The sequence below is a fragment of the Nitrospirillum amazonense genome (assembly GCF_029594735.1).
Taxonomy (GTDB): Bacteria; Pseudomonadota; Alphaproteobacteria; order Azospirillales; family Azospirillaceae; genus Nitrospirillum; species Nitrospirillum amazonense.
This window is the reverse complement of the sequence record NZ_JARPAF010000004.1, coordinates 1561671-1619341: the sequence shown is the minus strand read 5'-3', so window position 1 is coordinate 1619341 and position 57671 is coordinate 1561671. Positions and strand designations below refer to the sequence as shown.

Sequence of the window (57671 nt, the reverse complement as noted above, 5' to 3'; positions counted from 1 at the left end):
CGAAACCCACCATCGACGCCTGACGGCCGCCATTCAGCCCGGGGTTTCCATGACCGACCGCGTTTTCAACGTCCTGTTCCTCTGCACCCACAACAGCGCCCGCAGCATGATGGCGGAGAGCATCCTGAGCCGTATCGGCGGCGGCCGCTTCCGCGCGTTCAGCGCCGGCAGCCAGCCGTCGGGCCGCATCAACCCGGTGGTGAAGGCGCTGCTGGAGCGGCTGGGCTATGACGTCGCCGGCCTGCGCTCCAAGACTTGGGACGAATTCGCTGGCCCGGGCGCGCCGGAGATGGATTTCGTGTTCACCGTCTGCGACAACGCCGCCGGCGAGGTCTGCCCGGTGTGGCCCGGCCACCCGGTGAGCGCCCATTGGGGCTTCGCCGACCCGTCGTCGTTCGAGGGCTCCGACGCAGAGAAGGCGGCCTTCACCGCGGGCATCTACGGCCAGATCGAGCGGCGCCTGCAGGCCTTCACCAGCCTGCCCCTGGCCTCGCTGGACCGCATGGCCATCAAGCGCCACCTGGATGACTTGGCCACCCATCGGGAGTCGGCGGCATGAGCACGGTCACCCTCTATCACAACCCCGCCTGCGGCACGTCGCGCAACGTCCTGGCCATGATCCGCCACGCCGGTGCCGAGCCGGAGGTGATCGAGTACCTGAAGGACCCGCCCAGCCGGGAGGTGTTGGCCGACCTCATCCGGCGCGCGGGCCTGACGGTGCGCCAGGTGCTGCGCCGCAAGGGCACGCCCTATGCGGAGCTTGGCCTGGACGATCCCAAGTGGACCGACGCCGAGTTGCTGGATTTCATGATGGCCCACCCCATCCTGATCAACCGGCCCATCGTGGTCACGCCCCGGGGCGTGACGCTGTGCCGGCCATCCGACGTCGTCCTGGACCTGCTGCCCGACCTGCCAGACGCGGATTTCGACAAGGAAGAGGGGGCGCCCTTCCTGAAGGATGAGCCGATCCCGGCCACCGATCCAAGCCTGGTGGCCGCGCTCACGGCCGCCAGCCTGCCGGTGGCGGACCTGGCCGATGGCGAGGGGCGGTTCTTCGCCTACCGAACCCTTGGCGGCACACGGGCGGGCTATGGCGGCTACCTGCCGCTGGGCGCCGACATCCTGGTTCGCTCCGTGATGGTGCCGGAGGCGGTGCAAGGCAAAGGCATCGGCCGCAACCTGGTGGCCCTGCTGCTGCGCCGCGCCTGGGAGGAGGGCCACCAGCGGGCCTGGCTGTTGACCACCTCCGCCGGCGGTTTCTTCGAAAAGGCCGGCTTCAAGCCCGTGACCCGCGACCAGGCCCCCGCCGCCGTCCTGGCCACCCCCCAGGCCCAGGGCCTGTGCCTGTCCACCGCGACGCTGCTGTCGCGCACCATCACCGTCTGAGGACCGCCCTCATGTCCGGCGCCATGTCCCGCTTCGAACGCTACCTCAGCCTGTGGGTGGCGCTGTGCATCGTGGCCGGCATCGCCCTGGGCCATTTGCTGCCGGGCCTGTTCAGCACCGTGGCGGCGGCCGAAGTGGCCAAGGTCAACCTGCCGGTGGCGGCGCTGATCTGGCTGATGATCATCCCCATGTTGCTGAAGATCGACTTCGGCGCCCTGGCGCAGGTGAAGGAGCATTGGCGGGGCGTGGCCGTCACCCTGGCCATCAACTGGGCGGTCAAGCCGTTTTCCATGGCGCTGTTAGGCAGCCTGTTCATCGGCACCCTGTTCGCCGACCTGCTGCCGGCGGGCCAGGGCCCGTCCTACATCGCCGGCCTGATCCTGTTGGCGGCGGCGCCCTGCACCGCCATGGTGTTCGTCTGGTCCAACCTCTGCGAGGGCGAGCCGCATTTCACCCTCAGCCAGGTGGCGCTGAACGACCTGATCATGGTGTTCGCCTTCGCGCCCCTGGTGGGCCTGCTGCTGGGCGTGGCCTCCATCACCGTGCCCTGGGCCACCCTGGCGCTGTCCGTCGCGCTCTACATCGTCGTGCCGGTGGTGGTGGCGCAGGCTTGGCGCCGAGCCCTGCTGGCGGGTGGGGAGGCGCGGCTGAAGCGGGTCCTGTCCATGCTGCAGCCCCTGTCCCTGGTGGCGCTGCTGACCACCCTGGTGCTGCTGTTCGGCTTCCAGGGGCCGCAGATCCTGGCCCAGCCCCTGGTGATCGCCCTGCTGGCGGTGCCCATTCTGATCCAGGTCTATCTGAACGCCGGCTTGGCCTATCTGCTGAGCCGCCAGTTCGGCGTGGCCTGGTGCGTGGCGGCCCCGGCGGCCCTGATCGGCGCCAGCAACTTCTTCGAGCTGGCCGTGGCCGCCGCCATCAGCCTGTTCGGCCTGAACTCCGGCGCCGCCCTGGCCACGGTCGTGGGCGTGCTGGTGGAGGTGCCGGTCATGCTGTCGGTGGTGCACCTGGTGAAAGCCAGCCGGCCCTGGTACGAGCGCGGCGCCGTGTGATGGAGGCGCCGGCCGGAGACGGCCCCAAGCCGTCGGGCCGACTGTACGGCTGACCGGCAGTATCGCCGCACCCTCTAAACATCCAAGCGGTCGCTTGCCGTGGTGCGCATGCTGTCGTGGGGAGAAGCTATCGCAAGGCACGCACAGTCACCCGGCCCTTGCGGCGGGGATGGGGCGCTGCAAATAATGGATGCCTTGCGGTATGCGACATCGGCCCGGCCACGTCGCCATAAGAACGAATACGGGATGGAAGAAGAACCCACGGGAAAAACGGGGTTGGATGGCGAGGCGGTCCGGCAACTGCTGCAAGGCGCCGTGCTCAAAGGGTTCGACCCCCATGCGCTTTTACGGGACGCGGCGATCGATCCGGCGGTTTACGGGAACGCGCGCGCCGCGATCGATGGCCAAGCCCTGGTCCGACTGATCCGTCGGATTCAGTTCGCACTTGATGACGTCTATCTCGGCTTCTTCGCCCAAGGCTGTCGCCTCGCGCTTGAGGCCGAGCGTCTCCTGTCCTTCCTGCATTGCGCCACCCTGGGCGAGGCGCTGCGGGTCAGCATCCGCTTCACCGACGCGATGTCCGCCGATGTGGGGCCGGGCATCACCGAGGAGCACGGATCCGGCCTTCAGCACATCTGCAAGTACCAGACTATCCCGGGTGTAAACCGGGACATCCTGGTCTGGATCAGGTTCGTCTGGATCTACCAGTTCTTCAGTTGGCTGATCGGCCGTCCGCTGGTGCTTCGCGGTCTTTCCATCCGGGGGCCGCGCCCCATCCAGGAAAACGGCTTCGACCGGTTCGCGCTGTTCCGCTGTCCCGTGCAATTCGACGCGCCGGTGGATGCCTTGTCTTATGACTGGGACGATCTGGCGGTGCGCCTGGTGCACAGTTCCATCAAGGAATATGACGATTACTACGCGAGTGAGCCCGACTGGTTCGACATTCCCGACCGTGGCCCGACCTGGCGGGAGCGGACGCAGCAGGTGCTGATCGATTTCCAGCGCGCCGGCCTCTGGTCGGCGCCGGTCGAGGTCGTCGCCGCGCGCCTGCGGACTCGACCCAGGCGGCTTCGCCAGGATCTGTCGCTGGAAGGGGAATGCTTCCAGGACATGAGGACGCGCCTGCGCGGGGAACTGGCCGCCGCCTACCTGCTCGCGAGCGACCTGCCGATCACGGAGATCGGCCTTACCGTGGGGTTCAGCGAACCCGGCAGCTTTTCGCGCCATTTCTGCGCCTGGGCCGGAATGACGCCATCGGCCTATCGCACCGAATACATGGCCGACGCGGCAAAGGTCGGCGCCGCGACCGTCCTTCTCAAGGATCGGCGGATCGCATAGGGCGGGATGGGGCCGCGCGGCCCCCCCATGTCACTTCCGCCAAATCATGGCGTCAGCCGTGTCATTGCCTCTCGTCCGGCAAATGCGAAGATCCGCCTCGACCGGGGGCGTGAGATCCCCGGCGTCAATCGCATCAAAAGGGAGGGGGAGGACATGAGCAGCTTGAGGCTGATCCGTCGCGCGCGCGCGCTGGGGTTGGGGGCGACGGCGCTGGTCGGTGGATGCCTGGCCACTGGCCAGGTGTGGGCGCAGGCCCAGACCCAGGGCGCCACCCAAGGGGCCGCCGTTCAGCCGCAGAATGGCGCTTCCGCCGCCCCGGCCGACACCTCGCGCGACCTCGGCTTGGAGGAAATTCTCGTGACGGCCGAAAAGCGCGCCGAAGGGCTGCAGAACATCCCGATAGCGATCACCGCCGTCTCGGGCGAAACGCTGGAGAAGGCCGGCGTGAAGGAGGTGGGCGACCTTGTCCAACTCGCGCCCAGCCTCCAGTTCGGCACGCGCTCCACCAACGTGTTCATCGCCATGCGCGGCATCGGCCAGGCCGGGCAGGACATCGGCAGCCAGTCGGGCGTGACCGTGTCGCTCGACGGCGTTCCCTTGCTCAACCATTTCATGATGAACCCGTCCTTCCTCGATGTCGAACGGGTGGAGGTCCTCCGCGGGCCGCAAGGCACCATCCAGGGCCGCAATGCGACGGGTGGCGCCATCAATGTCAACAGCAAGGCCCCGACCGATCAGACCGATGCCGAACTGGCGCTTACCGGTGGCAACTACGCGCGTTTCGGGGCTAAGGGGTTCGTGAACGTGCCGCTGTCCGACAAGGTTCTGACCCGCGTCTCCTTTCAGCGGGACCGTGCGGACGGCTGGACGGACAACGCGTATCTCGGCCGACACAACGACAACGCCGACCTCACCGAGGTGCGCGGCCAGCTGTTGGTGAAGCCATCCGAAATCTTCAGCATCAGCGCGCTGGTCGATTACACGCGCGACCGCAGCGACCCATCATTCAATCTTCTGCTGGGCCGCGCCGATCCGGCCAGGCCCACGCCGGCCGAAGTGCCGGGTTATGCGTATCCCCGCAACAACATTGACGACCTGACCTTCTATTTCAACGAACCCAATCAACGGGACGTGGAGGACGTCAGGGCCACCCTGACCGCGCACCTGGACCTGGGGCCGGACACGTCGATTACCTCGACCACAGGCTTCATCAAGCACGATATCGACCTGACCAACCTTGATGTCGACCTGACGCCGGTGGCCAGCGCGCGGTTCGATCTCATCGGCCTGTACGCGAAGCAGGTGACGCAGGAACTTACCGCGACCACGGACGTGGGCAGCCGGGCGGATCTGGTCGCCGGCCTGTTCTACATGCACGGGGATTCGAGTGAGCCGCTGTACCTCAGCACCGCGGCGGTCAAGAATCTGCTTGTCTATCTTCCCGCCGAGACGCTGGACTCGTATGCGGCCTATGCGCAGTTCCGCTACAACCTGACCGACAATCTTCGTGCGACGGCCGGCGGGCGCTATACCCTCGACTCCAAGTCTTACGCGATGGATGCTACGTCGGGTAAGCTACACTATCTTCTGGCCGACAAGGATATCTGGAAGGCTTTCACGCCCCGCTTCGTGCTTGACTACGCACCCCAGGACAACACGTTGGTCTATGCCAGCGTGTCCCGTGGCTTCAAGTCGGGTGGCTTCAACACCCTGGGCGACATCACGCAGCCGGTTAATTTCTTCAATCCGGAATATGTCTGGAACTACGAAATCGGCACCAAGGCCAAGTTGTTCGACAACAAATTGCGCATGGGCCTTACCGCGTTCTATGCCGACTACACCAACCTGCAGCAGACCGTCTTCCGCACGAACGTGCAGACGGGGGTGCAGTTCCCGAAGGTCGAGAACTCGTCCGCCGCCACGATCAAGGGCGTCGAGTTCGAAGTCGAGGCCATTCTGGCCGAAGGGCTGAAGGTGGCCGGGGCGGCCACGCGCCTCGATACGGCATTTGGGAAGTTCTGCAACAACGACCCGCTGTATCCGGCCCTGCCGACCGCCGCCGCGTGCGTGGGGGTGACCAGCGATGGCCAGGCTTTGCCGCCCGGTGCCAAGAACTTGGAAGGCAATACGCTTACCCAGGCGCCGAAATGGCAGTTCAATGTGTCCGGCGAGTACGTCTTCCCGGTTTCCAGCGCGCTGGAGGTCACCGCGCGCGCCGATTACAAATGGCAAAGCAGGGTCTATTTCGACATCTACAACAACCCGCTCGTCTCCCAGGACGGGTACGGGCTGTTCAACGCGTCGATCGGCCTGGGCACCTTCGACAAGGCCTGGTCGCTGACCGGCTGGGTCCGCAACGCCTTCGACGTCCGTTATATCAGCCAGGCGAACACCAGCCCCGGTGCGACGGCGTACACCGCCGGGTCCATCGGCATGCCGCGCATGTACGGGGCGACGCTTTATCACCGGTTTTGAGCGAGCGGCGAGGCCTGGGTTACCGCGCGGTCCGGATGGGCTGACGACGCCCGGCATCCGGGTCTCGATCGCGGCCCCATACCGGGCCTGGCGCCGCGATCCGGAGCGGCGCTGGCCATCGATTCACGAGGAAAGTCCGACATGATAAATCGCGGGGCGGGCGACAGCGTCCCCCAGATAAGACTGTATCGGGAATGGCTGCATCGGGAACGCGGCCTGACATTTCCTGATTACGCGGCGATGTGGGAATGGTCGCGATCCGATCTCGCCGCGTTCTGGCTGAGCGTCTGGGATTATCACGCGCTGGAATCCCCGACGCCGCCGACCGCCATCGTGGACGGGGCGATGCCCGGCGCCCGCTGGTTCGCGGGCGCGCAGGTGAATTATGCGCGCCAGGTGTTTCGCCACGCCGACTTGGCCGATGCCGCCGGGCAGCCGGCGATCATCGCGGAAGGGGAAAGCGGACAGGCCATCGAATGGACCTGGGGCCAGTTGCGGCGGCGCACGGCGTCGCTGGCCCTGGCCTTGCGCCGCCGGGGCATAGGGCGCGGCGACGTGGTCGCGGCCTACCTGCCCAATATCCCTGAGGCGGTCGTTTCCATGCTCGCCTGTGCCAGCCTGGGCGCGGTGTGGACGATGTGCTCGCCCGATATGGGCACGCCGGCGGTGCTGGATCGGTTGCGGCAGGCGGCACCCAAGGCGCTCATCGCCGTCGACGGGGTCTTTTATGGCGGCCGGCGGATGGATCGCTCCGCCACCGTCGAGGCGATCCGGCGCGGGCTGCCCGCCGTCGCGGCCCTGTTCGCGATCCGGACGGGGTATGGCGCGGCGCGCATACAGGACTCGATCGACTTCGACGGTGCCCAGTGCGCGGATGACGCGGAAGTCGCGGCATTCGAGCCCGAATGGCTGCCTTTCGATCATCCGCTGTGGATCCTCTATTCCAGCGGAACCACAGGCCTGCCCAAGGCGATCGTGCACGGGCATGGCGGCATCGTCGTTTCGGCCTGCGTCGGCAACATGCATCTGGACCTGGGGCCCAGTTATTCGCTCAACACGGTCGGCGAAAGGTTCCACTGGTACAGCGCCACGGGCTGGGTGATGTGGAACATCCAGGTCGGTGGACTTCTCACCGGAACGACGATCTGTCTCTATGACGGTTCGCCGAAAGGTGCCGCGGGGCAATCGGAATGGCAGCCTTTATGGGCGTTCGCCGCGCGCCATCGCGTGACCTGGTTCGGTGCCGGGGCGGCGTTTTTCTCCAGTTGCCGCAAAGCGGGCCTGGCCTTGAACGGGATCGGTGACCTGAAGGCCATCCGCGCGTTGGGCAGCACCGGCTCCCCATTGACGGCCGATGTCCAGGACTGGGGCACGGCGCAGTTTGACGCCGTAGGCACCCCCGACATCTGGTGGTGCAACATCTCCGGCGGGACCGACATCGCCGCCGCGTTCCTGTCGGGGAACCGGGAATTGCCTCCGACGCCCGGCCGTCTTCAATGCCGCCACCTGGGCGCCTCGATCGAGGCCTGGGATGAGGATGGACATGCGCTGCGGGGCCGCGTCGGCGAACTTGTCTGTACGCGGCCCTTCCCCAGCATGCCGCTGTTCTTCTGGGGTGACCAGGACGGCAGCCGCTATCGCTCGACCTACTTCGACGCGTGGGACGGCATCTGGCGGCATGGCGATTGGCTGACGGTGGAGGCTGATGGAAGCTGCGTCATCGCCGGACGGAGCGACGCCACGATCAACCGGCACGGCTTGCGGATGGGCACCGCCGACATCTATGCCGCCGTGGAACGCCTGGGGTCCATTGCGGACAGCCTGGTGATCGACCTCGAGGATGGCGCCGGCGACAGCAAGCTGCTCATGTTTGTCGTCCCTGGTGATGGGCGCGCCTGGGGTCCGGAGCTGGAGGCGGCCGTGGTCGCGGCCATCCGGGACACGCTCTCACCCCGGTTCATCCCCGACGCGTTCATTCCGGCACCGGCGATTCCGCGTACCCTGTCCGGCAAGAAGCAGGAACTGCCGATCAAGCGCCTGTTCCAGGGTTGGCCCGTGGCAAAGGTCATTGATCCCAATCTGACCGAGAATCCCGGCGTCATTCCCTGGTACATCGCGAAGGCTGAGGCTTGGCGGGAACGATCGGGCGCTGCGGAAACGAAAGCCGGGGGGGATATTGGATGAACGCGCGGCAGGTGGATAAAGCGTTGCGTCAACCGTCTGCCGCGCAGCCCGTGGCTGACGGGCGGGCGCCGGCCCGGAAAGAAAAAATGATGGGTTCATCAGCGGTGAACAAAGGGTCCTCGCTCTTCAAGGTCGCGTTGACGGCCGGTGCCGGCGCCACCATCGAATGGTACGATTTCTTCGTCTACGGGACGGCGGCCGCCCTGGTCTTTCCGAAGATCTTCTTCGCGGCGGACTTGCCTCCGCTGGTGGCCCAGCTGGCGGCGTTCAGCACCTTTGCCGTGGGCTTCATCGCCCGGCCGTTCGGCGGCATCGTATTCGGCCATTTCGGGGACCTGTTCGGCCGCAAGAAGGCGCTGCTGGTCGCGCTGCTGACCATGGGCCTCGCCACCACCGCGATCGGATTCCTGCCGACCTATGCGGGTGTCGGCGCCCTCAGCCCGCTGCTGCTCCTGGCCTTGCGCTTCGTCCAGGGCATCGCCGTCGGCGGGCAATGGGGCGGTGCCGCGCTCATGGCGATAGAAAGCGCTCCCCCGGGCCGGGGCGGCTTTTACGGCAGCTTCGTCCAGATCGGCGTTCCGTTGGGCGTGGTCCTGTCCAACATCGTTTTCTTCTTCATGGTGGCGGCCTTTCCGCAAAACGCGTTCGAAACCTGGGCTTGGCGCGTGCCGTTCATCCTGAGCATCGCGCTGGTTTTCGTCGGCCTCTATATCCAGACGAGGCTGGAGGAGTCGGTGGCATTCGAACAGACCGCCCGAACGCAGGATTTGACCCAGAAGGAAAAGCGCAAGTCGCCGGTCCTTCAGGTTCTGGCGCGCCACCCCAAGAAGATCGTGCTGGCGGGTGGGGCCTTCATAGCCTCGAACACATGCTTCTACGCGGCGATCACCTATGCCGTTTCTTATGGTGACTCGGTCCTGCACCTGTCGCGAAGCGCGATGCTTGCGTCCGTGGTGGCGGCGAGCGTCGTCATGGTACCCGGCCTGCTGTTTTTCGGGGCGCTGTCGGACCGGTGGGGACGATCAACCCTTTTCATGGCCGGGGCGGCACTGACCGGGCTGTGGTCCTTCGCCTTCTTCCCGTTGCTGGAGACGCTGTCCTATCCGGCCGTCCTGGTGGCGCTCATCGTGGAACTGCTGTGCCTGAGCGTGATGTATGGCCCGCAGGCGGCGCTTTTTGCCGAATTGTTCCCCGTGGAGGTGCGCTATTCCGGCGCCTCGCTTGGTTACCAATTGGGCGCCGTCATCGGTGGCGGGTTCGCCCCGATCATCGCGACGGCCTTGTTCGCGAAGTACGCGTCGACCCTGCCGATCTCCATCTTCCTGTTCGGCGTGTGCTTCATATCGCTGACATGCACCTATTTCTTGACCCGGGACGCCAAGTCATCTTCCGCCAGGCGAGGTTCATGACCATGAAGGTTTCGACCCTTAACTTTTCAAGATTCTTCGCCCCGCTCGCCATGGCCATGGCGGCTGTCGCGCTCGCCACGCCGTCACCGGCGGCCGAGACGGCGCCAGCGGCCGATGCCGCCCGCTGCGAGGCGCTTACCCAATTGCGCCTCAAGGACACCACCATCGACAGCGCGGTGATGGTTGAAAAAGGTGCGGGGGCCACTCCGGGGCTCCGCGACGCGTCGCCCCTGCCGGCCTTCTGCCGTGTTGTCGCCCATGTGCGATCGGCCCCCGATTCCGATATCGGGGTCGAGGTCTGGCTGCCGGCCGGCACCTGGGCCGGCGTCTTTCACGGCAACGGCAACGGGGGGTTCGCCGGCGTGCTTCAGGGCGGGTACGGCAGCATGGTCGGCGGGTTGCGGCGCGGGTACGCCGTGGCGACGACCGATACGGGAACGGCACCCGCGACGCCGCTGGACGGCGATGCGCTTATCGGTCATCCCCGCAAGTGGAAGGACTGGGGCCGTCTGTCCACCCACGTCATGACGGTGACCGGCAAGGCCATCACCCAGGCCTATTACGGCCGGGGTGCCACGCGCTCCTACTACACCGGCTGTTCGACCGGGGGACAGCAGGGGCTGATCGAGGCGCTCTATTACCCGGCGGACTATGATGGCATCCTGGTCGGCGCGCCCGTCATCAATCGGACCTGGGGCCACGCCGCTGTCCTGTGGGACTTCATCGCCGCCAATCGCACACCCGGCAGCCGCCTGTCGGATGCCAAGCTTCGGGTGCTGAACGACGCCGCGGTCGCAAGCTGCAACCGTCGCGGCTACGGCCTGCAGGGGGATGCCTTCATCACCGATCCCCTCAGCTGCCGCTTCGATCCTGCGGAACTGGGCTGCCAGGGGGCGGAGACCGACCAATGCCTGACGCCGGCCGAGGTCGCGACCGCCCGCGCGTTCTATGATGGCCCTACCACCACCGACGGGCGCGCTGTCTTTTTCGGCTGGCCGCCGGGCAGCGAGGTTCAGGGCCGGTTCGGCTGGGCGTTCCTGCAGAGCGCCGCCAACGGCCAGCCGCAATTCGGCAGCCTGTTCAAATGGGTGTTCGGCGCCGACTGGGATTGGCGGGGCTTCGACCTTGATCGTGACATGCCCGCGGTCGACCGCGCCTTGGGCGGCGACGTCAACGATGCCACCCGGGGAAGCCTGCGTGCGTTCAAGGCGCGCGGCGGCAAGCTGATCATCTATCATGGCCTGGCTGACACGCTGGTGCCGCCGGGCCAGTCGGTCGCGTTCTATGACCGCCAGGTGCGGGAACTGGGGGGCATGGACCAGGCCCGGGATGTTGCCAGGCTCTTTTTGGCGCCTGGGCTGATGCACTGCGGTGGCGGCCCCGGCCCCGATGCGTTCAACTCGGCGCTTGGCGGCACGCCGCAACCTCCCATCGGCGGTCCGGGGGACGACCTCTTCGCCTCGTTGGTCGACTGGGCCAGCGGGGGACGCGCGCCCGACCGCGTGATCGCCACGAAGTTCGCGATGGGGGACCCGAAGACGATCCAGCTTCAACGGCCGCTGTGCGCCTATCCGCAAAAGGCGTCGTATGACGGACGCGGTTCGACCAGCGCCGCGGAAAGTTTCGTTTGCTCATCCACGCCCAACCGCTCGGAGGAGGGCGGGCAACATTGACGCGATGGGCATCTGGCTAACTGGGCCGCACGGCCTTCGACTGTCGGGGCGGTGCGCGTGAAGTCGTCGACCAGGGGTGGACATCGCCTGCCTTGAAAGCCCCTGAATGGAAGGTGGTGACCGTATCAGCCGGGGGGATCCACGGCCGATACGGCATTCAGGCGATGGCCGCCATCTTCACGACCCACGCCCCTGCAAAGAACCCTCCAATAATTCCGCCAATTCACTCCAGGGGCGCTGGGGTCCTCGTGCGTCCTCGAACCAGCGGGAAACGCGCAGTACCCCCAGGTCATCGAAGCGCCGCCCCACGATCTGCAGGCCGATGGGCAGGCCCGTCGCCGTGTAGCCGCAGTTGATCGAGCTGGCGGGTTGCTCGGTCATGTTGAAGGGCATGGTGAAGCCGATGTGGTCGAAGGGCCGCGCGGGGTCGTTGTTGGGGCTGGGCAGCTCGGCCGCGAAGGCCGGCATGGGCGCCACGGGCGAGAGGATGTAGTCATAGGCTTGGCTGGCCCGTACGCCCTGTTCGCGGATGGCCATCAGGCCGCTGAAGCCGCTGTAGACGGTCATCGCGTCATAGGCCGCGGCCGGTTCCACCCAGGCCCGGATATAAGGCAGGATCTTCCGGTAGCGGTCCTGGGGCAGATCCTTGGTTTCGGCCCAGAAGCGCATGCGGAAGAAATGGTCGAAGCCGTCGAACATCTCCGGCGTGACGAAGGGCGCCATCGGCTCCACCACCGCCCCTGCCTGCTCGAACAGGCGGGCCGCCGCCGTCACGGCTTCGGCCACTTCCGGCTCGGTGGGGGAACCGCACCCCGCGTCCAGCATCAGGCCGAAGCGCAGGCCCCGGACGTCGCCCGCCAGGTTCCGCCATGGCAGATCGGCGGGTGGCAGGCTCATGAAGTCGCGCGCGTCGGGGCGGGAGATCACCGTCATCAGCAGTGCTGCGTCGTCCACCGTGCGCGTCATGGGGCCGGCGGAACGGCCCATGTAGGGCGGATCGATGGGAATGCGGCCGTTGTTGGGCTTGAATCCGAAGACGCCACACCAGCCCGCCGGCAGCCGGACCGAGCCGCCGATGTCCGTGCCGACATGCAGCGGGCCATAACCCGCCGCCGCTGCGGCCCCCGCCCCGGCGCTGGACCCGCCGGGGTTGCGCGACAGGTCCCAGGGGTTGAGGGTCAGCGGGTGAAAGCTGGAAAGCCCGGAGGAAAGCATGCCGTAATCGGGCACGGTGGTCTTGGTGAAGGCGATCGCCCCGGCCTCACGCAGGCGGGCCGTGATGGGCGCGTCCTCCGGTTGGGGGGTGAGCTCCACAGCCGCCGTCCCCATGGGCTTGGGCATCCCGCGCGTGGCGATCAACTCCTTGAGTGTCACCGGCAGCCCGTCCAGCGGGCCCAGCGCCGCCCCCTTTCGCCACCGCTCCTCCGAAAGCCGCGCGGCCGCCAGCGCACCGTCGCCGTCCAGCGCGTAGGTCGCGTGCAGCAGCGGCTCCAGCCTGTCCACCCGATCGAGAACGGCCTCCATCACCTCCACCGGGGAAAGCGCGCCCGCGGCGAAGGCGTCGGACAGGGCGGTCGCGGTCAGGTCGGCGAGGTTGGTCATCAGGCTGTCTCTTTCAGTTGGCCGGGAGAAGGTGGGGACGGGGAAGGGGCCTCAACGCCAAGGTGGGGATGACGAAGCTCTGGTGGATCACCGCTGCGCCCGAGGGCCAGCGGCGGCTTTCGACTTGAGGATAGGATAAAGACCGGGCATATGTGGAAAAATGCGCATTATCGAGAAACTGTTGGGCGAATATGCCTATGCCGGACTGGGACGACGTGCACTTATTTCTGGCTGTTGCCCGCAGCGGGCGCCTGGTCGCGGCCGGCAAGGCGGTCGGCGTGGACCATACGACCATCGCCCGCCGGCTCGGCGCGCTGGAGGCGGCGCTGGACGTGCGGCTGTTCGACCGTTCGCCCCGCGGCGTGACATTGACGGAGGCGGGGCGCCTGCTGCTGCCTCATGCCGAGCGCATGGAAAGCGAGATGGAGGCGGCGGTGGCGCGTCTGGGGCCCCGGGGGGCGGCACCGTCAGGCGTGGTGCGCATTGCCACCCCAGAGGCGTTCGGCATGGCCATCGTGGCCCCGCATGTTGCGGAGTTCCACCGGCGTTATCCGGACCTGCGGCTGGACCTTACGCCCGAGCCGCGGCAGGTCAGCCTGGCCAATCATGAGGCCGACATCGCCATCGTGCTCAACCGCCCGCCCAAGGGGCGCGTTTTTGCGCGGCGGCTGGTGGATTTCCGCCTGTGCCTCTATTCGTCGGCGGATTACTTGGCGGAGCACGGCCCCGTCGCCAGCCGGGCGGAGCTGCGCCGGCATCCCTTCGTCTGGTACATGGACGAGAAGATCGACGACCCCGAGTTGCTCTACCTCAACGAGGTGATTCCCGATGCCCGGCCGGTGTTCCGGTCCACGTCCATTTCCGCGCAGCAGGGGGCGGTGGCCGCGGGGCTGGGGCTGGGGCTGCTGCACGCCTTCGCGGCCGAGGCCGATGCGCGCCTGGTGCGGGTGCTGCCGGAGGTGGAGGTGAAGCGCAGCTACTGGCTGGTGTTCCACGTCGACCACCAGCACCAGCCGCGGGTGCGTGCGGTGGTGGAGTTCCTGGACGAGCTGATCGAACGCTATCGCCCGCAGTTCTGAAACGCCCGTGGTTCTGAATCGCCCGTGGTTCTGAATCAATGGTCCCGGCGGCGCTCTGCCGTCGGGACCAGCGGGGCTCTACGATGTCAGGCGAGGTCGGCCAGGACCTTGCCGATCTGTTCGAAAATGCGGGCGATCTGCGCCGGTGTGACGATCAGCGGCGGCGACAGCGCGATGATGTCGCCCGTCACACGCACCAGTACCCCCTCATCGAAGCAGCGGTGGAACACCTCCATCGCCCGCGCGCCGGGGGCACCGGGGCGGGGGGCCAGTTCGATGCCGGCCATGAGGCCGAAATTGCGCACGTCGATCACATGGGGCGCCCCCCGCAGGGAATGGGCGGCCGTTTCCCAATGGTCCTCCAGCGCCCGGGCGTGAGCGAACAGCCCGTCACGCTCATAGATCTCCAGCGTGGCCAGCGCCGCGGCCGTGGCCACGGGATGGGCCGAGTAGGTATAGCCGTGGAAAAGCTCGATGCCCGGCTCGGCACTGTTCACGATGGTGTCGTGGACGTCGCGCGAGACGGCGACCGCGCCCATCGGCACGGTGCCGTTGGTGATGCCCTTGGCCATGTTGAGCAGATCCGGTGTGACCCCGAACCGCTCGGACGCCGTGGCTGCGCCCACCCGGCCGAAGCCGGTGATGACCTCGTCGAAGATCAGCAGGATGCCGTGGGCGCGCGTGATCTCGCGCAGGCGTTCCAGATAGCCGGCCGGCGGCACCAGCACGCCGGTGGAACCGGCCACCGGCTCCACGATGACCGCCGCGATGGTGTGCGCCCCGTGCAGGGCGATCAGCGCCTCCAGCTCATCGGCCATCGCGGCGCCGCCGGCCGGCTGGCCGCGGGTGAAGGCGTCCGCCGGCCGATACGTGTGGGAAAGATGGTCCACCCCCGGCAGCTGCGTCTGGAACCCCTTGCGGTTGCCACCGATGCCGCCCACCGCCATGCCGCCGAAATTGGTGCCGTGGTACCCGCGCGCCCGGCCGATAAGCCGGTTGCGGCCGCCTTGGCCCCGGGCCAGGTGATAGGCCAGTGCGATCTTGAGCGAGGTGTCGGCGGACTCCGAACCGGAATTGGTAAAGAAGATACGGTCCAGCCCGGCCGGCATGATGGCCGACAGCCGGCTGGCCAGCTCGAAGGCCTGCGGGTGGGCCAGCTGGAACGTGGGGGCGAAGTCGAGCGTGGCGGCCTGCCGGGCGATGGCGTCCACGATTTCCGCCCGGGCGTGGCCGGCGTTGACGCACCACAGGCCCGCCGTGCCGTCCAGGATCTCCGCCCCATCGGGCGTGCGGTAGGTCATGCCGCTGGCGCTGGCCAGCAGGCGCGGGTTCTTCTTGAAAAAGCGATTGTTGGTGAACGGCATCCAGAAGGAGGACAGGTCGGCCTCGTTGCTCCGCAGCGGCGGGCTGCCGGCGACATCTTCAAACATTTTCAAGATCCTAGCCATGTGAAGGAAGGTAAGGGGCCGCGCGCAGGCGCGTCAGCAGGGTGGCGGCCTCCCGACGCGGGTGCAGGGCCGCGGCGGTGAGCATGACGGCGCTATTGAGCACCAGCCCCACCAGTCCGGCGTTGAGGCCGCCCACATCGATGGCGGCCAGGTAAACCCAGAAGGCGGTGGCGTAGCCCGCCCCCATGCCCAGGATCACCGCCCTGGCGCCGACGCGCGGCAGGAACAGCGCGGCGAAGAAGGCGGGCAGCGACTGGGCGATGCCGAAATAGAAGATGTTGTTGAGGGTCACGATGAACTTGCCCGACACCTCCGTGCCGATGATGGACAGCAGGATGTAGAGCGCGGTGACGACCTTAGCCCAGCGCCGCTGCCCGGCCTCGTTCAGGCCCGAGACGATGTTGCGGGTAACCAGGGGGCTGATGGCCAGGCACACGCTGCTGAGCAGCACCAGGCCCGAAAGCGTGATCGTGGCCAGCACCACGCCCACCATCCATTCCGGCAGCAGCGCCTGGGCGGTGGTGATGAACACGAAGTCTGGCTGCGGCGGCTGCAGGCCGTGGAACCGGGCGAAGTAGGCCACGCACATCAGCAGGGGAAAAAGCAGCAGGTACAGCGGCGACACCACCTGCGCCCTGCGGATGGCACCAGGGTCGCGGGCGGAGAAAAGGAAGGCCCAGGTCTGCGGGATCATGGCAAAGCCCGCCGCCTGCAGCACCATGGTCGACAGGGCGAAGACGAGGCCCTTATGGTCGCTGCCGGCCGGGGCGGATGCTGCCAATGCCGCCGCGCCGCCGACCTGCCCACCACCGGCCTGCCCGCCATCGATGTGCCAGTGGGCGATGGCCACGCCGCTGACCAGCAGGATCGCCGACAGCATCAGCACGTCCTTCAGGATGGCGACGAAGGCGGAGGCGCGCAGCCCGGCGATGACCACGTAGAGGAAGGCCATGCCCCCCGCCAGCGCCAGCAGCACCACCGGCGCCACCGGCAGGTCCAGCGAGGCCAGCACGATCTTCAGCCCCATGAACTGCGTGGTTCCCACCGGCACCAGCAGCAGGATGGCGGAGCCGGCCATCACCAGTTCCAGGGCGCGGCTGTCGAAATGGCTGCGGAAGAAATCGGGGATGGTGGCGGCGCCGTAGAGCACACCGGCCCGCCAGATGACCGGCCCCACGCAATACAGCACCGGGGCCGCCAGCAGGATGTAGCCGAAGAACCAGGTGATGAAGTCGCCGCCCTTGGCATAGACCCCGCCGGGGAAGCCCAGCATGCTGGTCACGCTGTACGTTTCCCCCACCGACAGGAAAAAGAACAGGACGGCGCCGAACTGGCCGGAGGCGGTGAAGAACTCCTTCGCACCCTGATGGGCGTGCCCGCGCTTGGAAAACAGCGCCAGCAGCAGGGAGGCGGCGATGATCGTGACGAAGGCCGGGATCATGGTGTTCACTTTCCCCGGCCCTTCCCCTGGGTGCCGAAAAGACGGTTGCAGGCCAGAAGGCACAGGCTGGTGGCCGGCGCGCAGGCGAACAGGCACCAGATCGAACCCCGGATGCCCAGGAACGTGACCGAGGCGAAGGGCGCCCAAAGCGTCAACCCAAAGAGCAGGGTGACCGGCAGGCCCAGCGCCAACAACGCCAAACCCGACCGCGGCATGTCACTGCCCAGCCCGTCCTCTGTCCGTTTTTCTGCCATGCGGGGCTCCTTCCGGCTTGGTTTGGGGGCGACCTCCACGCGGGCACCCGCGAAAGGGGGCCGGCCCATGCTCGAAGGATGCCGTGCCCGCCCGCTGCCGCCTAGCACCACCTGCGGGACAGGGTGTCGCGCAAATCGGCCGTCATTGCAGGGGGTTACCGGCAGAGGACGTGCCCCGGAAAATGCGACAGGGTGACCGCCTCAAAGTGCTTTCGCCCGATTGTGCGTTGCAGCAGCATGAATGCGAACAGGCAGGTACGGCGCATAAACCGCCAGAAAACAGCGGAGCGCCCGGGTTGAGAGAGGGGGAGCCCCCCCTATGACCATTCATGTTTGGGGATGACAGATGAACAGCCTTGTCCTTGATAAGGGCGCCCATCCGGGGCGCGATGACTTCGGTGGCGGCGTGCCCGGCAAAGGAAGAAGCGCGGGATTGAACCGGGCGGCGCTACGCACCGGCACGGCGCTGGCGCTGCTGCTGGCCCTGGCGGGCAATGCCGCCCGGGCGGCCGACCAGGCGCCGGCGGCGGAGCAGGCCGCCGACAAGGGGGCCGGGCTGGAGGAAATCGATGTCCAGACCATCCTGGTGACGGCCAACCGCCGTCTGGAGAACGCCCAGCGGGTGGGCACCTCGATCGACGTCGTGACGGGCAGCGACCTGGTCGACCGCAACGTCCAGAACGTTTACGACCTGCAATACCTGACGCCGTCGCTGCAGGTGACGCCCCAGTTCGGCAGCGGCCAGCCCGCCTACCAGATCCGCGGCGTGGGCTTCAACGACTACGCCAGCAACAATGCGCCGGCCGTGGGCATCTATATCGACGAGGTGGCCTACCCCGTCCCCTTCGCCAGCAGCGGCGCCATGTTCGACGTGTCGCGCGTCGAGGTGTTGCGTGGGCCCCAGGGCACGCTCTACGGCCGCAACACCACGGGCGGCGCCATCAACTACATCATGAACAAGCCGACCAAGGAGATGACGGCCGGCGTTGCGGTCCAGTACGGCAGCTTCGACGCCGTCACGTCGGATGCCTTCGTCTCCGGCCCGTTGAACAACAAGCTCGCCTTCCGCGTGGCGGGGCAGGTGCAGGAAGGGGGCGCCTGGCAGCATAACCGCGACACCGGCGAGGCGCTGGGCGACGCGGACAGGCAGGCGTTGCGCGCGTTGCTGGATTACGACAGCGGTTCCAACCTGCGTGTGGGCCTGAACTTCCACTGGAGCCGCGATCGCTCCGACGCGGCGGGCACCTATCTCCTCAGCCCGCTGACAGCGCTCAACGCCAAATATCCCAGCCAGTATCCGGTCTATCCTGCCGATACCGCGCGGGACGCCACGGGATGGGGCACGACGCCGCAGTTCGCCTCGGAAATCGGCATCTCGCCCACCACCAAGCCCTTCTCCCACATCGATACGGTCGGCACCAGCGTGCGGGCCGACTGGGATTTCGAGTTCGCCACCCTGACCGACCTGGCCAGCTTCGATCACGCCACGCGGCAGGAGTACGACAATTTCGACGGCTCGCCCCGCAGCACGGGCGACGTCTATTTCGATACCCGCGCAAACGTGGCCGCCAATGAGCTGCGCCTCACCTCCACCGGGGACCAGGACTGGCACTGGGTGACGGGCCTGTATTACGCCAACCAGGTCCTGCACGACCGCTACGCCACCGGCTATTACGAACTGAACGGCTTCGACCGCAACGTCACCTACGGGCAGACGGTGAACACGGGCAGCGCCTTCGGCCAGGTGACCTACGACCTGACCGACAAGCTCAGCCTGACCGGCGGCCTGCGCCTGGAATACGAGAAGCGCGAACTGCGCGACTTCGGTGCCTTTTACGTCAACAACGGCGTCGTCACCAACCCCGGCAACGTCGTGCCCTATCGCGATACCGATTTCCTGGAACCGTCGGGCAAGGCGGAACTCCAGTACCGCTTCACCGACGACGACATGGCCTACGTCTCGTTCAGCCGGGGCATCAAATCGGGCGGCTTCACCGCCTACAACTCGAACGTCGCCCAGACCTCCACCACGCCCTTCAAGCCGGAAACGATCTTTGCCTATGAGATCGGCAACAAGCTGGCGGTGCCGGAATATCACCTGCGCTTCAATATTTCGGCCTTCTATTATGATTACCGCGACCAGCAGGTGCAGTCGGCGGTGGTCAACCCGCTGACGGGCCTGGTCGGTTCCATCATCAACGCGCCGAAATCCCACCTGTACGGTGGCGAGGCCGACTTCATCTGGGAGCCGATCAAGAATCTGCGCATCAATGAATCGCTGGCCCTGGCCAAGGGTTCGTTCGACGAGTTCTCCACCATCGGCACCGCGGTGAAGGTGGGCGGGATCTATGTCGGCGTGCCGACCAACCGGGTCGGCGAGACCGAGTTCGCGCCCAAGTTCACCTCGAACGGGTCGGTTTCCTATCTCTGGAACCTGGGGGATTACGGGCTGACGACGGACATGTCCTATTCAAGCCGCAGCACCTACAACTCCATCTTCGGTTCGCTCTACAACGTGGCCGGCTACACGCTGGTCGATGCCAGCGTGACCCTGGCGCCCAAGGACGACCGCTGGAGCCTGAAGCTTTTCGGGAAGAACATCTTCGACAAGCGTTATGACGTGACCCGCAACTTCTTCGTCGCGGGCAACAACATCGCGCTGGCCGGCAAGCCCGCCACCTGGGGCGTGCGCTTCTCGGTCACCTACTGACCGGGGCCGGGGGACGAAGAACGGGGGCCGGCGTTTCCACCCCCCCGTCCTTCGTCTCCGGGCTGCCCGCGTCAGGCGCCCTCCAGCGCGTGACCGATGGCGGCCGACAGCTTGCGCGCGGCGAAGGACAGGCGCCGGCCGCGGGCACAGCAAAGGTCCACCGTGGTGATCATCGCGTCGCGCTCCTCAAAGGGCAGCGCGATCAATTGTCCCGTCTCAATTTCGCGCTGGCAGCACATCACGGGCAGCACCAGGGCCGCCACCTTGCGCAAAGCCAGTTCCTTGTGGACCTCGACGGAGCTGCTCTCGAAAACCGGTTCCAGCATCACGTGGGCTTCGCGCGCCATCTGGTTCAACCGCATGCGCGACCCATGGCTGGCCCCCGCTAGCACCAGCGGCACGCTGGCCAGCTGGCGCAGCGACACCCGTTCCTCCCCGGCCAGCGGGTGGCCGGGCGCTACGATGATCTTGTGCTCGACATAGCTGCTCAGGCGGATTTCGACCTTGCTGGTCTCGGGCGAGAACATGGTCAGGCCCAGGTCGGCCTTGCCGCTTTCCACCGCGTCGAACACGTTGCTGGCGCTCGCCGTCTCGATGTGGAAAAGCAGGCCGGGGTACTGGACGTGCAGATCCGCCACCACGCGGGCCAGGATGCCGGCCGCCGGGGCCCCGGCGGCATAGATGGTCACGCTGCCGCGCTCCAGCCCCCGCAGTTCGTCCGTTGCCGCGCGCGCCTCGCGCACGTTGGCCAAGATGGTGCGCGCATACCCCAGCAGCAGCCGACCGGACTCGGTCAGCGTGATCCCTTCAGCGTTGCGGTCGAAAAGCTCCGTGCGGAAATAGTATTCGAGCGCCTCGATCTGGCGGCTGATGGCGCTGGCCTTCACCCCGTGTGCACGGGCCAGCTGGCGGAAGGATTCCGCCTCACCCAACTCGACAAAAACCTCCAGCGCCTTCAAACGCATGTCGCCGCCCAGCCTTGCCGCACCTGCCTTCACCAGGGCACCCGCGCGTCCAGCTGGGAAACACACGTGCACCTGTTCTATATTTTTCCCTGTGGATTCAGGCGTCAAGCCGGCCCCCGGGGTCGCCGCCGCCCCCACAGGGATTAACCCTGACGATGTCGGCTTTGGCCCGGGGAAGTCAAGCGGCATTGGGCGGTATGACCTCGGTGGCGGCGGTCCAGCCCACCCGCGGCCGGCCCCTGGCCGCTAAAGGAAGGGGCAAAAGAGCATGCTCCTGACCAGCGCCGGTCGGGACCCTGCCCCAATACAATTCTGCCGATTTGTCAGGCTGTTGAACGCGAGGAAGCTCGGGGCTGCCTTTCGGCGCCGATTCACCACCGGGGCGCTAGCGTCCCCGGAGCAGCGCCGCGAGGTCCAGGTCGAACCGTAAGCCGATGACGAAAGCGTCCGGGGCGTTGTGCAGGCGGGCGGGGTCGCTGAACTGGTCTGGATGGATGACATATTGCAGGTTGGGCTGGACGCGAACGGCGCGGGCCAGTTGCACGCCATAGCTCAACTCCATCATGATCTGGTCATCCGCCGGTGTGCCGCGGCCGCCAGCCGCCGCGCGGGCCAGGCGCAACGCTTCCAGGGCGTCGTGGCTGTACTTCTGCTGGTTGACGACGAAGCCGATGGTATCGTCGTCGCGCCCCGCGAAGGTGCCGCGTTGGACCAAGCCCAATTCCAGGAAATGGTCTTCGATCAGCCGGCCACTCACGCCCGTCATTGCCACGCCGAACAAGGTCAAGCCCCGCTGCGACGTGTCGTCGGGGCGCAGCACCATCTGTTCGAAACGGAAGAACACGCCTGATCGGCCGTTCAGGGTGGCGTTGGGCTGGCCGCTGACCACGGCGGCGCGTCCGCTCGCGTCGCGGAGCGGGTCGGTATAATCGGCGCCATCGTACCAGCCGCCGACTTCGTACTTGCGGGGCAAGCGGTCGTTGTCAAACGTCGTCTGATACCCCAGCGCCATCGGCGCGATGGCGCCTGTGGCGGTGGCCGTGCCCCAATCGAAGCCATGCTCGGTGCTGGACTGGTGGCTGGGGTTCACTTCGTAGGCGCCGACATGCAGATAGACCGTCGGCGTCAGCCAGGCGGTGGCGTGGGCACCCCAGCTGGATACCGGCCACCAGGTGAAGCTGCTGGTTTTGAAGACGAAGGTGGGGTTGCCGCAGGCGGAGTTGATCTGGAAATTGGCGCACAGCGCTGACCCGAGGAAGCTGATGTTGGCCACCGTGCGCCCACCCTCCACCACCAGACGACCGTCCAGCAGGGACTGTTCCACCGTGAAGCGGGCCAGGCGCGTGTTCTGCGCGCCATAAATCTCCTGCAGCGAGGTCGTGCTGCCCAGATACTGGGCCGCCAGGTTGCTGCCGTGGCGGTTCACCGCGGCGACATGCAAGGTGCCCCCGCCCCAGTCCATGGCGTTGTTCAGGTTCACGTCCGCGCCCAGCAGGATTTGGCCGGCATAGGCCGCCCCCTGGCGCATGCCGCCGCTGGGATTGGCTGCCGCCTCGCCCGTGTAGCTGGCCAGCCAGTCAATGGTCTCGCCCGTGCCTGGTTCGGCGGCCAGGGCGGTACCGGACAGCATCATGGCCAGGACGGCGACTGGAAACGTTTCCACAACAGGGCGCAAAAATGGGGTCGGCACCGAAGGTGCGATGTGACGCATGGATCATCCCTCCCTGGGTTCTTCTGGGCACGGCCTTGAGGCGGCCGTGTTGATTGGGTGGTCCCGGCCTTCAGACCGGGCGCTTCAGGACGCGCAGGGCGACGGCCGTGATCCCGGCGCCGATGGCCAGCGCCGCGACATAGCCGCCGACATGACTGACGGCGTTGGGGATAGGCAGCACGAACACGCCACCGTGGGGCACCCGCAGTTCCGCGCCGATGGCCATGGAAATGGCGCCCGCCACGGCGGACCCCGCCACCAGGGCCGGGATGACCCGCAGCGGATCGCGGGCGGCGAAGGGGATGGCCCCCTCGGTCACAAAGGCCAGGCCCAGCACCGCCGCGGCGCCGCGCGTCTCCCGCTCCTCCGCCGTGAAGTGGTTGGCGAACACTTGGGCGGCCAAGGCCAGGCCCAAGGGCGGGGTCATGCCGGCGACCATGGCCGCCGCCATCGGGGTGTAGACCTGGCTGGCGATCAGGCCCGTGGAAAAGGCGTAGGCCGCCTTATTGATAGGGCCGCCCATGTCGAAGGCCATCATGCCGCCGATCAGGACGCCCAGCAGGATGGCGCTGCTGCCCTGCATGCCCTTCAGCCAGGTGGTCAGGGCGGCCAGCGCGCCGGCCGTCGGCCCGCCCACGACGTAGATCATCAGCAGGCCCGTCAGCAAGGTGCCCAGCAAGGGCAGGATCAGCACCGGCTTCAGGCCCTCCAGGGTCCGGGGCAAGCGGATATGGCGGTTCAGGAAGGCGGTGCCGTAGCCGGCGATGAACCCGGCCAGGATGCCCCCCAGAAAGCCCGCCTGAAGATTGGCCGCCATCATGCCGCCGATCATGCCGGGCGCGATGCCCGGCCGGTCGGCGATGGAATGGGCGATGTAGCCCGCCAGCACGGGCACGATCAGCACGAACGCCCCCTTGGCCCCAACCTGGAACAGGGCGTAGGCCAGCGTGCCCTTGTGGGCGTCGTCATAGGCGTAGATGCCGCCCAGCGCGAAGGCCAGCGCGATCAACAGGCCCCCCGCCACCACGAACGGCAGCATGAAGGAAACACCGGTCATGAGATGCTTATAGGGTCCCGTGCGCCCGCCGCGCCCGGCCTTCGCTCCGGCGACGGCCGGCGGCGAAGCGCCTGCGCCCCGCCCCTCGTCCGGCGCGCCGTCTTCCGCCCCGGCCAAGGGCGTCGCCTCGGCGAGAGCCCGCTGGATAAGGCCGGCGCCATCGGAGATCGCGGGTTTGGTCGCCGACTGGAACACCCGCTTGCCGGCGAAGCGGCCCAGATCCACTTGGCGGTCTGCGGCGATGATGACGATGTCGGCGGCGGCGATCTCGTCGTCCGTCAGACCGTCGCGGGCTCCGACCGATCCTTGCGTCTCCACGCGGATGATGTGCCCCAGTGTCTTGGCACCCTGCTGCAGGCCCTCGGCCGCCATGAAGGTGTGGGCGATGCCCGTCGGGCAGGAGGTGATGGCCACGATGTGTCGTGGACCCTCGGCTTTCGACAGTGCGGCGGCCTGGGCCCGCCTGTCCCGATGCGGCTTGGCTGATTCCGGTTCAGCCAGGACCAGCGCGTCCAAGGCCGCGGCGGGGTCGGCCAGGACGGCCTCGATGCTGGTGCTGTGATGGGGCAGTGCCCCAAAGCGGTCAGCGTCCAGGATGCCCGATCCCACCAGCAGGACGGCGTGCGCGTCCTGAATCTGCGCCGGTTCCAAGGCGCCAAGGACGCCCTGCCCGGTACGCACCTCCACGGCGATGGTATGGCCCCCGTTGCTGGCGGCCTTGCGCAGGGCCTCCGCCGCCAGCAGGGCGTGAATGGTCATTTCGCCGGCGCCGATTACAGCCAACAGTGTGGACATGGTTCCTCCCCGGGCCGGGTCTTCGGCCCGCCCTTCATCCTTCAGTGCGGCGCATGCGTCGCGGTGGTTGATGCCCAATCATCGGCGGGTGTCATCGTGACCTGGTCGGCCAGGGCCTGGACGATCTCCACCCCGGGGAGGTTGGGGCCGGCGCGGCCCAACTTGGCCACGGCGAACCCGGTCGCCAGGCGGGCGATCGCCTCCAATCCCAAGCCGGCATGCAGCCCGGCCGCCAGCCCGGCCACCATCGCGTCGCCAGCGCCCACGGTGCTGCTGCCCCGCACCTCGGGGGCTTGGGCGTGCAGGGCGGTGTCGCCGTCCACGAACAGGGCGCCGCCGGTGCCCAAGGACACGACCACCAGGGGGATGCCATGCCCTTGCAGGTGCCGCGCCGCTGCCAGCAAGTCAGGCGGAGCCAAGGGCCGGCCGGTCCAGCCCTCCAACTCATGTCGGTTGGGCTTCACGCAATAGGGCAGGACGTCGGCGGCCAAGGCCCGCGCCAGCGGCTCCCCGCTGCTGTCCAAGACAACGCGGGCGCCGGTATGGGCCAGGCCGGCCACCATGCTGGCATAGGTGTCGGGGGGCAACCCGTCAGGCAGGCTGCCGGCCAGCACCACCACGGTGCCGGGGCCGACGGATTCCTCGAGATAGGTCTGGATCCGCTCCACCGTTTCCGGGGCTACCGCCAAGCCTGGCAGGTTGATGTCCGTGGTGCGGCCGTCGTGGCGATCCAGCAGCTTGATGTTGGTGCGGGTTTCGCCGGGCACGCGCAAGAAGCGGTCGAGGATGCCCTTGGCGGCGAACAGCGCCTCGAACGGGGCGGTGTTGTCGATGCCCAGCAGCCCGGTGGCAGCCACATGCAGGCCCCAGTCGGCCAGGCAGGAGGCCACGTTCACGCCCTTGCCCCCGGCATTGTGGCGCACGGCCACGGCCCGGTGCACCTGGCCTGGCCGCAAGTCGTCCAGGGTGACGGTCTCGTCGATGGCCGGGTTCAGGGTGACGGTGTGCAGATCAATGCTCATGCCATGCCTCCTTCCAGCGCCCGCACGTCCTCGGCCGCCTCGCAAGCCAAGGCCTGGGCCGCCAGCGCGCGCAGCGCCGTCAAATCGCTATCGCGCAGGCGCGCCTTCACCGCCGGCACCTCCCGCGGGGTCATCGACAGTTCCTGCACGCCCAGGCCGGTCAGCAGGGCGGCGCCGAAGGGGTCGCCGGCGATGCCGCCGCAGACGCCAACCCAGCGGTCATGCTTGGCCGCGCCCGCCACGGTGGCCTGAATCAGACGCAGCACGGCGGGATGCAGGCTGTCCGCCTGCGCGGCCAACTGCGGGTTTTGGCGATCGATGGCCAGGGTGTACTGGGTCAGATCGTTGGTGCCGATGGAGAAGAAGTCGGCATGGCGGGCCAGGCTTTCGGCCTGCAGGGCCGCGGCGGGTACCTCGATCATGATGCCCAGCGGCACCGCCGGCGCCTCGACCTCGGCCTGGATGCGCTCGCTGACCGTGCGCAGGGCGATGATCTCGGCCGCCGTGGTGATCATGGGGAACATGATGGACAGGCTGGCGCCCGCGCGCGCCGCGCGATACAGGGCGCGCAACTGCGGCTCCAGCAGGTCGGGCCGGCGCAGCAGCAGCCGGGCCCCGCGCACCCCCAGGAAGGGGTTTTCTTCATGCGGCAGGTTCAGATGGACCACCTGCTTGTCGCCGCCGATATCCAGGGCGCGGACGATCAGCGGCCGGTTGCCCAGGGCCACGGCCATGGCGCGATAGATGTCGAACTGTTCGTCCTCGCTGGGGCTTTCGCCCCTTTCCAGGAACAGGAACTCGGTGCGCATCAGGCCGACGCCCTCTGCCCCCTGCGACAGGGCGAAGGCCGCCTGGTCGGGCAGGTTGATGTTCGCCCCGATGGACACGGTGTGGCCGTCGCGGGTGCGCGCGGGCAGGGCGCGGGCCTCCGCTTCGCGGGCGCGGGCCTCCGCCTTGACCGCCAGCCATTGCCGGGCGGATGCCAGGTCGGCGCCGCCCGGTTCCAGGTACAATTGTCCCGACTGGCCATCCAGGATGGCGCTGGTGCCATCCGCCAGTTCCAGCAGGGCGGCGCCACCCCCCACCAGGGCCGGCAGGCCCAATGTGCGGGCCAGGATGGCGGTGTGTGAGGTGGGGCCGCCCGACGCCGTGGCCAAGCCCACCACGCGGGCCGGGTCCAGGCCGGCAGTGTCCGATGGGGACAGGTCCGGTGCCACCAGGATGCAGGGTGTGTCGGGCAGGTCGAGCAGCGAGTTGGCGCGCAGGGAAGGGTCGATATGGCCCAGGACCCGGCGGCCCACATCGCGCAGATCGGCGGCGCGGGCGGCCAGGACGGGATTGCCCAGCGCGGCCAACCGGCTGGCCATGCGATCCACCGTCTGATTCCAGGCCCAGGCCACGCCATGACCGTCCACCATCAACTGGCAGGCCAGGGTGATCAGGTCGGTGTCGTTCAACAACTCCGCCTGGGCCTTGAAGATGCCGGCATCGGCCGCACCCAGCCGGCGGGCGGTGTCGTCGGCCAGCGCCTTGAGTTGTTGGCGCGTGCGGCTCAACGCCTCCTGCAGCAGGCTGCCCCCCTCCGCCAGGGCGGCGGGATTGTCCGGCACCACCGGGTCCGCCGCCTTCAGCACATGCAGCGGGCCGATGGCCAGTCCCGGCGCCGCCGGCACGCCGCCGATGGCGGTCAGCGGCGCCGGGGGCGTCCAGCCGGTGCGGGGCGCTTGGCGGGCGCGGCTGGCCGCCAGGGCCGCGTCCATCTTTTCCTGGGCGCTCAGGCCGGTCATGGCTTGGCGCATGGCCGCCAGCGCCCCCGCGGCGTCACCGCCGGCGGCCGACACCACCACCGTGTCACCGGCACGCAGGCCCAGTTGCAGCAGGGCGATCAGGTTCTTGGCGTCCGCCGCTTGGTCGCCGTGGCGGACCCGGACCTGGGCGGCGAAGCGGCGGGCGGTGTCCACCCAGTGGGCGGCCGGCCGGGCGTGCAGGCCGCTGGGATAATCCACCGTCCAGTCGAAACCGGGCGCGAGGTCACCCACCGTCGCGCCGGCCGCGTTTTGGTCCGCCCGCTCGCCCGGGGGCGTTTCGCGGCCCAGGGCGGCCGCGATCTCGCCGGCGTCGGTGGTCACCAACAGACGATCCAACCGGTCGCCGTCCTGGATCAGGCGGGTCAGGCGGCGCAGGATGGTGATGTGCGCGTCGGACTGGGCGGCAATGGCGACCACGAGGCGCGCGCGTTGCCCGGCGTTCCACTCCACGCCGTCAGGGACCTGCAGGATGGCCAGGCCGTTGCGGCGGACCAGGTGGCGATCCTCCCCCAGGCCGTGGGGGATGGCGACGCCCTGGCCCAGGAAGGTGTTGGCCACCTCTTCCCGTCGGACCATGCTTTGTTCGTAGGCGGGGTCGACGCACCCGGCGGCGACCAGCAGCTGTGCCGCCTCGCCAATGGCGTCACGCTTTCCAGCCGGACGCGCGCCGAGGCGGATCAGCTCGCGGGGCAGCAGGTCGCTCTCAACGGCGAAGGGCATTCTCGGAACCTCCCGATTTCATTCTTGTGCTTAGTGGTAACGTTTCCACAAAAATTGTCAAAGGGAATCCCCAGGCGGTGTCTGGGCGTATGCGCCATATTCCCTTTGAACGCACGCTGGAAGGCTTTAGACTGGGGCAAAATAACTGGAAACGATTGCGAACATGACGGTCAACATCAAGGACGTCGCCCGGGTTGCCGGTGTATCGGTTTCCACCGTATCCCGCGCCCTGGGGGAGGGACCGGTCAGCGCTGAGGTGCGGGAACAGGTGCAGGCGGCGGTACGCGCGACCGGTTACAAGCCCAACCTGTCGGCGCGGCGGCTGCGCTCGCAACGCACCCAGACCATCGGCTTGATCGTCGCCGACATCCGCAACCCCTTCTTCACCGCCGTCGGCCGGGCGGTGGAGGACGCGGCCTACCGCGCCGGCATGCGGGTTATCCTGTGCAACACCGATGAGGACCCCGCGCGCGAGGCGCTTTACCTGACCCTGATGCAGGAGGAACGGGTGACGGGGCTGATTTTCGCCCCGACCCGCGCCACCCTAGACCGGTTGCAGGCCGATGCCCTGGATTTTCCCATGGTGCTGATCGACCGCGCCGGTCCGGGCGGTCAATTTGACACCGTGTTGCTGGACAATCGTGAGGCCAGCGCCACCCTGGTCGATCATCTGGTGTCCCGGGGATACACCCGCATCGGCGGCCTGTTCGGTGCCACCAGCACCACCGGCGTCGAACGGCGCGACGGCTATCTGGCTGCCATGGCGGCCCGGGGCTTGACGGGGGAGGCGCGCTTCGTGCCGCCGTCGGCGGAGGCCGCCGAGAACGCCGCTGCCGCCTGGCTGCGCCAGCCCGACCGGCCTCAGGCCCTGCTGGTCAGCAATGGGCTGTTCCTAACCGGCGTGGTGAAGGCGGCCCGCACCATGGGGCTGCGCATCCCCCACGACATCGCCGTCGCGGGCTTCGACAACGAACCTTGGACGGAATTGGTTGAACCGGGCCTGACCGTCATTGAGCAGCCGGTCGAAACCATAGGCCGCGAGGCTATGGCCCTGTTGTTCCAGCGCCTGAGGACCCCCGACGCTCCGACGCGCAAAGTGGTGCTGTCCGGCCGTTGCGTTGCCCGGGGCTCGACGGCTGCCCTGCCGCGCACGTGATGGAGGCCGCAGGCCCGCACCTGGTCGCGCGCCTGCGCCCGATCGCATACAAGCCGTTATACTTGCTGAAAAAGGAGCGGGCATCCAAATCAATGTGGCACCCTCAATCGAGGACTGCTTTGCCCCGAATGCCCTATACCACGCAGCGGCGCCCACCCCGCCTGTTAAAGTATAAAATCGGCGTATTCACATGACTCCGCAGATTTTAAAATAATCAGACAGTTGATGTGCTGATCGGCCCCCGAACCGCATCTGATTCACTTAAGGCAGGGGCTTCACGCAGGCCGTGGGGCCTCAGGCCCGCTTGCGCCCCGTGACCATGGCGCGGACCAGGTTTTCCCGGTGCAGCATGCTGGACAGGATCACTCCGCCGATGTGCAGGGCCACCAGGATGAGGGTCACCGTGGCCGCAGCGCCGTGGATGTCCTCCATCGCGTCCTCTCCCAGAACGCCGCCACCCGTATCCAGAACGATGCCGGTGGCCACGGTCAGGAGCAGGCTGGCCAGAAGCGCCACGATCATGGCGCCGCCCGCCGGGTTATGGCCCACATACCGGCCCGCCCGCCCCTTCACCAGGGCTCCCATGTAGGAGAGGAAGCCCTTTGGGCTGGGTACGAACTCGGCGAACCGGGCATGTGGGGTGCCGACGAGGCCCCACAGGGACCGCACCCCAACCGCCACCAGGATCACGAAGCCGGCGGCCTCATGCACCGGCATGATCTCCTCGGCCGACAGCCAGGCGATGGCGAAGGAGGCGGCGATGGTCCAGTGCAGAATGCGGATGGCCGGATCCCACACTCTCACCGTGCCGGTGGGAACCGCAGCGTCGGGGGAAACGGCGCCCTTGGGTACGCTGTGGGTAGAGGCGCCATCGGAGGTGATGGGCATGGTCATCAGTCCTCATCCTTTTCCGTTTTCAGGATATCGCCCGTGCGGGCGTCGATGGCCAGTTCGACGCGCTTGCCCTGCGGATCACGGGCTTCGACCTTGTAATTCTTGTCGCGGTGCCGCTTGATTTCGGTGATGTCGGAATAGCCCTGGGCGGCCAGGCGCTCGACCAACTGCGGGACGGTCAGGGCGCTTGCGTCCCCCGCTTTCCCTGGCTGAGCCTGACCGGCGGGCGCGGTCTCGACGGCCAGCGCGTAGCCACCGATGGCCAGGGAACCCGCCAGCAGCGCCGCCGCAGCAATTTTGCCATACATCATGGTGTCCTCCGTATTGGGATTGGATGGTGGCATCATCCTGGCGGGGTTCCGTTGAACGGGACCTGAACGGCGCGTTCAGGCTGCGTTCAGGAAAGGAACGGTCAACTGTGCCGATGAGATGGATCGTTGCCCTTCTGCTGGCCCTGCTGGCCGTGCCCGCCGCCCGGGCGGACGCGGACCAGGACCAGGACCGCGCGCGCGCCGCCGTGGAACAGGGGCGCGCGCTACCCCTGCGCACCATTCTGGACCGCGCGGCGGCCCGCTTCCCCGGCCAGCTTCTGGAAGCGGAATTGGAGGAGGAGCACGGCCGATTGGTCTATGAGATCAAACTGCTGATGGACGGCGGGCGTGTCGTGAAGCTGCATTACGACGCCCGAACCGGCGACCTTCTCGCGGTCAAGGAACGGGGGGCGGAGAAGGACCGCAGGCCATGAGGATACTGCTTGCCGAGGATGATGCGGCGCTGCGCCGTCAACTTGCAGAGGCGCTGGCAGATGCCGGCTACGCCGTTGACATGGCACCCGACGGCGAGGAGACCGCCTTCCTCGGGGAGAGCGAGCCCTATGACGCCGTGGTGCTGGATCTGGGATTGCCCATGCGCGACGGCCTGTCCGTCCTGCGCGCATGGCGGGCGGCGGGCATCACGGTGCCGGTGCTGATCCTCACGGCCCGTGGAACCTGGCAGGAGAAGGTGGCGGGCATCGACGCCGGCGCCGACGACTACCTGGCCAAGCCGTTCCGGATGGAAGAACTGCTGGCCCGTGTGCGCGCCCTGATCCGCCGGGCCGGCGGGCTGGCGGCGGCGGAACTGCGCTGCGGCCCCGTGGCGCTGGACACCCGCACCGGCCGGGTGACGTTGGACGGTCGGCCCATCGCACTGACGGCGCATGAGTTCAAGGTGCTGTCCTATCTCATGCACCATCCCGGCAAGGTCGTGTCCCGCACCGAGTTGACCGAGCATGTCTATGCGCAGGATTTCGACCGCGACAGCAACACCATCGAGGTGTTCATCGGCCGGCTGCGCCGCAAGCTGGGCGGCGACCTCATCCGGACGGAACGGGGCCTAGGGTACCGCCTGGAGGCGGCGCGGTGACACCTTCTTCGCTGACGACCTCGTCACTGACCCGGCGCCTTTTCCTGCTGTCGGTCCTCTGGATCGCTCCGGCGCTGGTCATCACCGGCATCATCCTGACCGACCTGTTCCACACCCATGCCGAGGCCGAGTTGAGCCGGCGCATGGCCCAGCACCTGGATGAGTTGGCGGCAGTGCTGGAAGTGACGCCGGACGGCGCGGTGGCGCTGGCCCGGGACCTGAGCGACCCCCGTTTCCGCCGTCCGCTGTCAGGGTTGTATTGGCGGGTGGATGGCCCTGGGGACCGGGTGCTGCGGTCGCGGTCGCTCTGGGACCAGGCCCTGGACCTGCCGGCGGACACTCCCAAGGATGGTGAGGTCCATCGCCACACTCTGACGGGACCGAACCGGGCCCCGCTGGTGGCTTGGGAGCGCAGCTTGCGCCTGCCGGGAGCGGCAACACCGGTGCGTGCGGCCGTGATCGTCGACGCCAGCGACGTGCAGGCCGCGACGGCCGGCTTTTCCCGAGCGTTGGGCCTGTCGCTGGCGGTGCTGGCCGCCGGTCTGCTGGCGGCGGCGGCGGTCCAGGTGCGCCTGGGGCTGGGCCCGCTGCGGCGGATGCGGGCGGCCCTGGCCGATCTGCGCGCCGGGCGGTCGAACCGTCTGGAGGGCGCCTTCCCTGGCGAGGTCCAGCCCGTCGTGGACGACCTCAATCTGCTGATAGAGGAGAACCGGACGATGGTGGAGCGGGCGCGGGCGCAGGCGGCTGATCTGGCGCATGCGCTGAAAACCCCACTGGCCGTCATCGCCAACGCCGCCGCCGCGCCGGGCGGCATGGACCCGGCGGTGGTGGCGGCTGAGGCGGATCGCATGCGGGGTCAGATCGAACGGCACCTGGCCCGGGCGCGGGCCGCGCCGGCGCTGCTTCATTCCTCAGGCGGAACGGTTGTCCTGCCGGTGCTGCGGCAGATCGCCCGCACCGTGGCTCACCTGCATACCGAGCGCGGGGTGGACATCCAGATCGACGGCGATGCGCGGGCCCGGGTGCGCGCCGACCCGGTGGACCTGCAGGAAATGGCCGGCAACCTCATCGACAACGCCGCCAAATGGTGCACGGCGGTGGTCCGGGTGACGGCCGTAGCGGCCGGCGGCGGGATTGTCATTACCGTCCAGGATGATGGACCCGGCATTCCGGTGGGCAGGCGGTCGGACGTTCTGGCCCGGGGCGCCCGCCTGGACGAGGCGGTGCCGGGTACCGGCCTGGGGCTGACGATAACGGAGGAGTTGGCGCGCCTTCATGGCGGAAGCCTCAGCCTGGACACATCGCCGACCGGTGGGCTCAGCGTCTCGCTCCATCTGCCACAGGCGGCCCGCTAATCCCCAAATGGCCCGGTTGACCCCACGGGACCGGCCGGTGGCGGCGTGACGCTGTGGGACGCGACTGCTACCCTGCCCAACCGCCGGGGCACCCGCCCCTTTCCCGCCCGTCTGATATGGCAGCGCCCGTGACTCTCCAAGGTATCATCCAGGACATCGTCGACGAGATGCGGGCCGCGCCCGATCGTGGCAAGGTCGCGACCTACATCCCCAGCCTGGCCAAGGTCGACCCCGCCAGGTTCGGCATGGCGGTCTATACCGTCGATGGGGAATGCCATGCCGGCGGGGATGATGAGGTCGGCTTTTCCATCCAGTCGATATCCAAGGTCTTTTCCCTGACGCTGGCCCTGGGCAAGGCGGGGGACCAGCTGTGGGAGCGGGTGGGGCGCGAGCCCTCCGGCACGGCATTCAATTCCATCGTCCAGCTTGAGGCGGAGCGGGGCATTCCGCGGAACCCCTTCATCAATGCCGGCGCCATCGTCGTGACGGATGTGAATCTGGCGGGGCATCCGCCCCGTGAGGCCATCGGCGAACTGGTCCAGTTCGTCCGCTATCTGGCGGAGGATGAATCCATCGCCATCAATGAGGAGGTCGCCCGGTCGGAGGAGCGTACGGGCGAACGCAACCGGGCCCTGGCCCATTTCATGAAATCCTATGGCGTGCTGCGGCATGCGCCCGACCTCGTATTGGGCACCTATTTTCATGCCTGCGCCATCGAGATGACCTGCCGCCAGCTTGCCGCCGCCGGACGCTACCTGATGCTGGATGGCCGCCATCCCGGGGGCGGACGCACCATTTCATCCATACGGGCCCGCCGCATCCTGTCCCTGATGCTGACCTGTGGCCATTATGACGCCAGCGGCGACATCGCGTTCCGCGTCGGGATCCCGGCCAAGTCCGGCGTCGGCGGCGGCATATTGGCCATCGTTCCCGGCCGGGCCTCCATCGCCGTCTGGTCCCCCGGCCTGAACGCCAACGGCAACTCCCAGCTGGGCAGCCTCGCCCTGGAGCGCCTGGCCGAGGCCACGGGGTGGAGCCTGTTTAATCCAGGCCGCCTGTCAGATCGATGACGCGGCGTGGTGCCGGCCTGGACGGAAGAGTCGCGACCGCACCGGGGGTTGCAATCGCATTTTGCGAAGGCGGTCGTTGGTCTCATGCCGTTGGCATTACTTCCGGTCATCCTCGCGCACCTTGCCTTTTCGGATGAACTTCCGCACCAATGACGTTTGTTTCCCGTCATAGCGGTCGCCTTTATGAGTTCTTCCGCCCCCGCCTTCCGGCCTGCGAACCCGGACCAGCTCGACCGCATGGTGCGGGTGTCGTTCCCGCTGGGCTGGTTGGTGTTCGGCATCTTCCTGGCGGCCGTGCTGGGCGGACTGGCCTGGTCCCTGGTCGCCACCGCGCCGGTCAAGGTGGCGGGCAACGGCGTGCTGCAGGGCAGCGGCGGCGTGGCCCTGGTGACGGCGCCCAGCAGTGCTGCCATCACGGCGCTGAAGGCCAGTGTCGGCGGCGCCGTTCATGAGGGGGAGATCGTCGCCGTGCTGGCGGACCCGGTACTGGACGCCCGGCTGGAGACGGTCCAGGCCCGCCTGGCCCGGCTGGAGGCGGAGGAGGGGCGGCTGAAGGACTTCCAGGCCCGCGCCCGGGCGGCCCGCACCCGCGATGACGAGCAGCGGCGCCAGGGGTGGGAGCAGGCCTTGCAGCAGGCCCGCCAGCGGGAGGCGGCGCTGGGCCAGGTGTTGGCCAGCCAGCATGAGCTGATGGGCCGCGGTTATGCCACGCGTGAGCGCATCCTGATGACGGAGAACGACCGCGCCCAGGCCCAGCGCGACATCACCGCCGCCCTGAACGCGCTGAACACCCTGGGCGTGGAGGCGGACGAGCGCGCCATCGAGGATGAGCGCGAGCTGCTGGAGCTGGAGAGCAAGATCGGCCAAGGTCGGCAGGATCTGGCTGAGGCTTTGGCCGAACGCGCGGCGCGGACCGAGGTTCGCGCGCCCATCACCGGCCGGGTGATCGAGCTGTCGGCCGCCACCGGCGACCGGGTAGCCGCGGGTTCGGCCCTGATGCGCCTGGTGCCCGAAGGTCGGGTGGTGGCGGGCGACGGGCTGGTGGGTATCCTCTACGTCGCCCCAGCCGATGGTAAGAAGATACGCCCCGGCATGGCGGTGCAGATCATTCCCTCCACCGTGAAGGTGGAGCGTGACGGCTTCATCCATGGCGAGGTCATCCGCGTGTCCGAGACGGCGGCGACGCGGGAGGCGGTGCAGCAGACGCTGAAGAACGACGCTTTCGTCACCAGTCTGATGGCCAACGGTCCGCCGTTCGAGGTGCGGGTGGCCCTGCGGCGCGATCCGGCGACCGTCAGCGGTTTCGCCTGGTCATCATCCCGGGGCGCCGCGCGGCCGGTGGAAAGCGGTACCGTCATCAAGGGCGGGGTGGTGGTGGAGCGCACGCGCATCATCGCCCTGGCCTTCCCCGCCATCGAACCGGTGCTGGACGCCCTGGGGCTTGATCCGTGACGGCAGCGGCGGCGGTATCGGGCGCGATCCGGAAGGTGATGGCGGCACGTCCACGCCCCATTCCAACGGTTTTCCAGATGGAGGCGGCGGAGTGCGGCGCCGCCTGCCTTGCCATGGTGCTGGCCCACCACGGCAAATGGGTGCCCCTGCCGGAGTTGCGCGAGGCCTGCGGCGTTTCCCGCGACGGCAGCCGCGCCTCCAACATCGTGCGGGCGGCCCGGGCCTATGGGCTGGAGGCCAAGGGCTTCCGCTGTGAGCCGCACCACTTGGCCGACATCGCCATGCCCTGCATCGTCTTCGTCGACCTCAGCCATTATGTGGTGCTGGAGGGCATGGCGGGCGGCAGGGTGCAGCTGAACGACCCCGCTGCCGGGCGCCGCGTCCTGACAGCGGCGGAGTTCGACGCCCTGTTTTCCGGCATCGTGCTGACCTTCCAGACGGGGGCGGATTTCCGTCGATCCGGCGCCGTGCCCAGCACCTGGCGCGACATCGCGGCCCTGGTGGCGGGAACGAACGCCCCCCTGGCGCTGGCGGTGCTGGCGGGCGTCGCCCTGATCCTGCCTGGGCTGGTGGTGCCGGCGGCGACGCAGGTGTTCGTCGATTATTACCTTGTGCAGGGCCAGGCGGACTGGGGCATGCCCCTGTTGGGGGTGTTGCTGGCCACGGCGGTGGTGCAGTGGGGACTGACGGGCCTGCAGAATGGCCTGCTGGTGCGCCTGCACACCCGCATCGCCATCCTGGCGGCCGGCCGCATGGTCTGGCGCATGCTGCGCCTGCCCGTGCGCTTCTTCGGCCAGCGCCACGCCGGCGCCCTGGCTGGCCGCGTGGACTTGGCCCGTCCCCTGGGCCTGCAGGCGGCGGAACAGCCGGTGAAGGCGGCGCTGGCCCTGGCGTCCAGCGTCTTCTTCACCCTGGCCATGCTGCTCTACAGCCCCATCCTGACCCTGGTCACCCTGCTGGCCGCCGCCATTCCCATCGCCGCCCTGGCGCTGACGCAACGCCGGCTGGAGGAGCGGGTCCGCAAGGCCGGCATGGCGGCCATCAAGGTGCATGGCCGGGCCATCCAGGGCATCGGCATGGTGGAAACCCTGAAGGCCAGCGGTACCGACGACGTGTTCTTCGGCCAGTGGGCCGGCCTGCTGGCCGCCCTGGTGCGCGACCGTCAGGCGGCCGGCCGTATCGAGGCGCTGCTGGGCGCCGTGCCCGACGGTGTCATGCTGCTGAACCGGGGCCTGGTGCTGGCCCTGTCCGCCGGCTTCGTCATCGCGGGCAACATGACGGTGGGCGAACTGGCCGCTTTCCAGACCCTGATCACCGCCTTCGCCGCTGCCTTGTCCACCCTGATGCGTCAGGTCACCAGCCTGAAGCAGGTGCGCGGCCCGCTGGATCAGCTGGCCGACGTCGCCACCACGCCCCTGGCCTGGGAATTCGCGGGCGACCGGCCGGACGCGCCGGCGGCACCCGCCATCCGCGATGGCGCCAAGCTGAGCGGCGCCCTGGCCGTCCGCGACCTCACCTTCGGCTACACCCCTCAGGGGGCGATGGTGGTCAACGGCGTGGATCTGGACATCGCTCCCGGCGCCCGGGTGGCCCTGGTCGGGGCGTCGGGCAGCGGCAAGTCCACCGTCGGCCGCCTGGTGGCCGGGCTGTTCGATCCGCTGGGCGGCGACATCCGGTTGGATGGCCATCCCTTGCGCGCCGTGCCGCGCGACCGGCTGCGCGCGTCGCTGGCCATGGTGGACCAGGATATCCTGCTGTTCGAGGGCACGGTGCGCGACAACCTGACCCTGTGGGACGAGGCCGTGCCCGAAGCCCGGATCATCCGCGCGGCCAAGGACGCCATGATCCACGACGACATCGTCGCCCGCGTCGGCGGCTACGGTGGCCGGGTGGAGGAGGCCGGCCGCAACTGGAGCGGCGGCCAGCGCCAGCGGCTGGAGATCGCCCGCGCCCTGGTGATGGAGCCCAGCTTGCTGATCCTGGACGAGGCCACCAGCGCCCTGGACCCGACCATTGAACAAGCGTTGATGGACAATGTCCGCCGTCGCGGCTGCGCCTGCCTGATCATCGCCCACCGCCTCAGCGCCATTCGCGACTGTGACGAGATCATCGTCCTGAAGGACGGCCGGGTGCTGGAACGCGGCGGCCATGAGGCGCTGATGGCGGCGGGCGGCGCCTATCGCCAGTTGGTGGAGTCGTGAGCATGGAGGATGCCGACCGGCTGGAGGGGGAGGAGCGGGCAGCCCGCGATCGCCATGCCGGCCTGCTGGCCCTGCAGGCGCTGAGCGGGGTATTGGGGGGCGGGGTATTGGGACCGGACCGCGGCGCCACCTACGCTCCCCTGTCGGAACAGCCCCTGGTATTGGCCTTCGCGCATCTGGGCGCGGTGCTGGGCTTTGAGGTGCGCCTGCCGCCCCGCCAGCAGGAGGGGGCGCCGATGCCGGCGCTGGAGGCGCTGGCCCGGGCCAGCCGCGTGCGCCTTCGGGGCGTCCAACTGGATCCCGGCTGGTGGCGGCAGGACAGCGGCGCCTTCCTGCTGCTACGGCCGGCGCCGCTGTCGCCCCTGGCGCTCAGCCCCGGCGGGCGGGGCCGCTACACCGTTTATGACCCCGACACACGCGTGGCGCGGCCGCTGCCGGCGGCCGAGGCGGTACTGCTGGCCGGCCAGGCCTACGCCCTGTACCCGCCGCTGCCGGACCAGGCACTGACGCCGGGCAGCCTGGCCAAGGGGTTGCTGCGCGCCCGGATGGGCGACATCGCCACCCTGGCCGGCGGCACCCTGCTGGCCGGCGTGTTCACCATGGGTGTGCCGCTGGCCATGGGCTATCTGCTGGAAGGCGCCATCCCCGACAGCAATCTGGGCCGGGTGGTGCAGGTGGCCGTCGCCCTGGCCTTGCTGGCGGTCATGACCCTGCTGCTGCGCCTGGCCACCCAACTGACCATGCTGCGCATTGAGGGACTGGAGGGCAGCCGGGTGCAGGCGGCGGTGATGGACCGCCTGCTGCGCCTGCCCACGGGCTTTTTCCGGGGCTACTCCACCGGTGACATGGCAACCCGGGTCATGGCCGTGGCCCGCCTGGAAAAGGCGCTGACCGCCTCCACCATCAATGCCGTGATGACGGGGATGGTGGCCTTGGTTTCCTATGCCGTCATGCTGGGCTATTCCTGGCGCCTGGGCCTGGTGGCTATCGCGCTGACCCTGATGTTGGCCGTCGTGACCGTGGTGCTGGGCCTGCGCCGCGTCCGGCACGAGGCGGCGGCCATCCGGGGCGACGCCCGCATGTCCGGCTTGACGCTGGAACTGGCCAGCGGCATCGCCAAACTGCGCCTGGCGGCGGCGGAGGACCGGGCCTTCCTGCGCTGGGCGCGCCTGTACGCCGAGGCCAGCCGCGCCCAGTTCGGCGCCGACCGGGCGGCCGGCCTGCTGGACACGGTGGGCGTGGGCTACCAGGCCTTCGCCACGGCGGCGCTGCTGGCGGCCTGCGTCATGGGCGGCTGGACCGACACCGTCGCCCTGGGCCTGCTGGCCGCCTTCGTCACCGCCTTCACCGCCGCCCTGGAGGGCCTGCGGGGCCTGGCGGCGGCCGCCGTGGAAATGGTGGGCCTGGCGCCCATCGTGCAGCACGCCCGCCCCATCCTCCAGGCCCTGCCGGAGGCGGCGGACAAGGCCGACCCGGGCACGCTGACCGGCGCCATCGAGCTGTCGCGCGTCACCTTTCAGTATCAGCCGGACACTCCCCGCATCCTGGACACCCTGTCGGTCAGCGTCCGGCCAGGGGAGTTCGTGGCCTTCGTCGGCCCGTCCGGAACGGGCAAGTCGACGCTGTTCCGCCTGCTGTTGGGCTTCGAGCGGCCGGATGCCGGCCTGGTGCTCTATGATGGCGTCGATCTGGCGGGCCTGGATCTGCGGGCCGTGCGCCGACAGTGCGGCGTGGTCCTGCAGCACGGCCGCCTGATGCCCGGGACCTTGATGGACAATGTGCTGGGTGCCGCCACTCACCTGGGGCAGGAGGCCGCCTGGGACGCGCTGGCCCAGGTGGCGCTGGCCGACGAGGTGCGGCGCATGCCGATGGGCCTTCACACCCTGATCACCGACGGCGGCACGGGCCTGTCGGGCGGGCAGGTCCAGCGCCTGCTGCTGGCCCGTGCCCTGGTGGCCCGGCCACGGATCATGATGCTGGATGAGGCGACCAGTGCGCTGGACAACCATACCCAGGCAGCGGTGACCGCCAGCCTGGACAAGATCGCCGGCACCCGCCTGGTCATCGCCCACCGCCTCAGCACCGTGCGGCGGGCCGATCGTATCATTGTGCTGAACCAGGGCCGGGTGGAGGAAGAGGGCGCCTTCGATACCCTCATGGCCCGCGACGGCTTCTTCGCCGCCTTCGCCCGGCGTCAACTGACGCGAGACACCTGACGGGGCAGCAGCACGTCGCAGGCGAAGTCCGGTGCCAGACGTCGGACCAGCAGGTGGCCCAGGCCGGCATGGCCCCGGAACAGGGCGGCATCGTCGGGTGCGCCCGCCACGTCCGCCGCCATCAGTCGGCCCCGTCCGGCCGCCCAGTCGGCCAGCCGGGTGTTCAGGGCGGTGTCGATTTCATCCTCCACGCCCGGCAACCGGGCGGCCAGCGTGGCCAGGATCTCCAGCCGTCCGGCCTCGCCACAGCACAGGTCATCCACCCGGTCCAAGGGGGATGCCCGCAAGGTCGCCAGTGCGGTGTGCAGGTCGCCGGCCAGCCAGCCGTCCTTGTCCCCCATCAGGTCCATCAAGAGCGCGCGGGCCAGGGCAATGCCGGGCCCACCATGGCACCATGTGGACGAGCTCTGCTGACGGCCTGCCCGCCAATCGCCGGCGGCCGGATTGAACAGCGTGTTCTCATAGGCCACGGCCTCCCATGCGGCGGCGTGGCACCGGGCATCGCCGGTGGCCGCATGGATGTGGGCCAGGGCGGTGGCGATACCGGCGGCGCCGTGGGACAGACCGGCCAATCCCGCCCGCCGGCGCCCGGGCCAATGCCGCCCGCCCACGCCATCGGTTTGGGAGGCGGCCAGCAGCGCCGCTCCGCAGGCGGTCATGGCCTGGGCAACGATCGGCCCGGGATTCAGGACGGCCAAGCCCCAGGCCAGGCCGGCGGCACCGTCCATCACATCGGACGCATCGCCCACCGGCCCATTCTCGATCGCCAGGGCCTGGGGCGTCGCGACCGCCAGCGCCAGGGCGTCGTGGGCCAGGGCCGGGTCGTCCAGCAGCCTCGCGCACCAGGCCAAGCCGGCGATCATCCCCCCCAGACCGCGCCCATAGCCGGGCCCGAAGCGGCGGGCCAGGCGTGGTGCTTCCCCCCGGTGGATGGCGGCCCGCAAGGGCTGCTGCGCCTGCCGCGCCAGGTCCAGCAGGCGCTGGTCGTCCAAGGCGCGCCCGGTCTCCGCCAGGAAGACGGCAATGCCACCGGCGCCGTAGCATAGGCCGGGCCCCGCCGGGGCGGTCAGGGCCGGCATCTGCTCCCATAGCCGCACCCAGCACTGCGTTCCGGGTTCCTGAGCCACGGCCAGACCGGCCACCCGGTCGGCCAGCGCGCGCAGGGTGGTGCGGACGTCGGGGCTTGGGATGGCTTCCGCCACGAAGCCCACGCCCTGGGGAGGCAGGGCGGGGGGGCGCAGGGCGGCGCGCAGCAGGGCCGTTGTCCGGTTGATCGCACCGTCATCCAATGCGGCGAAGGCCGCCGTCACCTGGTCGTACGGGGGGATGGCGAATACCGGGCCCAAGGGGCTGGCGGCCGTGCCGGCGGGTTCAACGCTCCAGGCCACGCGGTCGCCGGGACGGAAGGTGAAGGCCGGGATGTCCAGACGGTCCAGGGCCCGCGCTTCCGCCGCCAGCGCCCGCCGCCAGGCGGCCGGATCGCCCAGCAGTGGCGCGCGGCCTGCGGCCCGCGCCAAATGTCGGGTAAAGGCGGCCTCATCCTTGGCCCCCTCGCCGATCAGCGCGGGTGCCAGGACCAGCCCATAGAGGTTGGTGGCGGCCAGCAGCAGGCGGCAGCGGCTATTACGAAACCGAGCCAGCGCGCCCTCCGGCGCCATCAGCGCCGTCTTGTGTGCGACCAGGGTGCGCAGGGTGGCCTGGAAACCGTTCAGGACCGCCGCGCTGAAATCCCGTACGTCCAGGGGGACGCCGCCCAAGCTGGGACCGGGGGTGAAGCTGGGCACCGGCTGTTCGCCCAGGTGTAGCCAATCCGTGCCGGCGTGACGCACCACGGTTTGCGGCCTAAGTGCCAGGGGGCCGGAGCCGGCGGCGGCCAGGGGCGCCAATGTCGCCCCACCGTCGAAGGAGGTGTAGACCGGCAGGATGCCGTTGGTGAACAGGTGTGGGTCGTCAAAGGGATCGGCCACGCCCAGATCCGCCGGGCCGGGCTGAAACAGGCATTCCAGGTCGACAATGACGGGAAAGAGGCCCGCCGGGATCAAGTTGTCGGGATGGATGTCGCTGCCGCGCAGCAGGAACATGAGGGCCAGAAGGCCGCCGCACCGTTCCATATAGGCGTGCGCCCCGGCCGCATCGGGCAGGGGGGCAGGGTTCACCCATTCCATCCACCCATGGTCGCCGCCGTCCATCACCCACGGGACGCGGTGGGCCGGGGCGGTGCCGGCGACGTTCAGCCAGTCCAGCAGGTGCCCGAACGCCACCTCCGCCGCCAGGGCGCGGGGCTTGTAGGCGATGCGCGTGCCGTCGGCCAAGGTGACGCGAATGACCGTGCAGCCGCCGCCATGGGGGTCGGACAGGCCGGGGGTGAGGTCGATCACCGCCGGCACGGCGCCCCGCCACGCGGGATGTCGGACGGCCAGGGCGGGGGCGTCCTGGTGGAAATGGCGGGCGAAGGCCGTGATGGCGTCCACCCAATCGGTGCACATCCGGTCCAGGCGGTGGCGCAGCACGGGCCAGTCGGCCAGCAGAGCAGCGGCTTGCGGTCCCTGCGCGGCCTCGGCGAAGGCGCGATAGCGGTCGCGGGGCACCCAGGCCGGTGGCTCATCATAAAGGCGGGCGATGGCAGGCACTGCTTCCGCCGCCTGGAACGCCGCCGTCAGGGCCGGGCCGGCAATCTCGCCCAGGCGGGCCGCCAGCGCCCGTGTCGCGCCCCGCCTGGCCGGCAGCGGCAACACGATGCCGCCGGCCAGGGACCGGTCAAGACGCTCCGCCGCCTGGTCGACCAGCGGCGCCAGGATGTCCAGGAACGGGGTGTCCACGGGCGACGCCGTCACCGCGGGCGACTTGCCCGGTCTTACTTGGTGAAGATGCAGTAGCAGCCTTTGGTGTATATGCAGTAGGGGGAGCCGCCGCCGGAAACGTGATCCAGCGCATCGTCGTCCAGCGGTTCCATCTGCGTGGGCGCGCTGCCGGCCCGGGCGGCGAAGACGCCCTCGATCTCATCGGCGGTCAGCTGGATGCCGCGCGTGGCCGCGAAGTCCGCCAGCGCCTTGGCCGCCGCCTTCACATCACCCCCGCCGGCTATGCCCTTCAGTATTTCCGCGTCCGAGGCGATCAGGGCCTTCAGCTTTTCCAGTTCCGACTGCGACATGACATCATCCCCCACCAGTGTCCGGTCCCGGATACACGGTAAAGAGCAAGGCATCAATACGCCGGTAAGTTGCTATCGCTTTAGTGCGGGGTAGCGGGGGCGGACTTCCAAAGGCCACCTGGCCTTCAGAAGTTGGCGGCCAGCAAAGCCATAGGTCCGTCTTCAAAGAACCCCTGGGCGCGGAGAGTCCAAGCCTCGCAGGCTGTTCGCCCCCACTTCCGCGTGGGAGCCGGCATGGCATCAGAAAGATGTCTGATACCTGCGAAACCCAGTTGCGTCAGGCCAATGCCATGTGCCATATGTTCACCCCGCTTGCGGCGCCCTGATTTTCAAGGGGTGGTGTATCCTCCGCAAGCGAATACAGTATCTTGTACCCCTGCGGCTAAGTCTGGCGTAGGGAGGTCATCCCCCGGGTGGCCGCACATAGGATGGATCACCCTCCATCCGCCTCATGTCCCCTTCGTCTAGAGGCCTAGGACACCGCCCTTTCACGGCGGCGACACGGGTTCGAATCCCGTAGGGGACGCCACGCTTCCAGCGTTTCGGCTGGATTTTGCGGGACAATCTGGGACAGAGGGATCCGCGGGACGCCAGCGGAAGTACATTCCCATAGCGACGATCACCCTCGGAAGAGCCGGGACGGCTCGCCGCGGCCGCGGGTGCCGATGAGGCAAAGGGCGGCTGCGGGAACGGCGCCTCCGCGATCTTGGGCTCATCCATCCGCTGGTCAGGCGCCGTGGCTTCCGCATGCGCGGTTACCTTACAATTGGAAAGGTGCTTTCCACCCCTGAGGGGAAGCGCCGATACCATTAAGCCTTTCGCGCCCTCAATTTTTTGCCTGGCACGCTTTTTGCCCAAATGTCACCGATGCGGAGCGAGACAGCCCCGCCGGGGACGTTGGAGGAAATGCCGGAATGGCGAGCGAGACGTTTTACGAGGTGATGCGCCGGCAGGGCATCACCCGGCGAAGCTTCACCAAATTTTGCAGCCTGACGGCCGCGGCGCTGGGCCTGGGTCCCTCCTACGCCCGAGCCATCGAAACCGCCATGGAGACCAAGCCGCGCATCCCGGTGCTGTGGCTGCACGGCCTGGAGTGCACCTGCTGTTCCGAAAGCTTCATCCGGTCGGCCCATCCCCTGGCCAAGGACGTCATCCTGTCGATGATCAGCCTCGACTATGACGATACCATCATGGCGGCGGCGGGCTTCCAGGCCGAATCCATCATCGACGAGACCATCGAGAAGTATAAAGGCAACTTCATCCTGGCGTGCGAGGGCAACCCCCCGCTGAACCAGGAGGGCATGAGCTGCATCATCGGCGGCAAGCCGTACCTGGAACAGTTGAAGAAGGCGGCCGACCACTGCAAGGCCATCATCAGCTGGGGCAGCTGCGCCAGCTGGGGCTGCGTTCAGGCCGCCCGGCCCAACCCCACCCAGGCGACACCCATCCACAAGGTGCCCGGCTTGCCGGCGAAGCCCATCATCAAGGTGCCGGGCTGCCCGCCCATCGCCGAGGTCATGACGGCGGTCATCGCCTATATCCTGACCTTCGACCGCTTTCCGGAACTGGACATGCAGGGCCGGCCGAAGATGTTCTATTCCCAGCGCATCCACGACAAATGCTACCGCCGCCCGCACTTCGATGCCGGCCAGTTCGTGGAAAGCTTCGATGATGAGGGCGCGCGCCGCGGCTACTGCCTTTACAAGGTCGGCTGCAAGGGCCCGACCACCTACAACGCCTGCTCCACCGTGCGCTGGAACGGGGGCCTCAGCTTCCCCATCCAGGCTGGCCATCCCTGCATCGGCTGTTCCGAGGACGGCTTCTGGGACAAGGGCGGCTTCTATGAACGCCTGAGCGATGTCCATGGCTTCGGCATCGAGGCCAACGCCGACAAGATCGGCGGCACGGCGGCCGGCATCGTCGGCGCCGCCGCCGCGGTGCATGCCGCGGCCAGCGCGGTCAAGCGCGCCCGCTCCAACAGCGGTGCCAACGATAAGAGAGAGGGACGGGACTGATGCCCACGCTTGCGACACCCAACGGCTACCAGCTCGACACCAGCGGCAAGCGCGTCGTGGTCGATCCGGTCACCCGCATCGAGGGCCACATGCGCTGTGAGGTCAACCTCGACGGCGACAACGTCATCCGCAACGCCGTCTCCACCGGCACCATGTGGCGCGGGCTGGAGGTGATCCTGAAGGGGCGCGACCCGCGCGACGCCTGGGCCTTCACCCAGCGCATCTGCGGCGTCTGCACCGGCACCCACGCGCTCACCTCCGTCCGCGCGGTGGAAAATGCCCTGAACATCCAAATTCCGGAAAACGCCAACAGCATCCGCAACATCATGCAGCTGTCGCTGCAGGTACATGACCATCTGGTCCATTTCTACCATCTGCACGCCCTGGACTGGGTGAACCCGGTCAACGCCCTGAAGGCGGACCCCAAGGCCACGTCGGAGTTGCAGCAGGCCGTCTCGCCCCACCATCCCAACAGTTCCCCGGGCTATTTCCGGGACATCCAGACCCGCCTGCGCAAGTTCGTGGAATCCGGGCAGCTGGGGCCCTTCAAGAACGGCTACTGGACCAACCCGGCCTACAAGCTGCCGCCCGAGGCCGACCTGATGGCGGTGACCCATTATCTGGAGGCGCTGGATTTCCAGAAGGAGATCATGCGCGTCCGCACCATTTTCGGCGGCAAGGACATCCACCCCAACTGGCTGGTGGGCGGGGTTCCCTGCGCCATCAACCTGGACGGCGACATGGCAGCGGGCGCGCCGGTGAACATGGCGTCGCTGAACTACGTCTCTTCCATCACCGATCGCTGCATCGAGTTCGTGGAGAACGTCTACATTCCCGACATCATCGCCATCGGCGGGTTCTACAAGGACTGGCTGTACGGCGGCGGTTTGTCGAACAAGTCGGTGCTGGCCTACGGCGACATCCCCGACCGGGCCAACGACTACAGCCCCCGCAACCTGCTGATGCCCCACGGCGCCATCATCGACGGCAAGCTGTCGGAGGTGCACCCCGTCGACCTGACCGATCCCGAGCAGGTGCAGGAGTTCGTGCCCCACAGCTGGTACAAGTACCCGGATGAAAGCAAGGGCCTGCATCCCTGGGACGGCGTGACCGAACCCCATTACCAGCTGGGCCCCAACGCCAAGGGCACCAGCACCAACATCGTCCAGCTGGACGAAGGGGCGAAGTACAGCTGGATCAAGGCGCCGCGCTGGCGCGGCCATGCCATGGAGGTGGGGCCGCTGGCCCGCTACCTGGTCGGCTACATGCAGGGCAATGCCGAGATCAAGGACCAGGTCGACCGCACCCTGGCGGCGCTGAACGTGCCGCTGGACGCGCTGTTCTCCACTCTGGGGCGGACAGCGGCGCGCGCGCTGGAGGCCCAGTGGGCGGCGCGCAAGCAACGCTATTTCCTGGACAAGCTGATCGCCACCATCAAGGCGGGCGACACCTCCACCGCCAACACGGCGAAGTTCGATCCCAAGACTTGGCCGTCCGAGGTCAAGGGCGTGGGCTTCACCGAGGCGCCGCGCGGCGCGCTGGCCCACTGGATCCGCATCAAGGACGGCAAGATCGACAATTACCAGTGCGTGGTACCCACCACCTGGAACGGCAGCCCGCGCGACAACAAGGGCAATATCGGCGCCTTCGAAGCGTCGCTCATGAACACCAAGGTGGCCCGTGCGGAAGAGCCGGTGGAAATCCTGCGCACGCTGCACAGCTTCGATCCCTGCCTGGCCTGCTCCACCCATGTCATGGGGCCGGACGGGCAGGAATTGGCCGAAGTCAAAGTCCGCTGAACCAAGGAGACTGATCCCATGAAGAGCTTCATCACGAAATCGGTCCCCCGCGTCTCGGCGGCTGTCCTGGCGGCGGGTTTCACCGCCACCCCGGCCGTGGCCCATCCGGGGCATGACGGGGGCTTCGCCGCCGGCATCATCCACCCGCTGACAGGCCTGGACCATCTGGCGGCCATGCTGGCGGTTGGCCTGTGGGCGGCCACCCGGCCGGCGGCACGCGCCTGGCAGGCGCCGGCGCTGTTCGTGGCCATGCTGGCGGTCGGCGCGCTGGCCGGCCTGGCCGGCGGCGCCTTCGCCCCGGTGGACACGCTGGCGGCGCTGTCGGTGACCTTGCTGGGCCTGATGCTGATCGTGGCCCCCCTACTGCCCGACGCCGCGGGCCTGGGCCTTATCGCCCTGTTCGCCACGGTGCATGGCTATGCCCATGGCATGGAGGCGGGAGGCCACCTGCCGGGCTATTTTGCCGGCTTCATGGTGGCGTCGGCCCTGCTGCACGCCGCCGGCTGGCGCCTGGGCAGCGGCCTGCTGGCCACCCGCTGGGGGCGTTGGGCTTCCGGCCTGACCCTGGGCGTCGCGGGCCTCGCGCTCGCCGCGCTGTAAGGGGGGACGCGCCATGAGCGAGGCCTCCCTGGGAACTCATAAGGCGGGAACACATAAGGAAGAGGCGGTTTACGTCTATGAGGCGCCGGTGCGCTTGTGGCACTGGGCCAATGCCGCCGCCATCCTGGTACTGTGCGTTACGGGCTATCTGATCGGCTCACCCCCGCCGTCCATCCATGGTGAGCCCAGCGCCCATTTCCTGTTCGGCTGGATCCGCTTCCTGCATTTCTCGGCGGGGCAGATCCTGGTCGTCGGCTTCGTCTTCCGCTTCTACTGGTCCTTCGTGGGCAACGACCACGCCCGCGAAATCTTCCGGCCGCCGGTGTGGCGCAAAAGCTTCTGGCTGGGCGTGATCCATGAGATCCGCTGGTATGCCATGCTGGAGCGCGAGCCCAAGAAGTACAGCGGGCACAACCCGCTGGCCATCTTGTCCATGCACGTCCTGTTCGTGTGGGGCACGCTATTCATGATCGTCACCGGCTTGGCCCTGTATGGCGAGGGCCAGGGGCCGGGCTGGATCCACCGGCTGTTCACCAGCTGGGTCATTCCCCTGTTCGGGCAGAGCCAGACGGTTCACACCTGGCACCACATGGCCATGTGGGTGATCGTGATCTTCGCCATCGTCCACATCTATGCCGCCGTGCGGGAGGACATCATGTCCCGGCAGTCCATCATCTCCTCGATGTTCTCGGGCTGGCGCACCTTCCGCGATGGCGGGCCCACCGACGAACCCTGAGGTCCAGGCAAGTTTCCAATCGGAAAGGGGGGCTTCGCGGCCCCCTTTTTCATTTGGAAAATGAACTTCCAGTTCCCCTTCCAACTGGAAGGATTCTATCCGGTAAGGCGCTGAGGATGGCCCGCCATCCCCCAAAGCTTCAGCCGTTTCGGCGCTGAACGGTGCGCTGGCATGTCCCTTGCTGAACCACCCCCAACATCCGGCCCGTCGGATGACAGGGGAGTGAAAGGCGTGGAAGTGATGACGGCAAGCGGACCCCGCGTGCTGGTGCTGGGCATCGGCAACCTGCTGTGGGCCGACGAAGGGTTCGGCGTGCGGGCTGTGGAGCACATGCACCGCCATTATGCCTTTCCTGCCAACGTCCGCCTGATCGACGGCGGCACGCAGGGCATCTACCTGGTTCAGGAAATCCGCGAGGCCGACATCCTTGTCGTCTTCGATGCTGTCGATTACGCCCTGCCGCCCGGCACCCTGAAGCGGGTGGAGGGGGCGGAGGTGCCGAAGTTTCTGGGTGCCAAGAAGATTTCCCTGCACCAGACCGGCTTCCAGGAGGTACTGGCCATGGCGGAGATGATGGGCGACAGCCCCGCCCACCAGCTGCTGATCGGCGTGCAACCGGTTGAGCTGGAGGATTTTGGTGGCAGCCTGCGGCCGGAGGTCAAAGCCCAGGTGGAGCCGGCCATCGCGCTGGCGCTGGAGTATCTGGCGGGCTTTGGCGTCGCCGCCACCCCGCGCCCGGTGCCGCTGCCGGCGGAGCAGGGGATTGGGTCGCTGGAAATGATGCTGGACCGTTATGAGGCGGAACGTCCGGACGAGGCGACGGCCTTCCGCGGCGGCGACGCGCGGGTACTGGGCGCCGGCGGCTGGACGGGGCCCGCGGATTTCGAGGTGGAGATGCAGGCCCTGGTGGCCCACCCCCTTGTAGCCCACCCCATGGCGGGCGCGCCCGGGATGGACGCCTGATGTGCATCGGCATTCCCATGCAGGTGGTGGAGATCGGCGCCGGCCATGCCCGCTGCCGGTCCGGCGCGGAGATACTATCCATCGACACCAGCCTGGTGGGCGACGTCGCCCCGGGCGTTTGGCTCATGACCTTTCTGGGCGCCGCGCGGGAGGTGATGAGCCCTGAGGCCGCCCAGCGGTCCCTGGCGGCGCTGAGCGCCCTAGAGGCGGTCATGCGGGGGCAACCGGCCGACCTGGACGCCGCCTTCGCCGACCTGATCGGCCGTGAACCTCAACTACCCAGCCATTTGCGTCCCACTCCGGAGCCTGAAGCATGAGCGATGCGCGCGACGACTTTTCCCCCCTGCTGCAGTCCGTCATGGCCCGGTGCGACTACCGGGTGGTGGGGGAGGCGGAGCTGGCGGATATCTGCGCCGGGGAGCCGCTGGCGATGCTGTTCCTGTCCGGCGACCACTGGCGGGTGGCGGAGAGCGACGATGTCGCCGCCATCCTGCCGGAGCTGGACGGTGCCATGGGCGGCCATGTCGTGCCCCTGATCGCCGCACGGGCGGATGAGCGCGCGCTACAGCGGCGCTTCCGCTTCGCTCGCTATCCCGCCCTGGTCTTCCTGCGCCTGGGCGGCTATCTGGGCGCCATCGAAGGCATCCGCGACTGGGCGGACTATATGCGTGAGATTCCCGAAATCCTCGGGCGCGAACCCAGCGTTCCCCCTGCCTTCCGCCTGCCCGCCGGCTGCGGCACCGACGCTGTGCATTGAGGAGAGACTGATGAACGACGCCCATGGCGGTGCCCTGGTCGGGCCCGGCAGCCAGCCCGAAGATTTCGACGGCGGCCGGCTGGACTACATGGTGATGCCCGACGGCATGGCCATCTTCTCCGCCGCCAACGTGCCGGAGGCGGATGCCGCCCAGGCGGTGCCGCAGGGTGTGGCGGCGGGTCACGCCATCCTGGCGGCCTTGATCCGCGCGGTGGACGGCGCGGGACCGCAGCGGGTGGACCTGACGCGACTGGATGCCGCCAACCTGGCGTTCGTGGACCAGTTGCTGGGCGAGGGCGAGGTATCGGTGGTGTTCGGGACCGACGTCCAGGCCCAGGAATCCGTCTTCGCCGGGGTATGGCGGGTGCGCGAAAGCGACGCCGCCGGCCGGCGCCTGCGCGACTATGTCGATTGTGCCCCTTTCCCGACAGGGCTGGTCGAGCGCGCCTTCAACGGCGCGAGGGGCGCGGCCGTCCTGCCGGAAACGGCACGCCCCAACATCTTCAACGCGCCGCCGCTGATCGCCGAAATCAATGAGCATATTCCCCGCGTCGGGGAGGCCGGCGGCGCGGGCCATGTCATCAACCTGTCCCTGCTGCCCCATACCGAGGAGGACCTGGCCTTCCTGGATGAGGCGCTGGGGCGCGGCGGCCTTGTCATCCTGTCGCGCGGCTACGGCAACTGCCGCATCCGGTCGACGGGGACGCGAGGCTGCTGGTGGACGCAGTACTTCAATTCCCAGGACACGCTGATTCTCAACAGCATCGAGATTTGCCCCATCCCGCAGGTCGCCCTGGCGGCGGAGGAGGACTTGGCGGATTCCGCCGAACGACTGCGCGAGATCATGGAGATTTACCGGTGACGGATCATTTCTTCGCCGGATCGTTCGGGGGCGATGTCAGCAAGATCAGCCCCGGGACGAAGCTGGAGTGCAAGATCTGCTGGCATGTCTACGACCCGGCGGTGGGCGACACCTACTGGCAGGTGCCGCCCGGCACGGCCTTCGCGGACCTGCCGGAGCATTGGACCTGCCCCGAGTGCGACAGCGCCAAGGCCGGCTTTATGGTGATTGCTGACGAATGACCGACGCGCCCGCCCTTTCCACCCGCATCGAGACCGTCTTCGCCCGTATCGCGGCGACGCGCATGGCCGGCGTTCCGGTGATGAACCCGGCGCTGTCGGTGGCGATGCGGGGGCTGCACCGCCATGGCGGGCATTGGGTGGGCGTGCTGGTGACCCCGTGGTTCATGAACCTGCTGTTGCTGCCCGTGGCGGAGGAAGGGCCCCGGCAGGTGGGGGCGAAGGCGGCCCTGGCGTTGCCGTCCGGCAGGTACGAAGGCATCTGGGGGCATGAGGACGAGTTGGGCGGGTATTGGAGCTGCTCCTTGTTCTCCCCCATGTTCGACTTCGCGGATCAGGAGACGGCAGTGGCGACGGCGGACGCCGCCCTTGCGGAAATCATGGCGGCGCCTGAGCCGGACGCCGATGACGATGGCATGGCCACGATCTGGGCGGGGAATCCTGCTGTCCCTGCGCCCGCCAAGCCGGAACCAACGGCGCCGCCCAGCCGGCGTGCGCTGTTCGGCCTGGGCCAGACGGGACCATCGCAGGCGGGATCATGACCCGCCCGGCCATCATCCTGCGGCTTCCGGCCGATGCCGGGGGCACGGCCGCGCTAAGCTACGCGCCACGTGGTGATGTCACGGGCCTGCTGGCGGCCGCGCCGGTGGAACGGGTGCCATCCCTGGTCCGGGCGCTGTTCGCCATCTGCGCCAATGCGCAGGGGCATGCGGCGGAGCTGGCGATGGAAGCGGCGCTGGGCCTGGAAGCCACCACCGGTGAACTGATGGCGCGTGAAATGCGGACATGGACGGAGGTGGTGCGGGAGCACGCCCTGCGCATCAGCCTGGACTGGGCCCGCCTGCTGGGGGAGGCGCCGGATCTGGCCGCCGCGCGCGCCTTTATGGCGCTCTCCGCCGCCGATGACCCCGCAGTCCTGATCGGGGAGGCGGTGGCCGGCCTGTCGCCCGAACGGTGGCTGGCGATGACCTCGACGGTCGAATTGGCCCGCTGGGCCGGGGCTGGCCGTACGGTGGCCGCGCGCTTCATCGCCACCCTGTTCGACGCGTCGATGCTGACGCCGACGGGCGAGGTGGATCCGGGGTCGCTGGCGGCGCGTCATGCCGACCACCCCCTCCTGTCCCGCGCCCTGCCTGCCGGCTCGCTCATCGCCTGCCATGTCGCCCGGCTGATCGATCTTTGCCGCGTGCCGGCACGCCTGAACGTGTTGCGCGCCGGTGATGCCGCCCCCTTGCGTGGCACGACGGCCGGGCCGGGCTGGGGGATGGCGTCGGTGCCCTGCGCCCGGGGCACCCTGGTCCATGAGGTGGGCGTGGTGGCCGGGCGGGTGGAGCGCTATCGTATCCTGTCACCCACGGATCGCGCTTTCGCGCCGGGTGGGTGGGCGGAGCGGCAGATCCAGGGGCTATGCGCGTGGCCGTCCGCCGATCGCGCACGATGGGCCGAGGTGATGATGCTGGCGCTGGACCCGTGTGTGGACTACGCGGTGGAGGTGGCCTGATGCATGAGATGGCCATCTGCGAGAACATCCGCGTCCTGATCGAGGAACAGGCCCGGACCCAGCATTTCAACCGGGTGGAACGGGTGTGCCTGGAAATCGGCGCCCTGTCCGGCGTGGAGGTGGAGGCGCTGCGCTTCGGCTTCGACGTCGTCATGCGCGGCAGCGTGGCCGCCGCCGCCCGGCTGGAGATCGTCGAAACGGCCGGCACCGCCTGGTGCCTGCCCTGTGCCGTGACCGTGACAATCGGCCGGCGCTATGACCCATGCCCCCGCTGCGGCTCGCACCAGATCCAAGTGACGGGCGGGGAAGAGATGAAGATACGCGAACTGGAGGTGACGTGATGTGTACGGTCTGCGGATGCGGCGAGGGCCAGGTCAAGATCGAGGCCGACACCCATGGACATGATCACCACCATGATCATGACCACGATTACCACCATCACCATCATGACCATGATCATCACCACCACGGCGCGGACGGGACGCTGGATTACGGCGGCGGGCCTGCGGGCACTGCCGTCCCGGGCATGAGCCAGGCGCGCCTGATTCAGATCGAGGCCGACATCCTGGGCAAGAACAACGGCTATGCCGCCGCCAACCGCGCGCGGTTCGCCGAGGCGGGCATCCTGGCGCTGAACCTGGTGTCCAGCCCGGGGTCCGGCAAGACGACGCTGCTGTGCCGCACGCTGGGCATGTTGGCGGGTGAGTTCCCCTGCGCGGTCATCGAGGGCGACCAGCAGACCAGCGCCGACGCCGACCGCATCCGCGCCACGGGCGCCCCGGCCATCCAGATCAACACCGGCAAGGGCTGCCACCTGGACGGCCACATGGTGGGCCACGCCGTCGACCACCTGAATCCTGCCGACGGTTCCGTCCTGTTCATCGAGAATGTCGGCAACCTTGTGTGCCCGGCGGCTTTCGATTTGGGGGAGGCGCACAAGGTGGCGATCCTGTCGGTGACGGAGGGGGAGGACAAGCCCCTGAAATACCCGGACATGTTCGCCGCCGCCGACCTGGTGCTGATTAACAAGACCGACCTGCTGCCCCATCTCGACTTCGACGTCGACCTGGCCATGGCCAATGCGCGCAAGGTCAATCACCGGGTGCGCCTGCTGAAGGTTTCGGCCCGCACGGGCGAAGGCATGCAGGCCTGGCTGGATTGGGTCCGCGGCGCCCGCCTCATGGCGCTGTCCGGCCGGCCCTCCCAGGCAGCGGAATAGGGGGAACCATGTGCCTGGCCATACCCGCGCTGGTGACGGCGCTGCATGACGGCGCGATGGCGAGCGTCTCGGTCGGCGGCATCGCCAAGCAGGTCTCCGTGGCCCTGCTGGAGCAGGTCGCGGTGGGCGACTATGTGCTGCTGCACGTCGGCTACGCCCTGCACCGCGTCAGTGAGGAGGAGGCGCAGCGCACCTTGGCCATGATGGCCGAGGCGGGACTGCTGCAGGCCGAGGTGGCGGATATGGGCGGGACAGCGAAGAGCGCGGGGGTGGTGCATGAAATACGTTGATGAATTCCGCGACCGGGATTTGGCGCGCACCCTGGCCGCCGCCATCGCCGCGGCGGCGGACCCGGCGCGCGACTATAATTTCATGGAGTTCTGCGGCGGGCACACCCACGCCATCTTCCGCTATGGCGTGCAGGACTTGGTACCGGCCAATGTGCGCTTCGTGCACGGCCCCGGCTGCCCCGTCTGCATCCTGCCCGCCCGCCGCCTGGACGACGCCATCGAATTGGCGGAACGGCACGGCGTCATCCTGTGCAGCTATGGCGACATGCTGCGCGTGCCGGGCACGGGACGGCGGTCGCTGCTGAAGGCCAAGGCAGACGGCGCCGACGTCCGCATGGTCTATTCGACGCTGGACGCGCTAGACATCGCCCGCGCCAATCCGGGGCGCGAGGTGGTTTTCCTGGGCATCGGGTTCGAGACGACGACCCCGCCCAGTGCGGTCGCCATCGCCCGGGCCCAGGCGGAGGGCATCAGCAATTTCTCCGTCTTCTGCAACCATGTGCTGACCCCGCCCGCCATCCGCCACATCCTGGAGGCGCCGGAGATCGATCCCAGTCAGGCCGCCCGCCTGGACGGCTTCCTCGGCCCCTCGCACGTCAGCACCATTATCGGTTCCCGGCCCTATGAGTTCCTGGCCGCCCGCTATGCCAAGCCGGTGGTCATCGCCGGGTTCGAGCCGCTGGACGTGATGCAGTCGGTCCTCATGCTGATACATCAGGTGAACGAGGGGCGAGTGGAGGTCGAGAACCAATACACCCGGGTGGTGACGCGGGACGGCAACGCCAAGGCGCAGGAACTGGTGGATGGCATCTTTGAGCTGCGGCCCAGCTTCGAATGGCGTGGGCTGGGCAGCGTGCCGGACAGCGCACTGGCCATCCGGGCGGAGTATGCTGCCTTCGACGCAGAGAAACGCTTCACCCTCAGCGAGAAGCGGAGCCGCGAGACTAAGTCCTGCGAATGTCCCGCCATCCTGCGCGGCGTGAAGAAGCCGAAGGACTGCAAGCTGTTCGGCAAGGCCTGCACGCCGGAAACGCCCATGGGCGCCTGCATGGTTTCCTCCGAAGGGGCGTGCGCCGCCTATTGGACCTACCGGCGAATGGAAACCCTGGCGGAGATGGCGGCCGAATGACCACCCCGCCCCCCGATCTTTCCGGTGCCGTGGACATGAGCCACGGTGGCGGCGGCCGGGCCATGGCTCGGCTGATCCGCGACATCTTCCTGCGCCACCTGGCGAACCCGTTGCTGGACCAGGGGCACGACGCGACGCGCATCGACGCCGGTTCTGGCCGCATCGCCGTGACGACGGATGCCCATGTCATCTCGCCCTTGTTCTTTCCCGGTGGCGACATCGGTTCCCTGGCCGCGCATGGCACGCTCAACGACTTGGCCATGGCCGGTGCCCGCCCGGTGGCGCTGACCGCCGCCTTCATCATCGAGGAAGGCTTTCCCCTGGCGGACCTGGACCGCATCGCCGCCAGCATGGGGCAAGCTTGCCGGGCGGCCGGCGTGCCGGTGGCGACGGGTGACACCAAGGTGGTGGAGCGCGGCAAGGGCGACGGCGTTTTCATCACCACCAGCGGCATCGGCGTGGTGCCGGCGGGCGTGGACATCGGCCCACGCCGGCTGCGCCCTGGGCAGGCCGTCTTGCTATCCGGCCCCATCGGCGACCATGGCATCGCCATCCTGTCCAAGCGCCAGGGCCTGGAATTCGGCACGGAAATCCGGTCCGACAGTGCCGCCCTGCACCGCATGGTGGCCGACATGGTCGCTGTCGTCCCGGGCATCGCGGTCCTGCGCGACCCTACCAGGGGCGGCCTGTCCGCCACGCTGAACGAACTGACCAACGCCGCCGGCGTGGGCATGCTGCTGGATGAGCGGGCCATCCCGGTCCGGCCGGAGGTAGCGGCGGCCTGCGAGCTGTTGGGCCTGGATCCACTCAACATCGCCAATGAAGGCAAGCTGGTCTGTGTTTGCGAGCCGGAGGACGCGGAGACGCTGCTGGCAGTGATGCGGGACCATGCGGAAGGCCGTGACGCGGCGCTGATCGGTCATGTTACCGTGGGCCAGCCCGGCTTCGTCCGCATGACGACGGCCATCGGCGGCCAGCGCGTGGTTGACTGGCTGTCGGGCGAACAGCTTCCGCGCATCTGCTAGCGGAGAGGAGCGATGGCCGACCTTCCCACCGTCCTGATCGTCGATGACGAACTGCGCTCCCTGGAATCGCTGCGGCGTATCCTGGAGGAGGACTTCGACGTGCTGACAGCCGCCAGCACCATCGAGGCCGAGCGGCGGCTGGCCGACAATCCGGTGCAGGTGGTGCTGTGCGACCAGCGCATGCCGGAACGCAGCGGCGTGGAATTCCTGACGGAGGTCAAGGAGCGCTGGCCGGAGGTCGTGCGCATGATCATCTCCGGCTATACCGACGCCCATGACATCATTGACGGCATCAACCAGGCCGGCATCTTTCAGTACGTCACGAAGCCCTGGCACCCGGAAAACCTGCTGCTGACATTAAAGGGCGCCTGCCGCCTCTATGCCTTGCAGCGGCAGAACGAACTGCTGGCGGTGGAGATGAAGATGCTGCCGGCCGCCGCGTCCCGCGTGGTGGGGGAGCGGAAGGAGAAGCTGCGCCGCGCCTACAATTTCGACGACGGCATCGTGCGCGCGAAGGGCAGCCCCATGGAGGCCGTGTGCGGCAGCCTGGCCCAAGTGGCGCCCTTCGACGTGCCGGTCCTGCTGTTCGGTTCCTCCGGCACGGGCAAGGAGTTGGCGGCGCGCGCCCTGCACTATGGCTCGCTGCGCTGGAACCAGCCCTTCGTGGTGGAGAATTGCGGCGCCCTGCCCGACGAACTGCTGGAGAGCGAGCTGTTCGGGCACAAGAAGGGCGCCTTCACCGGCGCCATCGAGGACCATGTCGGCCTGTTCGAGCGGGCGGACGGCGGCACCGTCTTCTTGGATGAAATCGGCGAGGTTTCCCCCGCCTTCCAGGTCAAGCTGCTGCGTGTGCTGCAGGAGGGGGAGATACGGCCCCTGGGGGGAACCCGCACGCGCAAGGTGGAGGTGCGGGTGATCGCCGCCACCAACAAGGATCTGGAGGAGGAGGTTCGGGCCAAGCGCTTCCGCGCCGACCTGTTCTATCGCCTGGCCGGCATGATCATCCGCCTGCCCGACCTGAAGGACCGCAAGGGCGACCTGCCCCTGCTGGTGGAGGTGCTGCTGGACCGCGCCATGGCGCAGATGGGCAAGCGCGTGCCCGGAATTTCGCCGGAAGCGCTGGAGTGCCTGGCCCGCTATGACTGGCCGGGCAATGTCCGCGAGCTGCAGAATGAGGTGCAGCGCCTGATGGTGCGGGCCACGGAAGGCCGGCGGCTGGAGGCGGATCTGCTGTCCCCCCACATCCTGCGGGCGGAACCGCACGGGGTCGGCGCGCGCGAGGACGATTTCGCCGACATCGCCGGCCTGGCCGGCGACCTGCGCGAGCGGGTCAGCGCCATGGAGGCGCGCATCATCCGGGAAACCCTGATCCGCCACCGCTGGAACAAAAGCCAAGCGGCGCGGGAACTGGGGCTGTCCCGCGTTGGGTTACGGGCCAAGCTGGAACGCTACGGGCTGGAGAACGTCCACCCTCTGGCACCCCCTGCGGCGCCCCCTGGGGCGCCCAAGCGCGTGACGGGGGGCTGAGCCAT

At 68.3% G+C, this 57671-nt stretch carries 49 protein-coding genes and 1 tRNA gene (1 of these 50 only partly in view); 37 read left to right on the top strand and 13 right to left on the bottom strand.

From position 1 onward, the window contains the following. From P5F91_RS27855 to P5F91_RS27810, 9 genes are all read left to right on the top strand, one after another. A protein-coding gene (locus P5F91_RS27855) for an ArsR/SmtB family transcription factor (protein ID WP_145610419.1) crosses the window boundary here: on the top strand, positions 1–23 show its end. 331 nt of this gene lie to the left of the window's left edge; 23 of the gene's 354 nt are visible here — the last part of the coding sequence; its start codon lies off the left edge, out of view; it ends in the stop codon at positions 21–23. A gap of 26 nt (positions 24–49) precedes the next feature. Then, a complete protein-coding gene (locus tag P5F91_RS27850) occupies positions 50–559 on the top strand; it encodes an arsenate reductase ArsC (RefSeq protein ID WP_277908857.1) in 510 nt (169 codons plus the stop codon). Continuing rightward, on the top strand, positions 556–1386 hold the full coding sequence (gene arsC / locus P5F91_RS29995; RefSeq protein WP_479684997.1) for an arsenate reductase (glutaredoxin): 831 nt from the start codon (positions 556–558) through the stop codon (positions 1384–1386). Before P5F91_RS27850 ends, arsC begins: the two co-directional genes overlap by 4 nt. A 23-nt stretch (positions 1387–1409) precedes the next feature. After that, positions 1410–2435 (top strand): ACR3 family arsenite efflux transporter, encoded by a 1026-nt coding sequence (arsB, locus tag P5F91_RS27835; protein WP_145610476.1) that lies wholly within the window; start codon positions 1410–1412, stop codon positions 2433–2435. 246 nt (positions 2436–2681) lie between these two features. Beyond that, positions 2682–3773, top strand: a complete 1092-nt coding sequence (locus P5F91_RS27830; RefSeq protein ID WP_246134350.1) for an AraC family transcriptional regulator — start codon at positions 2682–2684, stop codon at positions 3771–3773. Between the two features lie 153 nt (positions 3774–3926). Beyond that, entirely contained in the window at positions 3927–6248 is a 2322-nt protein-coding gene (locus tag P5F91_RS27825; RefSeq protein WP_277908855.1) for a TonB-dependent receptor, read from the top strand. Between the two features lie 141 nt (positions 6249–6389). Further along, on the top strand, positions 6390–8432 hold the full coding sequence (locus P5F91_RS27820; RefSeq protein WP_145610414.1) for an acetoacetate--CoA ligase: 2043 nt from the start codon (positions 6390–6392) through the stop codon (positions 8430–8432). Continuing rightward, positions 8429–9841: an MFS transporter gene (locus P5F91_RS27815; protein ID WP_246134349.1), complete on the top strand. Its 1413-nt coding sequence runs from the start codon at positions 8429–8431 to the stop codon at positions 9839–9841. The genes P5F91_RS27820 and P5F91_RS27815 overlap by 4 nt, the downstream gene beginning before the upstream one ends. Then, positions 9838–11514: a tannase/feruloyl esterase family alpha/beta hydrolase gene (locus tag P5F91_RS27810; RefSeq protein ID WP_277908853.1), complete on the top strand. Its 1677-nt coding sequence runs from the start codon at positions 9838–9840 to the stop codon at positions 11512–11514. The genes P5F91_RS27815 and P5F91_RS27810 overlap by 4 nt, the downstream gene beginning before the upstream one ends. A 177-nt stretch (positions 11515–11691) precedes the next feature. Here the strand turns inward: P5F91_RS27810 and P5F91_RS27805 are convergent, their stop codons facing one another. Continuing rightward, on the bottom strand, positions 11692–13116 hold the full coding sequence (locus P5F91_RS27805) for an amidase (protein WP_277908851.1): 1425 nt from the start codon (positions 13114–13116) through the stop codon (positions 11692–11694). Positions 13117–13313: 197 nt separating this feature from the next. Here P5F91_RS27805 and P5F91_RS27800 point away from each other — a divergent pair, with 197 nt between their 5' ends. Continuing rightward, positions 13314–14195, top strand: coding sequence for a LysR family transcriptional regulator (locus P5F91_RS27800; RefSeq protein WP_145610411.1), 882 nt, complete (start codon positions 13314–13316; stop codon positions 14193–14195). A gap of 86 nt (positions 14196–14281) precedes the next feature. On the opposite strand, the gene aptA is transcribed toward P5F91_RS27800, so the two are convergent. Genes aptA through P5F91_RS27785 form a run of 3 tightly spaced genes read right to left on the bottom strand, consistent with a single transcriptional unit; the run spans position 14282 to position 17377 of the window. After that, positions 14282–15625: an omega-aminotransferase AptA gene (aptA, locus tag P5F91_RS27795; RefSeq protein WP_277908850.1), complete on the bottom strand. Its 1344-nt coding sequence runs from the start codon at positions 15623–15625 to the stop codon at positions 14282–14284. Between the two features lie 10 nt (positions 15626–15635). Beyond that, entirely contained in the window at positions 15636–17084 is a 1449-nt protein-coding gene (locus tag P5F91_RS27790; protein ID WP_277908950.1) for a sodium:solute symporter family protein, read from the bottom strand. A 5-nt stretch (positions 17085–17089) separates the two neighbouring features. Next, the gene (locus tag P5F91_RS27785; protein ID WP_277908849.1) at positions 17090–17377 is read right to left on the bottom strand and encodes a hypothetical protein; all 288 of its coding nucleotides are present in this window, start codon (positions 17375–17377) and stop codon (positions 17090–17092) included. Between the two features lie 307 nt (positions 17378–17684). On the opposite strand from P5F91_RS27785, the gene P5F91_RS27780 reads away from it, so the two are divergent. After that, positions 17685–20048, top strand: a complete 2364-nt coding sequence (locus P5F91_RS27780; RefSeq protein WP_277908848.1) for a TonB-dependent receptor — start codon at positions 17685–17687, stop codon at positions 20046–20048. A 71-nt stretch (positions 20049–20119) separates the two neighbouring features. Here P5F91_RS27780 and P5F91_RS27775 read toward each other — a convergent pair whose 3' ends face one another. The 5 genes from P5F91_RS27775 to ptsP form a co-directional block, all read right to left on the bottom strand. Beyond that, a complete protein-coding gene (locus tag P5F91_RS27775) occupies positions 20120–21013 on the bottom strand; it encodes a LysR family transcriptional regulator (protein WP_186454703.1) in 894 nt (297 codons plus the stop codon). Positions 21014–21398: 385 nt separating this feature from the next. Further along, a complete protein-coding gene (locus tag P5F91_RS27770; protein WP_246134348.1) occupies positions 21399–22676 on the bottom strand; it encodes a carbohydrate porin in 1278 nt (425 codons plus the stop codon). 118 nt (positions 22677–22794) lie between these two features. After that, positions 22795–24576: a fructose-specific PTS transporter subunit EIIC gene (locus P5F91_RS27765; protein WP_145610405.1), complete on the bottom strand. Its 1782-nt coding sequence runs from the start codon at positions 24574–24576 to the stop codon at positions 22795–22797. Positions 24577–24617: 41 nt separating this feature from the next. Next, a complete protein-coding gene (pfkB, locus tag P5F91_RS27760) occupies positions 24618–25598 on the bottom strand; it encodes a 1-phosphofructokinase (RefSeq protein WP_145610404.1) in 981 nt (326 codons plus the stop codon). After that, positions 25595–28126, bottom strand: coding sequence for a phosphoenolpyruvate--protein phosphotransferase (gene ptsP / locus P5F91_RS27755; protein WP_277908847.1), 2532 nt, complete (start codon positions 28124–28126; stop codon positions 25595–25597). Before ptsP ends, pfkB begins: the two co-directional genes overlap by 4 nt. 163 nt (positions 28127–28289) lie before the next feature. On the opposite strand from ptsP, the gene P5F91_RS27750 reads away from it, so the two are divergent. After that, complete coding sequence (locus P5F91_RS27750) at positions 28290–29282, top strand: LacI family DNA-binding transcriptional regulator (RefSeq protein ID WP_277908846.1); 993 nt, start codon at positions 28290–28292, stop codon at positions 29280–29282. A gap of 294 nt (positions 29283–29576) precedes the next feature. Here the strand turns inward: P5F91_RS27750 and P5F91_RS27745 are convergent, their stop codons facing one another. Beyond that, a complete protein-coding gene (locus P5F91_RS27745; protein WP_277908845.1) occupies positions 29577–30176 on the bottom strand; it encodes a cytochrome b/b6 domain-containing protein in 600 nt (199 codons plus the stop codon). Next, complete coding sequence (locus tag P5F91_RS27740; protein ID WP_277908843.1) at positions 30176–30523, bottom strand: PepSY domain-containing protein; 348 nt, start codon at positions 30521–30523, stop codon at positions 30176–30178. Before P5F91_RS27740 ends, P5F91_RS27745 begins: the two co-directional genes overlap by 1 nt. A gap of 77 nt (positions 30524–30600) precedes the next feature. On the opposite strand from P5F91_RS27740, the gene P5F91_RS27735 reads away from it, so the two are divergent. The 7 genes from P5F91_RS27735 to P5F91_RS27705 all read left to right on the top strand — a co-directional run bounded on the left by P5F91_RS27735 (position 30601) and on the right by P5F91_RS27705 (position 39874). Then, on the top strand, positions 30601–30921 hold the full coding sequence (locus tag P5F91_RS27735) for a PepSY domain-containing protein (protein WP_277908842.1): 321 nt from the start codon (positions 30601–30603) through the stop codon (positions 30919–30921). Continuing rightward, positions 30918–31580, top strand: coding sequence for a winged helix-turn-helix domain-containing protein (locus P5F91_RS27730; RefSeq protein ID WP_277908841.1), 663 nt, complete (start codon positions 30918–30920; stop codon positions 31578–31580). Before P5F91_RS27735 ends, P5F91_RS27730 begins: the two co-directional genes overlap by 4 nt. Next, the gene (locus P5F91_RS27725; protein WP_277908840.1) at positions 31577–32935 is read left to right on the top strand and encodes a sensor histidine kinase; all 1359 of its coding nucleotides are present in this window, start codon (positions 31577–31579) and stop codon (positions 32933–32935) included. The genes P5F91_RS27730 and P5F91_RS27725 overlap by 4 nt, the downstream gene beginning before the upstream one ends. 128 nt (positions 32936–33063) lie before the next feature. After that, the gene (locus P5F91_RS27720; RefSeq protein ID WP_040843375.1) at positions 33064–34005 is read left to right on the top strand and encodes a glutaminase; all 942 of its coding nucleotides are present in this window, start codon (positions 33064–33066) and stop codon (positions 34003–34005) included. 183 nt (positions 34006–34188) lie between these two features. Further along, positions 34189–35457, top strand: a complete 1269-nt coding sequence (locus P5F91_RS27715; RefSeq protein WP_277908837.1) for an NHLP bacteriocin system secretion protein — start codon at positions 34189–34191, stop codon at positions 35455–35457. 38 nt (positions 35458–35495) lie between these two features. After that, positions 35496–37658 carry an NHLP family bacteriocin export ABC transporter peptidase/permease/ATPase subunit gene (locus P5F91_RS27710; RefSeq protein WP_277908836.1) on the top strand — a complete coding sequence of 721 codons (2163 nt, stop codon included), beginning with the start codon at positions 35496–35498 and terminating at the stop codon, positions 37656–37658. A 2-nt stretch (positions 37659–37660) separates the two neighbouring features. After that, a complete protein-coding gene (locus tag P5F91_RS27705; RefSeq protein ID WP_277908835.1) occupies positions 37661–39874 on the top strand; it encodes an NHLP bacteriocin export ABC transporter permease/ATPase subunit in 2214 nt (737 codons plus the stop codon). On the opposite strand, the gene P5F91_RS27700 is transcribed toward P5F91_RS27705, so the two are convergent. Both P5F91_RS27700 and P5F91_RS27695 read right to left on the bottom strand, forming a co-directional pair. Beyond that, on the bottom strand, positions 39853–42693 hold the full coding sequence (locus P5F91_RS27700; protein WP_277908834.1) for a type 2 lanthipeptide synthetase LanM family protein: 2841 nt from the start codon (positions 42691–42693) through the stop codon (positions 39853–39855). The two genes, P5F91_RS27705 and P5F91_RS27700, sit on opposite strands and share 22 nt — an antisense overlap. Before the next feature lie 35 nt (positions 42694–42728). Continuing rightward, on the bottom strand, positions 42729–43025 hold the full coding sequence (locus P5F91_RS27695; protein WP_145610393.1) for a Nif11-like leader peptide family natural product precursor: 297 nt from the start codon (positions 43023–43025) through the stop codon (positions 42729–42731). A gap of 453 nt (positions 43026–43478) precedes the next feature. Between P5F91_RS27695 and P5F91_RS27690 the strand changes: the two genes are divergently transcribed. From P5F91_RS27690 to P5F91_RS27605, 18 genes are all read left to right on the top strand, one after another. Further along, a tRNA-Glu gene (locus tag P5F91_RS27690) sits at positions 43479–43554 on the top strand. A gap of 385 nt (positions 43555–43939) precedes the next feature. After that, positions 43940–45040 carry a hydrogenase small subunit gene (locus P5F91_RS27685; RefSeq protein WP_145610392.1) on the top strand — a complete coding sequence of 367 codons (1101 nt, stop codon included), beginning with the start codon at positions 43940–43942 and terminating at the stop codon, positions 45038–45040. Then, on the top strand, positions 45040–46839 hold the full coding sequence (locus tag P5F91_RS27680; protein WP_004274657.1) for a nickel-dependent hydrogenase large subunit: 1800 nt from the start codon (positions 45040–45042) through the stop codon (positions 46837–46839). The genes P5F91_RS27685 and P5F91_RS27680 overlap by 1 nt, the downstream gene beginning before the upstream one ends. An 18-nt stretch (positions 46840–46857) precedes the next feature. Continuing rightward, positions 46858–47439, top strand: a complete 582-nt coding sequence (locus P5F91_RS27675; protein WP_277908833.1) for a HupE/UreJ family protein — start codon at positions 46858–46860, stop codon at positions 47437–47439. Positions 47440–47452: 13 nt separating this feature from the next. After that, positions 47453–48175: a Ni/Fe-hydrogenase, b-type cytochrome subunit gene (cybH, locus tag P5F91_RS27670; RefSeq protein ID WP_145610389.1), complete on the top strand. Its 723-nt coding sequence runs from the start codon at positions 47453–47455 to the stop codon at positions 48173–48175. A 240-nt stretch (positions 48176–48415) separates the two neighbouring features. Further along, on the top strand, positions 48416–49138 hold the full coding sequence (locus tag P5F91_RS27665) for a HyaD/HybD family hydrogenase maturation endopeptidase (protein WP_145610388.1): 723 nt from the start codon (positions 48416–48418) through the stop codon (positions 49136–49138). After that, positions 49138–49455 (top strand): HypC/HybG/HupF family hydrogenase formation chaperone, encoded by a 318-nt coding sequence (locus tag P5F91_RS27660; RefSeq protein WP_145610387.1) that lies wholly within the window; start codon positions 49138–49140, stop codon positions 49453–49455. Before P5F91_RS27665 ends, P5F91_RS27660 begins: the two co-directional genes overlap by 1 nt. Then, positions 49452–49895: a thioredoxin domain-containing protein gene (locus tag P5F91_RS27655; protein WP_145610386.1), complete on the top strand. Its 444-nt coding sequence runs from the start codon at positions 49452–49454 to the stop codon at positions 49893–49895. The genes P5F91_RS27660 and P5F91_RS27655 overlap by 4 nt, the downstream gene beginning before the upstream one ends. A gap of 10 nt (positions 49896–49905) precedes the next feature. Beyond that, positions 49906–50757: a hydrogenase expression/formation protein gene (locus tag P5F91_RS27650; protein ID WP_211106913.1), complete on the top strand. Its 852-nt coding sequence runs from the start codon at positions 49906–49908 to the stop codon at positions 50755–50757. Next, entirely contained in the window at positions 50754–50978 is a 225-nt protein-coding gene (locus P5F91_RS27645) for a rubredoxin (RefSeq protein WP_088872952.1), read from the top strand. The genes P5F91_RS27650 and P5F91_RS27645 overlap by 4 nt, the downstream gene beginning before the upstream one ends. Next, complete coding sequence (gene hybE / locus P5F91_RS27640) at positions 50975–51517, top strand: [NiFe]-hydrogenase assembly chaperone HybE (protein WP_277908832.1); 543 nt, start codon at positions 50975–50977, stop codon at positions 51515–51517. Before P5F91_RS27645 ends, hybE begins: the two co-directional genes overlap by 4 nt. Continuing rightward, entirely contained in the window at positions 51514–52476 is a 963-nt protein-coding gene (locus P5F91_RS27635; protein ID WP_277908831.1) for a hypothetical protein, read from the top strand. The genes hybE and P5F91_RS27635 overlap by 4 nt, the downstream gene beginning before the upstream one ends. After that, complete coding sequence (hypA, locus tag P5F91_RS27630) at positions 52476–52817, top strand: hydrogenase maturation nickel metallochaperone HypA (RefSeq protein WP_277908830.1); 342 nt, start codon at positions 52476–52478, stop codon at positions 52815–52817. The genes P5F91_RS27635 and hypA overlap by 1 nt, the downstream gene beginning before the upstream one ends. Next, positions 52817–53695: a hydrogenase nickel incorporation protein HypB gene (gene hypB / locus P5F91_RS27625; protein ID WP_277908829.1), complete on the top strand. Its 879-nt coding sequence runs from the start codon at positions 52817–52819 to the stop codon at positions 53693–53695. Before hypA ends, hypB begins: the two co-directional genes overlap by 1 nt. 8 nt (positions 53696–53703) lie before the next feature. Continuing rightward, a complete protein-coding gene (locus P5F91_RS27620) occupies positions 53704–53985 on the top strand; it encodes a HypC/HybG/HupF family hydrogenase formation chaperone (RefSeq protein WP_277908828.1) in 282 nt (93 codons plus the stop codon). After that, positions 53972–55114: a hydrogenase formation protein HypD gene (gene hypD, locus P5F91_RS27615; protein WP_277908826.1), complete on the top strand. Its 1143-nt coding sequence runs from the start codon at positions 53972–53974 to the stop codon at positions 55112–55114. The genes P5F91_RS27620 and hypD overlap by 14 nt, the downstream gene beginning before the upstream one ends. Then, the gene (gene hypE, locus P5F91_RS27610; RefSeq protein WP_277908825.1) at positions 55111–56139 is read left to right on the top strand and encodes a hydrogenase expression/formation protein HypE; all 1029 of its coding nucleotides are present in this window, start codon (positions 55111–55113) and stop codon (positions 56137–56139) included. The genes hypD and hypE overlap by 4 nt, the downstream gene beginning before the upstream one ends. Positions 56140–56151: 12 nt before the next feature. Further along, positions 56152–57666: a sigma-54-dependent transcriptional regulator gene (locus tag P5F91_RS27605; RefSeq protein ID WP_145610378.1), complete on the top strand. Its 1515-nt coding sequence runs from the start codon at positions 56152–56154 to the stop codon at positions 57664–57666. The last annotated feature ends 5 nt before the right edge of the window (positions 57667–57671 follow it).

Excerpts from the sequence above, each read along its gene's own strand:
- P5F91_RS27850 (WP_277908857.1), top strand. The coding sequence starts at position 50 with ATGACCGACCGCGTTTTCAACGTCCTGTTCCTCTGCACCCACAACAGC.
- arsC (WP_479684997.1), top strand. The coding sequence starts at position 556 with ATGAGCACGGTCACCCTCTATCACAACCCCGCCTGCGGCACGTCGCGC.
- arsB (WP_145610476.1), top strand. The coding sequence starts at position 1,410 with ATGTCCCGCTTCGAACGCTACCTCAGCCTGTGGGTGGCGCTGTGCATC.
- P5F91_RS27830 (WP_246134350.1), top strand. The coding sequence starts at position 2,682 with ATGGAAGAAGAACCCACGGGAAAAACGGGGTTGGATGGCGAGGCGGTC.
- P5F91_RS27825 (WP_277908855.1), top strand. The coding sequence starts at position 3,927 with ATGAGCAGCTTGAGGCTGATCCGTCGCGCGCGCGCGCTGGGGTTGGGG.
- P5F91_RS27820 (WP_145610414.1), top strand. The coding sequence starts at position 6,390 with ATGATAAATCGCGGGGCGGGCGACAGCGTCCCCCAGATAAGACTGTAT.
- P5F91_RS27815 (WP_246134349.1), top strand. The coding sequence starts at position 8,429 with ATGAACGCGCGGCAGGTGGATAAAGCGTTGCGTCAACCGTCTGCCGCG.
- P5F91_RS27810 (WP_277908853.1), top strand. The coding sequence starts at position 9,838 with ATGACCATGAAGGTTTCGACCCTTAACTTTTCAAGATTCTTCGCCCCG.
- P5F91_RS27805 (WP_277908851.1), bottom strand. The coding sequence starts at position 13,116 with ATGACCAACCTCGCCGACCTGACCGCGACCGCCCTGTCCGACGCCTTC.
- P5F91_RS27800 (WP_145610411.1), top strand. The coding sequence starts at position 13,314 with ATGCCGGACTGGGACGACGTGCACTTATTTCTGGCTGTTGCCCGCAGC.
- aptA (WP_277908850.1), bottom strand. The coding sequence starts at position 15,625 with ATGTTTGAAGATGTCGCCGGCAGCCCGCCGCTGCGGAGCAACGAGGCC.
- P5F91_RS27790 (WP_277908950.1), bottom strand. The coding sequence starts at position 17,084 with ATGATCCCGGCCTTCGTCACGATCATCGCCGCCTCCCTGCTGCTGGCG.
- P5F91_RS27780 (WP_277908848.1), top strand. The coding sequence starts at position 17,685 with ATGAACAGCCTTGTCCTTGATAAGGGCGCCCATCCGGGGCGCGATGAC.
- P5F91_RS27775 (WP_186454703.1), bottom strand. The coding sequence starts at position 21,013 with ATGCGTTTGAAGGCGCTGGAGGTTTTTGTCGAGTTGGGTGAGGCGGAA.
- P5F91_RS27765 (WP_145610405.1), bottom strand. The coding sequence starts at position 24,576 with ATGTCCACACTGTTGGCTGTAATCGGCGCCGGCGAAATGACCATTCAC.
- pfkB (WP_145610404.1), bottom strand. The coding sequence starts at position 25,598 with ATGAGCATTGATCTGCACACCGTCACCCTGAACCCGGCCATCGACGAG.
- ptsP (WP_277908847.1), bottom strand. The coding sequence starts at position 28,126 with ATGCCCTTCGCCGTTGAGAGCGACCTGCTGCCCCGCGAGCTGATCCGC.
- P5F91_RS27750 (WP_277908846.1), top strand. The coding sequence starts at position 28,290 with ATGACGGTCAACATCAAGGACGTCGCCCGGGTTGCCGGTGTATCGGTT.
- P5F91_RS27745 (WP_277908845.1), bottom strand. The coding sequence starts at position 30,176 with ATGACCATGCCCATCACCTCCGATGGCGCCTCTACCCACAGCGTACCC.
- P5F91_RS27740 (WP_277908843.1), bottom strand. The coding sequence starts at position 30,523 with ATGATGCCACCATCCAATCCCAATACGGAGGACACCATGATGTATGGC.
- P5F91_RS27735 (WP_277908842.1), top strand. The coding sequence starts at position 30,601 with ATGAGATGGATCGTTGCCCTTCTGCTGGCCCTGCTGGCCGTGCCCGCC.
- P5F91_RS27730 (WP_277908841.1), top strand. The coding sequence starts at position 30,918 with ATGAGGATACTGCTTGCCGAGGATGATGCGGCGCTGCGCCGTCAACTT.
- P5F91_RS27715 (WP_277908837.1), top strand. The coding sequence starts at position 34,189 with ATGAGTTCTTCCGCCCCCGCCTTCCGGCCTGCGAACCCGGACCAGCTC.
- P5F91_RS27710 (WP_277908836.1), top strand. The coding sequence starts at position 35,496 with ATGGCGGCACGTCCACGCCCCATTCCAACGGTTTTCCAGATGGAGGCG.
- P5F91_RS27705 (WP_277908835.1), top strand. The coding sequence starts at position 37,661 with ATGGAGGATGCCGACCGGCTGGAGGGGGAGGAGCGGGCAGCCCGCGAT.
- P5F91_RS27695 (WP_145610393.1), bottom strand. The coding sequence starts at position 43,025 with ATGTCGCAGTCGGAACTGGAAAAGCTGAAGGCCCTGATCGCCTCGGAC.
- P5F91_RS27685 (WP_145610392.1), top strand. The coding sequence starts at position 43,940 with ATGGCGAGCGAGACGTTTTACGAGGTGATGCGCCGGCAGGGCATCACC.
- P5F91_RS27680 (WP_004274657.1), top strand. The coding sequence starts at position 45,040 with ATGCCCACGCTTGCGACACCCAACGGCTACCAGCTCGACACCAGCGGC.
- P5F91_RS27675 (WP_277908833.1), top strand. The coding sequence starts at position 46,858 with ATGAAGAGCTTCATCACGAAATCGGTCCCCCGCGTCTCGGCGGCTGTC.
- cybH (WP_145610389.1), top strand. The coding sequence starts at position 47,453 with ATGAGCGAGGCCTCCCTGGGAACTCATAAGGCGGGAACACATAAGGAA.
- P5F91_RS27665 (WP_145610388.1), top strand. The coding sequence starts at position 48,416 with ATGACGGCAAGCGGACCCCGCGTGCTGGTGCTGGGCATCGGCAACCTG.
- P5F91_RS27660 (WP_145610387.1), top strand. The coding sequence starts at position 49,138 with ATGTGCATCGGCATTCCCATGCAGGTGGTGGAGATCGGCGCCGGCCAT.
- P5F91_RS27655 (WP_145610386.1), top strand. The coding sequence starts at position 49,452 with ATGAGCGATGCGCGCGACGACTTTTCCCCCCTGCTGCAGTCCGTCATG.
- P5F91_RS27650 (WP_211106913.1), top strand. The coding sequence starts at position 49,906 with ATGAACGACGCCCATGGCGGTGCCCTGGTCGGGCCCGGCAGCCAGCCC.
- hybE (WP_277908832.1), top strand. The coding sequence starts at position 50,975 with ATGACCGACGCGCCCGCCCTTTCCACCCGCATCGAGACCGTCTTCGCC.
- P5F91_RS27635 (WP_277908831.1), top strand. The coding sequence starts at position 51,514 with ATGACCCGCCCGGCCATCATCCTGCGGCTTCCGGCCGATGCCGGGGGC.
- hypA (WP_277908830.1), top strand. The coding sequence starts at position 52,476 with ATGCATGAGATGGCCATCTGCGAGAACATCCGCGTCCTGATCGAGGAA.
- hypB (WP_277908829.1), top strand. The coding sequence starts at position 52,817 with ATGTGTACGGTCTGCGGATGCGGCGAGGGCCAGGTCAAGATCGAGGCC.
- P5F91_RS27620 (WP_277908828.1), top strand. The coding sequence starts at position 53,704 with ATGTGCCTGGCCATACCCGCGCTGGTGACGGCGCTGCATGACGGCGCG.
- hypD (WP_277908826.1), top strand. The coding sequence starts at position 53,972 with ATGAAATACGTTGATGAATTCCGCGACCGGGATTTGGCGCGCACCCTG.
- hypE (WP_277908825.1), top strand. The coding sequence starts at position 55,111 with ATGACCACCCCGCCCCCCGATCTTTCCGGTGCCGTGGACATGAGCCAC.
- P5F91_RS27605 (WP_145610378.1), top strand. The coding sequence starts at position 56,152 with ATGGCCGACCTTCCCACCGTCCTGATCGTCGATGACGAACTGCGCTCC.